The 57,671-nt window shown below is 60.1% G+C and carries 43 protein-coding genes (1 of these 43 running past the window's edge); 21 read left to right on the top strand and 22 right to left on the bottom strand.

The genetic code is table 11. The features are described 5' to 3' along the window. The 4 genes in view from J2046_RS31385 to J2046_RS31370 are tightly spaced (each overlapping or abutting the next) and all read right to left on the bottom strand, a layout consistent with a single transcriptional unit that may run on beyond the window. Positions 1-171, bottom strand: the 5' portion of a protein-coding gene (locus tag J2046_RS31385) for an NAD(P)/FAD-dependent oxidoreductase (protein WP_210058538.1). The gene continues 951 nt to the left of window position 1, outside the view; 171 of the gene's 1,122 nt are visible here — the first part of the coding sequence; it begins with the start codon at positions 169-171; its stop codon lies off the left edge, out of view. Beyond that, on the bottom strand, positions 168-1,547 hold the full coding sequence (locus J2046_RS31380; protein WP_210058537.1) for an FAD/NAD(P)-dependent oxidoreductase: 1,380 nt from the start codon (positions 1,545-1,547) through the stop codon (positions 168-170). The genes J2046_RS31385 and J2046_RS31380 overlap by 4 nt, the downstream gene beginning before the upstream one ends. Then, on the bottom strand, positions 1,544-1,843 hold the full coding sequence (locus J2046_RS31375) for a (2Fe-2S)-binding protein (RefSeq protein WP_037146470.1): 300 nt from the start codon (positions 1,841-1,843) through the stop codon (positions 1,544-1,546). Before J2046_RS31375 ends, J2046_RS31380 begins: the two co-directional genes overlap by 4 nt. Continuing rightward, positions 1,824-2,933, bottom strand: coding sequence for an NAD(P)/FAD-dependent oxidoreductase (locus J2046_RS31370; protein WP_210058536.1), 1,110 nt, complete (start codon positions 2,931-2,933; stop codon positions 1,824-1,826). Before J2046_RS31370 ends, J2046_RS31375 begins: the two co-directional genes overlap by 20 nt. A gap of 34 nt (positions 2,934-2,967) precedes the next feature. Here J2046_RS31370 and J2046_RS31365 point away from each other — a divergent pair, with 34 nt between their 5' ends. Then, positions 2,968-4,008 carry a LysR substrate-binding domain-containing protein gene (locus tag J2046_RS31365; protein WP_325169814.1) on the top strand — a complete coding sequence of 347 codons (1,041 nt, stop codon included), beginning with the start codon at positions 2,968-2,970 and terminating at the stop codon, positions 4,006-4,008. Here the strand turns inward: J2046_RS31365 and J2046_RS31360 are convergent. Beyond that, a complete protein-coding gene (locus tag J2046_RS31360; protein ID WP_325169813.1) occupies positions 4,005-5,561 on the bottom strand; it encodes an ABC transporter substrate-binding protein in 1,557 nt (518 codons plus the stop codon). The two genes, J2046_RS31365 and J2046_RS31360, sit on opposite strands and share 4 nt — an antisense overlap. Before the next feature lie 361 nt (positions 5,562-5,922). Between J2046_RS31360 and J2046_RS31355 the strand changes: the two genes are divergently transcribed. The 7 genes from J2046_RS31355 (at position 5,923) to J2046_RS31325 (ending at position 15,180) form a co-directional block, all read left to right on the top strand. Further along, the gene (locus J2046_RS31355; protein ID WP_210058535.1) at positions 5,923-7,959 is read left to right on the top strand and encodes a hydantoinase/oxoprolinase family protein; all 2,037 of its coding nucleotides are present in this window, start codon (positions 5,923-5,925) and stop codon (positions 7,957-7,959) included. A 3-nt stretch (positions 7,960-7,962) separates the two neighbouring features. Next, positions 7,963-9,942 (top strand): hydantoinase B/oxoprolinase family protein, encoded by a 1,980-nt coding sequence (locus J2046_RS31350; protein WP_210058534.1) that lies wholly within the window; start codon positions 7,963-7,965, stop codon positions 9,940-9,942. 297 nt (positions 9,943-10,239) lie between these two features. Next, complete coding sequence (locus J2046_RS31345) at positions 10,240-11,145, top strand: LysR family transcriptional regulator (RefSeq protein WP_210058533.1); 906 nt, start codon at positions 10,240-10,242, stop codon at positions 11,143-11,145. Positions 11,146-11,357: 212 nt separating this feature from the next. Beyond that, complete coding sequence (locus tag J2046_RS31340; protein ID WP_210058532.1) at positions 11,358-12,392, top strand: ABC transporter substrate-binding protein; 1,035 nt, start codon at positions 11,358-11,360, stop codon at positions 12,390-12,392. A gap of 11 nt (positions 12,393-12,403) precedes the next feature. Beyond that, the gene (locus tag J2046_RS31335; protein ID WP_210058531.1) at positions 12,404-13,285 is read left to right on the top strand and encodes an ABC transporter permease; all 882 of its coding nucleotides are present in this window, start codon (positions 12,404-12,406) and stop codon (positions 13,283-13,285) included. A gap of 12 nt (positions 13,286-13,297) precedes the next feature. After that, positions 13,298-14,101, top strand: a complete 804-nt coding sequence (locus J2046_RS31330) for an ABC transporter permease (RefSeq protein ID WP_037146483.1) — start codon at positions 13,298-13,300, stop codon at positions 14,099-14,101. After that, the gene (locus J2046_RS31325; RefSeq protein ID WP_210058530.1) at positions 14,098-15,180 is read left to right on the top strand and encodes an ABC transporter ATP-binding protein; all 1,083 of its coding nucleotides are present in this window, start codon (positions 14,098-14,100) and stop codon (positions 15,178-15,180) included. Before J2046_RS31330 ends, J2046_RS31325 begins: the two co-directional genes overlap by 4 nt. Positions 15,181-15,610: 430 nt before the next feature. On the opposite strand, the gene J2046_RS31320 is transcribed toward J2046_RS31325, so the two are convergent. From J2046_RS31320 to J2046_RS31285, 8 genes are all read right to left on the bottom strand, one after another. Next, positions 15,611-16,996, bottom strand: coding sequence for a Fic family protein (locus J2046_RS31320; RefSeq protein ID WP_210058529.1), 1,386 nt, complete (start codon positions 16,994-16,996; stop codon positions 15,611-15,613). Between the two features lie 158 nt (positions 16,997-17,154). Next, positions 17,155-17,310: a hypothetical protein gene (locus J2046_RS31315; protein ID WP_210058528.1), complete on the bottom strand. Its 156-nt coding sequence runs from the start codon at positions 17,308-17,310 to the stop codon at positions 17,155-17,157. 78 nt (positions 17,311-17,388) lie between these two features. Continuing rightward, positions 17,389-18,774 carry a serine hydrolase domain-containing protein gene (locus J2046_RS31310; protein WP_210058527.1) on the bottom strand — a complete coding sequence of 462 codons (1,386 nt, stop codon included), beginning with the start codon at positions 18,772-18,774 and terminating at the stop codon, positions 17,389-17,391. A gap of 31 nt (positions 18,775-18,805) precedes the next feature. Continuing rightward, positions 18,806-19,825: an ABC transporter ATP-binding protein gene (locus J2046_RS31305; protein ID WP_210058526.1), complete on the bottom strand. Its 1,020-nt coding sequence runs from the start codon at positions 19,823-19,825 to the stop codon at positions 18,806-18,808. Then, positions 19,822-20,868 carry an ABC transporter ATP-binding protein gene (locus tag J2046_RS31300; protein ID WP_210058525.1) on the bottom strand — a complete coding sequence of 349 codons (1,047 nt, stop codon included), beginning with the start codon at positions 20,866-20,868 and terminating at the stop codon, positions 19,822-19,824. Before J2046_RS31300 ends, J2046_RS31305 begins: the two co-directional genes overlap by 4 nt. Before the next feature lie 3 nt (positions 20,869-20,871). Next, a complete protein-coding gene (locus J2046_RS31295) occupies positions 20,872-21,744 on the bottom strand; it encodes an ABC transporter permease (RefSeq protein WP_210058523.1) in 873 nt (290 codons plus the stop codon). Next, positions 21,741-22,673, bottom strand: a complete 933-nt coding sequence (locus J2046_RS31290) for an ABC transporter permease (RefSeq protein WP_210058521.1) — start codon at positions 22,671-22,673, stop codon at positions 21,741-21,743. Before J2046_RS31290 ends, J2046_RS31295 begins: the two co-directional genes overlap by 4 nt. Positions 22,674-22,679: 6 nt before the next feature. Continuing rightward, entirely contained in the window at positions 22,680-24,257 is a 1,578-nt protein-coding gene (locus tag J2046_RS31285) for an ABC transporter substrate-binding protein (RefSeq protein ID WP_210058519.1), read from the bottom strand. Between the two features lie 188 nt (positions 24,258-24,445). Between J2046_RS31285 and J2046_RS31280 the strand changes: the two genes are divergently transcribed. Continuing rightward, entirely contained in the window at positions 24,446-25,102 is a 657-nt protein-coding gene (locus J2046_RS31280) for a TetR/AcrR family transcriptional regulator (RefSeq protein WP_325169812.1), read from the top strand. Positions 25,103-25,597: 495 nt separating this feature from the next. Beyond that, complete coding sequence (locus tag J2046_RS31275; protein ID WP_210058518.1) at positions 25,598-27,490, top strand: PhoX family protein; 1,893 nt, start codon at positions 25,598-25,600, stop codon at positions 27,488-27,490. A gap of 361 nt (positions 27,491-27,851) precedes the next feature. Here J2046_RS31275 and J2046_RS31270 read toward each other — a convergent pair whose 3' ends face one another. Then, positions 27,852-28,346, bottom strand: coding sequence for a hypothetical protein (locus J2046_RS31270; protein ID WP_210058516.1), 495 nt, complete (start codon positions 28,344-28,346; stop codon positions 27,852-27,854). 227 nt (positions 28,347-28,573) lie between these two features. On the opposite strand from J2046_RS31270, the gene J2046_RS34190 reads away from it, so the two are divergent. Then, a complete protein-coding gene (locus J2046_RS34190) occupies positions 28,574-28,696 on the top strand; it encodes a hypothetical protein (protein WP_267950883.1) in 123 nt (40 codons plus the stop codon). Between the two features lie 118 nt (positions 28,697-28,814). On the opposite strand, the gene J2046_RS31265 is transcribed toward J2046_RS34190, so the two are convergent. The 3 genes from J2046_RS31265 to J2046_RS31255 all read right to left on the bottom strand — a co-directional run bounded on the left by J2046_RS31265 (position 28,815) and on the right by J2046_RS31255 (position 30,503). Further along, positions 28,815-29,015, bottom strand: a complete 201-nt coding sequence (locus tag J2046_RS31265; protein ID WP_210058514.1) for a hypothetical protein — start codon at positions 29,013-29,015, stop codon at positions 28,815-28,817. Between the two features lie 116 nt (positions 29,016-29,131). Next, a complete protein-coding gene (locus tag J2046_RS31260; RefSeq protein WP_210058513.1) occupies positions 29,132-29,269 on the bottom strand; it encodes a hypothetical protein in 138 nt (45 codons plus the stop codon). Between the two features lie 259 nt (positions 29,270-29,528). Next, on the bottom strand, positions 29,529-30,503 hold the full coding sequence (locus tag J2046_RS31255; protein WP_210058511.1) for an AraC family transcriptional regulator: 975 nt from the start codon (positions 30,501-30,503) through the stop codon (positions 29,529-29,531). Positions 30,504-30,601: 98 nt separating this feature from the next. Between J2046_RS31255 and J2046_RS31250 the strand changes: the two genes are divergently transcribed. From J2046_RS31250 to J2046_RS31240, 3 genes are read left to right on the top strand one after another with little or no spacing between them, the layout of a single operon-like run. Continuing rightward, positions 30,602-31,033, top strand: a complete 432-nt coding sequence (locus tag J2046_RS31250) for a c-type cytochrome (protein WP_411828575.1) — start codon at positions 30,602-30,604, stop codon at positions 31,031-31,033. Between the two features lie 17 nt (positions 31,034-31,050). Then, on the top strand, positions 31,051-31,503 hold the full coding sequence (locus tag J2046_RS31245; RefSeq protein WP_210058509.1) for a (2Fe-2S)-binding protein: 453 nt from the start codon (positions 31,051-31,053) through the stop codon (positions 31,501-31,503). Between the two features lie 3 nt (positions 31,504-31,506). Continuing rightward, complete coding sequence (locus J2046_RS31240; protein ID WP_210058508.1) at positions 31,507-33,726, top strand: xanthine dehydrogenase family protein molybdopterin-binding subunit; 2,220 nt, start codon at positions 31,507-31,509, stop codon at positions 33,724-33,726. A 304-nt stretch (positions 33,727-34,030) separates the two neighbouring features. Here the strand turns inward: J2046_RS31240 and J2046_RS31235 are convergent, their stop codons facing one another. After that, positions 34,031-34,960, bottom strand: coding sequence for an AraC family transcriptional regulator (locus J2046_RS31235; RefSeq protein ID WP_210058506.1), 930 nt, complete (start codon positions 34,958-34,960; stop codon positions 34,031-34,033). A gap of 265 nt (positions 34,961-35,225) precedes the next feature. Here J2046_RS31235 and J2046_RS31230 point away from each other — a divergent pair, with 265 nt between their 5' ends. Continuing rightward, positions 35,226-36,116, top strand: coding sequence for an SDR family oxidoreductase (locus tag J2046_RS31230; RefSeq protein WP_210058504.1), 891 nt, complete (start codon positions 35,226-35,228; stop codon positions 36,114-36,116). Positions 36,117-36,690: 574 nt separating this feature from the next. On the opposite strand, the gene J2046_RS31225 is transcribed toward J2046_RS31230, so the two are convergent. Together J2046_RS31225 and J2046_RS31220 are read right to left on the bottom strand one after the other, a co-directional pair. Continuing rightward, complete coding sequence (locus tag J2046_RS31225) at positions 36,691-37,311, bottom strand: DUF4142 domain-containing protein (RefSeq protein WP_210058503.1); 621 nt, start codon at positions 37,309-37,311, stop codon at positions 36,691-36,693. A 21-nt stretch (positions 37,312-37,332) separates the two neighbouring features. Beyond that, positions 37,333-38,739 (bottom strand): cytochrome B6, encoded by a 1,407-nt coding sequence (locus J2046_RS31220; protein ID WP_210058501.1) that lies wholly within the window; start codon positions 38,737-38,739, stop codon positions 37,333-37,335. A gap of 423 nt (positions 38,740-39,162) precedes the next feature. On the opposite strand from J2046_RS31220, the gene J2046_RS31215 reads away from it, so the two are divergent. The 6 genes from J2046_RS31215 (at position 39,163) to J2046_RS31190 (ending at position 56,327) form a co-directional block, all read left to right on the top strand. After that, complete coding sequence (locus J2046_RS31215) at positions 39,163-40,230, top strand: helix-turn-helix domain-containing protein (protein WP_210058499.1); 1,068 nt, start codon at positions 39,163-39,165, stop codon at positions 40,228-40,230. 481 nt (positions 40,231-40,711) lie between these two features. After that, positions 40,712-41,341 carry an outer membrane protein gene (locus J2046_RS31210; protein ID WP_210058543.1) on the top strand — a complete coding sequence of 210 codons (630 nt, stop codon included), beginning with the start codon at positions 40,712-40,714 and terminating at the stop codon, positions 41,339-41,341. Between the two features lie 29 nt (positions 41,342-41,370). Then, positions 41,371-46,719, top strand: a complete 5,349-nt coding sequence (locus J2046_RS31205) for an autotransporter domain-containing protein (RefSeq protein WP_210058489.1) — start codon at positions 41,371-41,373, stop codon at positions 46,717-46,719. 233 nt (positions 46,720-46,952) lie between these two features. After that, complete coding sequence (locus J2046_RS31200) at positions 46,953-53,936, top strand: MBG domain-containing protein (protein ID WP_325169811.1); 6,984 nt, start codon at positions 46,953-46,955, stop codon at positions 53,934-53,936. After that, positions 53,933-55,720 (top strand): ShlB/FhaC/HecB family hemolysin secretion/activation protein, encoded by a 1,788-nt coding sequence (locus J2046_RS31195; protein ID WP_210058486.1) that lies wholly within the window; start codon positions 53,933-53,935, stop codon positions 55,718-55,720. The genes J2046_RS31200 and J2046_RS31195 overlap by 4 nt, the downstream gene beginning before the upstream one ends. Before the next feature lie 46 nt (positions 55,721-55,766). Then, positions 55,767-56,327, top strand: coding sequence for an invasion associated locus B family protein (locus J2046_RS31190; protein WP_210058484.1), 561 nt, complete (start codon positions 55,767-55,769; stop codon positions 56,325-56,327). Positions 56,328-56,616: 289 nt separating this feature from the next. On the opposite strand, the gene J2046_RS31185 is transcribed toward J2046_RS31190, so the two are convergent. Then, positions 56,617-57,345, bottom strand: a complete 729-nt coding sequence (locus tag J2046_RS31185; protein WP_210058482.1) for a hypothetical protein — start codon at positions 57,343-57,345, stop codon at positions 56,617-56,619. A 221-nt stretch (positions 57,346-57,566) separates the two neighbouring features. Continuing rightward, positions 57,567-57,671: cupin domain-containing protein (locus J2046_RS31180; RefSeq protein ID WP_210058541.1), on the bottom strand; the 105-nt coding region annotated here is incomplete at its 5' end.

Raw genomic sequence — 57,671 nt, 5'->3', positions numbered from 1 at the left:
CTCGGCGGGATGCCGCCCGAGAGCCCGCACGCCGGCCGCCGTGGCGCCCGAGGCATGTCGACCGAGAAAATGCCGTTCGACCAGGGTGACCGAAGCCCCTCGCCTGGCCGACTGCAATGCAGCCGACAGGCCGTGCAAACCGCCGCCGATCACGAGGACATCGGCATTCATCCGGCCGTCTCCATATCCTCGAGGGAGGCGATCTCTGCAAGCGTGATCGGCTTGAGCGGCGGGCGGATGTTGAAGAATGCCACCGAGCCTACCGGTACGCCGTGGACCTCCGCCAGGAGTGCTTGAACCGTATAGCCGCACTGCCGCCCCTGGCAAGGTCCCATCCCGCATCGCGTCGCGGCCTTCACGGCGTTCGGATCGGGCACGCTGGTGCGTGTGACCGCCCGGATCGTCCCCGCCGTCACTTCCTCGCAGCGGCATACGATGGTTTCGTCCGGAAGCCTTTCCCGAAGCGGAGGGTAAAGCGCATCGAGAAGCGGTCGCAAGGCAAGCGCACGGGCACGTCGGTCATCGAGCCGGGCCTGACGACGGCGCTCTTCCACATCGCCGCCTTTGCCCAGACGCGCCGCAATTCCAAGCGCGGCGATTTCACCGGACACCATCGCGGCCGACCAGCCGCCAATCCCGCCTGCATCGCCGGCAACGAACAATCCCGAGCGGCTGGCCTCTCCCCAGCGGCCCAGCCTCGGTGCGAAATACCCCTGACCGGCTCTCCAATCGTGGGCGCAGCCGAGGGCCAACGTCTCATGAATACGCGGCACGACACCTTCGTGAACAAGCAGCACGTCGGCTTCCACCCTCTGGCGCTTGCCGTGCCTGCTCCACTCGATATGTTCGAGGCGCCCCTCACCTTCGGCGCGAAGATCCTTGACGTCTCTGACGATATCGACCTTACGGCGAAGCGCGCGAAGCCAGCCCGCCCCCTTCGCAAGCCCCGCCAGGTCGCGCCAGGCTCCGGGCAGTTTTTGCAGCACGGCCAGACCCGGCCGGCCGGCCGTGTCGAGATAACCTGCAAGCCGCCCCCCCAGATCAAGGGCCTGGGTGGCATAAAGCAGTGGCAAGGGTCCCGCCCCCGCAATCCAGACGCGGCCCTCAGGCAGCATCCCGCCGGATTTCAAGAGGATCTGGGCGGCACCGACCGTCATCACTCCAGGCAGGGTCCAGCCTGGGAAAGGCACAGGCCGCTCCTGGGCCCCCGTCGCAAGCAGGACAATTCGCGCGGAAACGCGGCGCGCGCGGCCGCCGGACGTCAGGAATACGCTCCATCCCTCCTCTATCTGCCATACCTGGGTCTCGGGCATGTATTCGGCTTTCGATGCCCGAAAGGCCTCAACGAGCGCCAGGCCTTTGCGATAATCCGCTCCGAGTGCCCGAGAGACCGGACCGGACATATTTCTTTCGACCCCTCGCCAGATCTGGCCGCCGGGCGCCGGCTGTTCATCAACGACCGCGACCGCCAGGCCGTCTCTGCTCAACTGCACTGCAGCGGACATGCCGGCCGGCCCGGCGCCAACGATCAGGACATCATAGGTCATCGGGCAATCTCCCTGGGGCCACGCTGGATATCAATCCGCATTCCCGGCTTCACCGGAACCAGACACCCTTGCGTGGAGGCGATGCCGTCGACAACGGCCAGACAGTCGAAGCACACCCCCATCTGGCAATAGGGAAGCCGGGGCTTGCCGCTCACCGGCGATATCCGGCCGGCATTGGGAACGCGCAGCAATACGCTGGCGACCGTTTCGCCGTTCCAGGCGGGTGTTTCGACCCCATTCACCACGACCATCATATCCGGCGCAGCCGCCGACCCCTCAAGCACACTTCTGAACATTGAATCTTCCATTGGAAAAGGCCGCAAGGTTCTGCGGCAACCGCCCTTCGGCCATGGCAGGTCCGACGATCGCCGCATGCGCTGCCGCAAGCGTCACGCCGGAATGACAAACCGCCGCAAAAAGGCCGGCATGGCGGGTCGACTCGGCATAGATCGGTGCCTTGTCAGGCGAAAGTACCCGCAACCCGCTCCACTGGCGCACGAGCCGGACAGACCCGAGCGCCGGGATGATGCGTTGCGCCCGCCGCGCAAGCTTGATGGCCGACTGCATCGTCACACCCGTATCGAACGCCTTCTCGTTCGTCGCGCCGATCATCACGGTACCTTCCGCGGTCTGCCGAAGCCCGCTCGCCGGAAGCGGCAGCATGGGTGCCAAGCGCTCGGTCACGAGAATCTGCCCGCGTTCGGCATACAGCGGCACGACGAGGCCGAGCGGGTCGGTGAGGCCGGGTGTGGCCAGGCCTGCCGCGACGATGACGCGCCGAGCCCGGATGTTGCCTTGCGGGGTATCGACCTGAAACCCGTCGGGCACGGGGTTGATAGACGTGACGGGACTGCGGAACCTGACCTGACCGCCGAGTGCCGAGACGGCACCCAGCAAGGCCGCGTAGAGCTGCAGCGGGTTGGTATGGCCATCCAGTTTGCAGTAGCTCGCGCCCACGACCTCATTGCCCAAGGTAACGGCCGGCAGCATTCGCTCGAGCGCGGGCCGCTCAAGCATTTCCGTATAGCCTTCCGTCCGCTGGTTGTGCGTCCGATCTATGAGCGCCGCGCGAGCCTTGTAATCGGCTTCGCTCAGACAGAACGCCAGCCCTCCTCGGCGCGAATAATCAACGCGCGATCCGGCCGCTTCGGCCAGTTCCTGCCGGAAGGTGGGCCAGAGATCGGAACTTTGTACGGTAAGATCCGTGTATGCCGGCGTGCCGGAACCTTTGCCCTGAACCCAGACGAGGCCGAAGTTTGCGCGGGCTGCACGCAGGTCCCGATCCTTTCCATCCAGGACCAGGACCTTGTGCCCCTTTCGGGCAATGCCATAGGCAAGCGCCGCGCCGACCACTCCTGCGCCGATGATGATGACGTCCGCGTCCAATTCGATCTCCCTCAGTTCTTGTCATGGTCGCCAAGTGCCGGTAGAAAGTCAAAGTCGAATACTTTGTGTCACTATTCATACAGGTTATACCATGAGAAACCCCAGCCTGAGGCAGCTCGAAGCCTTGATGGCGGTGATTGAATCCGGCACGGTCAGCCGTGCGGCCGAGATCCTGCGGATCTCCCAGCCGGCAGCAAGCAAGCTCATCCAGGATCTGGAGGCGGATACGGACCTACAGCTTTTTGAACGGGAAAGCGGCCGTCTGGTCCCGACTGGCCGCGGAATGCGGCTCTACGAAGAGGTCGAGCGCATTTTCGGTGGCGTTCATCAGCTGGCGCGCGCAGTGGATGCTATTCGTCGCGAAGAGCACGGCCAGTTGGTCGTGGGCACGCTGCCCGCATTGTCCGGACCATTCATGAGCCGGGTTCTGGTGGGGTTTCGTGCGCGCCATCCCGATGTTTTCGTGTCGGTGGAAGCACGTAGCTCGCAGTTCTTGACGGAAGCCGTTCTACTGCGCCGTCTGGACGTGGCGCTGGTTATCAGCGGCCTTGAACACAGTTCTATCCAGGTGGAAACGCTAAAAAGCCCGCCAGCGGTGGTGGTACTGCCGCACGGTCATCGTCTTTGCGAAAAAAAGGCGCTCGGCCCAAAGGATCTCGCCGAAGAGCCATTCATCGCCTTCGCGCCATCGGGGCTGACACGCCGTAAGGTCGATGCCGTTTTCGAGGCTGAAGGGCTGCGGCCCAAGATCGTCATCGAGGCGTCAACGGCCCCGAACATAGCGGAATTCGTTGCAGCGGGCCTTGGAGTGACTGTCGCCGATCCATTGACAATGGAGTTCGCCGCAGGCCGGGTCACCGTTCGGCCGTTTCGGCCGACCCTCAACATCGACAACCAGATCATCCGGCCGATACGAGCCCGCAACAGCAAGCTGGTCGCTGACTTCGTCGAAGAAGTGCATGCGGCGGCTTCAAAGTCGAGGATGTCGCCCGAGGGCTTCAACCTCGACCATCCCCATTTGGATCAGGGGATGGTCGCGGGATTCGGGGAGCGCCCGGGATCAGGAGCGCGCTAGCGCTTCAGTGTCGTCTGTTCGGTAATGGGTGGCGCAAGATTGAGCGAGCCCTTCAGTTCATATCCGTAGTCGACTGCCTTGCTGCGCACCCAGACCTGCATCAGGCTGAACAGCGGCACGCCGCAGACCTGTTCGTGTATTTTCTTCTGCGCAGCAGACCAGAGCTTCAACCGCTCCTCGTCGCTCACCGCCTTCCGAGCCGCGGAAATTTCGGCATCAGCCGCATCGCAATGAGCGAAGTTCGTCACCGCCGTCGGTTTTCCGATTGCCGCATCCGAATGATAGAACTGGCTCAGATAGCTGTCTGCCACCGGATAGCGCGCAGCACCATAAAAGACGACATCGCTGAGATCCTTGCGCACCTGTTCCTGATAAGTGGGATGGTCGACCACCTTCATCTGCATGTCGATCCCGACTTCCGCCAACTGCGCCTGGATGACCTCCATGATCGGCTGCTGCGACGAACTCGATGAAACGACGGCGGAGAGCTTCAGCCCCTTTTCGAACCCGGCCTCTTCGAGCAGTTTCCTGGACAGAGCCGGATCGTATTTGTAGGCCCAGGAACAATCTTCACCCAGATAACCGGTCGGCACCACGGAGCACCCACGCGGTCCCACTCCCGCACCCACGAACTGCACGATCTGGTCGACGTTGATCGCATGGGCAATTGCTTCCCGGACCTTGATCTTTTCGAGCGGCGGATGTGCCATGTTCAGGAAGATCGTCCGGTATTCACCGGGGGCAAAGATATCGACGGCTGCATCGTCCCAAGCCTTGGCCTGATCGACCCAGCGCTGTTCGCGCTTGCCGTAGATCAGATCCAGCTCGCCCGAACGGAAGGCGAGTTCACGGCTGGAATCGGACGGGATCAGATCGAACTGGATGTCGCTGATCTTTGGCGCGCCTCGGAAATATCCCGGAAAGGCCTTCAAATGCACCGTCTGCTGCGTGATTGCACGGTCGAACATGAATGGACCGGTACCGATCGGGTGGCTCTTGAAACCGATTCCAAGTTTCTCCGCAGCTTTTTTGCTGATGATATTGCCGCCATGATAATTGGCGATGAGGCCGAGAAATCCTGGAACCGGTTCTTTCAAAGTGATCCGGACTGTTATCGGATCAACGGCTTCGATCGACTGGACAGCAGAGAAATCGCTGGAGAACGAAGAGGTTTTCGGATCCTTGGCCCGGGTCAGCGAGAAAACGACATCCTCTGCAGTGAGGATGCCGTAATCGCCGTGAAACTTGACGTCCTTCTTCAGTTTGAAGGTCCAGGTCAGTCCGTCCGCAGAACTGCTCCAACTCTCGGCCAGGTCCGCCTCGATCGTCGACGGATCTGCACTGCCCGGCTGAAAGCGCACCAGCGCGTTGAACATCCAGGAGACAAGAGCCACGTCGGCGGTGGCGGTCGCCCGGGTCGGATCCATCGTCGTGATGTCGGCGGCATTGATTCCGACTCTGAGCGTTTCTGCAAGCCCTGTCTGCGGAAGGGCAATCGAAGCCATCAATGACACTGCAAGAGCTGCCAGCAGTCTGTTTCCAGTTTTTTGCACGTTCGCCTCCTTGTTGTTTGACAGGAGTTAAGGACAGGGCGCCATAAGTGTCAAAGTCGCTATTTTGGGATATCCATTCCCAGAGGTTATACTCGGCCGCCCGTCATGCCGAGGCCGCGGGTCGCCACGCCTGGAAGGCCTTCGTGGATTGCCCCACGTGCCGAAGCCGCATTAATTGGAATCTTCAATTAATGTTCAGGAATCGCAACTTCTCTCGCAAAGAACCGTCGTCATAGTCTCCTCCTCGACACTTTTATCTGACCCCGACGAGGAGACAAATTCATGAAAGGCGAAACAGCGACAGCCGCCTCGCCTTCATCCACGTGTCTTCTGGTTTAATATACGGAGAGAGACGCGCGTTATGCTTAGGATTGGCGTCGACATAGGCGGCACATTTACCGATTTCTGCGGATGGCGTGAGGGTGGGCACGAGATCTTCAGCCTGAAAGTTCCCTCGACACCGCCTTCTTTCGAGAACGGCTTCCGGCAGGGATTTGAAAATCTTCTCGAGCGCCTCTCGCCGAAGGCGGGCGAGGCAGCGTTGGTGATGCATGGCACGACTGTCAGCACCAATGCCGTGATCGAGCGAAAGGGTCCGAAGATCGCATTCTTCGTGACCAAGGGTTACCGGGATCTTCTGGAACTGCAGCGCATGGGCGTGCGCAACCCGCTGAATATTTTCGAGAACCGCACAAAGCCGCTGGTCGAACGTGCGATGGTGTTCGAGGTCGAGGAAAGGCTCCTGCGCGGCGGCGCGGTCGAAACGGCAATCGACGAGACGGCGGTGGAAATCCTGGCCCGGCGGGCGACCGAAGCCGGTGCAGCCGGTTATGCCGTCGCGCTTCTCCACAGCTACACCAATCCGCTGCACGAGAAAGCGGTCGAGAGAGCTATCCGACGGGCTGTCGGCGCCGATGCGGAGGTCAGTCTTTCGAGTGAAATCTGGCCGCGCATCGGCGAGTATGAGCGTGCGATCGTCAGCGTGCTCAACGCGTTTGTGCGGCGCCGCATGAATGAATATATCGGTGCCGTAGAAGATTATGTCGCCGACAGACTTCCTGGCTCGCAGCTCTTCGTTACCCGTTCGAACGGCGGCGCGATGGCGGCATCGGAAGCGCGCAACTACCCTGTCCACACACTTCTTTCAGGCCCCGCATCCGGCGTGACTGCTGTGCAATATCTTGGCCGTTTTCTCGGCGAGCGCAACATCCTCACCATGGACATGGGTGGCACGAGTACGGATATCTCGCTGGTGCGTGATGGAGAGGCTCTCACCTCGACGGCCGCTGAAGTCGGCGACTTCCCTGTCGTCATGCCGGTGACCGGGATTGAGGCAATCGGGGCGGGCGGAGGATCGATCGCGACGATTGACGGCGGAGTCTTGCGCATAGGGCCGCAAAGCGCCGGTTCTTATCCAGGCCCGGCCTGCTTTGGACGCGGGGGGGGCGCCCCCACCCTCACCGATGCCTATCTGGTCGCGGGTTATCTGCCTCAAGCCCTGCTGGGCGGAGACATGCAGTTGAACCGGGATGCAGCCGAACACGCCATGGCGCCAATCGCCGCAGCCTTGGGCACCGACATTCTCAACGCCGCCGAAATGTGCGTCGCGGTGGCCAGCTCGAATATGGTGGCTGGCGTCCTGCCATATCTTGCGCGCCAGGGCGTCGATCCGGAAGAACTGACCCTGCTGGTTTATGGTGGGGCCGGCGCGATCCAGGGCCCTCTCCTTGCGGCGGAAATCGGTGTCGGCCGCGTCCTCGTGCCGACCACGCCGTCTGTTTTCTGCGCTCTCGGCGGTCTGGTCTCTGAACTCAGCCATGATGCAATGGAAACCGTGCACGGGCTCGACATCGACGGCGCGGTCATCGCGAGGAAGTTTGCAGCCCTGCGGAAGCAGGCCGCCGAATGGCTGTCGCGACAATCCCCACCCGAACGCCTCGTCTCGGAGGCATACGAATGCTGGGCGGAGATGCGGTATGTCGGGCAATCCTTCCAGGTCGATGTCCGTCTGCCGAACTCGGCCGTCGACAGCGAGGACTTATCAGCGATGCATGACGCCTTCCACAAGGAGCACGAACGGATCTACAGCCATGCCGATCGAACGGCAGCGGTCGAGTTCGTTGATCTGCGCATGCGTGTAAGAGGGGCGATGTCCGTCCCCGAGCCTGCTTCTCCGACGATGTCCGACGGCGGCGACCCGGTGAAGGGCGTGCGGCCGATGCGTTTTCAGGGGCAGTTTTTCCCGCAGGTCAGCATCTATGACAGAGCTCGCCTCAGCTTGAATGACGCTGTCCCGGGACCCGCCGTCATCGAGCAGCCCGAAGCGACAATCGTCGTGCCGCCTGATTTCACCGCACGCGTCGGGGCCTATGGCGCAATATTCATGAGCCGGAGCTGACCTATGGATGCCGTCCGAACAGCCATTATGAGCAACCGTTTCAATGCGATCGTCGAGGAGGCATCAGCCGCCGTCTATCGCACCGCGCATACCACCTTCGTGAAACTTGTTCAGGATTACCAATGCGCACTCGCAACTGCCGACGGAGACATGTTTGCCTATCCGATGATGTCGGGCGTGAACGTCTTCATCGGTTCGCCCCTGCGACCGACACTCGACGCGATTGGGCGCGAAAACTTAAAGCCGGGGGACATCATCATCACCAACGATCCGTTCGCAACCGATGGCCTGGTGACCCATCTGATGGACGTTACGCTTCTTTATCCGATCTTTCGCGATGGCAAGCTGATCGCCGTCGGCTGGTCATTCGTGCATGCCTCGGATATCGGCGGTGCCGTTCCGGGCAGCATTTCCCCCGCCTTCACGGAGGTGTTTCAGGAAGGCCTCAGGGTCCGGCCGGTGAAGCTCTACGAAGGCGGCGTGCTCAACAAGGCGATCAAATCGATCTTCGAGGACAACAGCCGCATCCCCGTCGAACTCTGGGGCGACATCCAGGCTATGATTTCCGGCCTGAAAAGCATGGACAGGCGCATCGGCGAGCTTTGCGACCGTTATGGCCGCGATGCGGTCGAAGAAGGCATGAACGACGTCATCACATATGCGGAAGGCAAGGCTCACGCGGTCATCAGGACCATTCCCAACGGCACTTACAGCTTTTCTGATTATCTCGAAGGGATCAACGAGGGGCAGCTTGCCTATTTCAGCGTGACACTGACGGTCCACGACGGCCAGATCGATGTCGACTTCACCGGAACCGATCCGCAACTATCGGCAGCCTATAATCTGGTAACCGGTAAAACGACCCATCCCTACGTGGTTCAGTGCCTGATCACGTTCATCCTGACGATGGACCCGCTGACACCGCGCAATTCCGGCATTTTGCGGGCTATCCACGCCCACGCGCCCCGCGGCACCGTGCTGAACGCGGTCTTCCCGGCATCCGGCGGCTCTCGCGCAGCATCCGCGACGCGCGCTTACGACATCATCATGGGTTGCCTCGACCAGGCACTGCCGGAAGGTCTGGGCGCGGCGGGCGCAGGCATGGCGGGCGTCATTGTCGTTTCGGCACCCGATCCCCGGACGGGTCGCGATCGGGTAAATGTCATTAATACCATTCATGGTGGCGGTGGCGGCCGCCGCGGGAGTGACGGCGTCGACGGTACCGAGGTGCGTTATTCGCAGCGCGCAGTGCCCGTCGAAATCGTCGAAATCGAAACGCCGATCATCATGCGGGCAACCCGGATTGTTCCGGACAGTCGCCGTGCAGGTCGGTTTGCAAGCGGTGCGGCTCTCGAGATGGAACTTGAAAACACTGCCAACCGTGCCGTGATGACGGTGCGCAACATGAACCGCTTCGTCTTCGCGCCCTGGGGCTTCAGGGGTGGCGAACAGGGCCTGCTTGGCAAGACGATCGTCAATCCCGGTCGTCCCGACGAGCGCTCGATCGGAAAGATTTCGGTGCTGGAAATGTCGCGAAGCGATGTGGTGCGGATCACCAGCCCCACGGGCGGCGGATTCGGAGAACCGCTGGAACGTGACATTACCGCGATCCAGAGCGAAATCGACAATGACATGCTCTCGCCTGAGCGGGCGGCGGAAGCTTATGCCGTTGTGTTGGATGAGAACGGTCGTATCGACGAAGCCGCAACGGCCGTGCAAAGAAGCAAGCGAATAAGGGCACGGCAGGCGGATTTCACTTTCTGCGCCGAACGGGAGCGGCAGGACCGGGTCTGGCCCCTTGCAATTCGACGGCAATTGGCGTCCATGGCGCTGTCTTATGACCAACGTATTCGCAGCCAACTCGTGGGCAACGTCCATCGCCGTATGTTGGCCGCCGGCGAGACCGTCGATCCCGAGACCCTCCAGAAAGTCGTCGAAGCGGAAGCGGCACGTCTTTCCGGTACCAGAATGAAGGCTTCATAAGCTCGAGGACACCTTTCTCCGCCTCGACGATCGTCCGCTTGCGGGGCGAGGTCTGTTGCGCCCCGCGTTCCTGCTTGCTGATTGTTACAGGAAGATTGCCCTCGACGCCGGCCAAGATTTTCATCAGCAATCGCCGGACCGCAATGCCTTTCAAGCCCAGTCTGGAAAAATTCGACTTTGACAGCCGCTTAGAAAGCGGGTCTGCTTGCTTTGGAGTGATTATCGACCGGGCGTCGCCAGCGCGACAAACCGCGTCAGAAAATCAGTCTCGATCGAAATCAAGGTGCATCGTATCGCATGAGCCAGTCGCTGGATCTTTGGAGCATGAAGTGTTTCATCATCCTGGCCGAAGAACTGCATTTCGGCCGGGCGGCGACCCGGCTGAACATGACCCAGCCGACGCTCAGCCAGCAAATTCGTAAACTTGAATCCATTTTTGGCGTTCAACTTTTCATCCGATCGACCCGAAGCGTGGAACTGACGCCCTCGGGTGCAACATTTCTGCCTCTTGCCCGCGAAGCGCTGATCAAGCTCGAAGAGGCGGTTCTGTTGTCGAAGCTGGCCGCGGGCGGCATGTCGCCCGGCGGCGAACAGCTCAAGATTGGCGCGATCGGCCCTGCAGCGCATCGGCTTCTGCCATTGATATTGCGGCGTTTTCGCAACCGCTTTCCCAAAACGCGCCTGGATGTCAGGATTTTCGATTCATCGGAGATTCTGCGCGCCCTTGAGCGCGGAGAATATGATATCGGCATCATGCGCCCGCCGACCAACGCCAACTTCATCCGTTTTCGCCCGCTCATGTCGGATCGCTTCGTGGCGGTCATCCCGAAGAATTCTCCGCTGGCGCGCAGGCCGTCGTTGCGACTTTCGGACTTCATCGGGCAGGACGTGTTCACGCTGAAGCGCTTCGAGCTTTCAAGTTTCAGAGCCATACATGACCAGATCATCGAAGCGGGGATCGAAGCGGATACAAGCTTCAAGGTTTCCAGCACCACTGCGGCACTGGCAATGGCTTCGGCCGGGCTGGGGATTACCTTCCTTCCGGAATGGATCGAGAGCATTGTCGACAGCGAAGTCGTTCTACGCCGTGTGGAAGATTTGACCGAGGAAATTTCCACGGGAATTGCCTGGCGCGCGGACAATCCGATCCCTGGGATCCTTCCCTTCGTTGAATTCGCAGAACTCATTTCCCGTCGGCTGTGAGTGAACCATGGCCGCATCGTCCGACCGGCCAGGAAAATTGCCCGACAACGATGATGGCCCTCCTGCTCGGAGACATTCAGGCAATCGCCATTGATGGGTCTTTGGCATTTATTGATTGGCGATGTTTATAAATCGGATGCAATTTCAATTGGACGAACTGCGCGATGACGCGCGACATTCATCCCGGGAACCAACAGGAACTGGGAAAAATTATGAAAACACCCACAATCACCGCGGCGGCATTGTTGACGACAGTCACGGCCGGCCATTGCGAGCAGCTGATCGTCAATAGCTATGGCGGACCCTATGAAGCTATTATTATGGAGCGGATCATCAAGCCGTTCGAAGACAAGACCGGTATCAGCGTCGTTTATGACCCGGTAGGCTCGTCCTCTCAGGACTACGCGAAGATCAAGGCGACCAACGGTCGGCCAGGTTTCGACGTCGTCGTCATGACAGCATCTCAATCGCTTGATGGTTGCAGGGACGGGCTGCTGGAAAAATTCACCCCCGCTACGGTCCCCAATCTTGAAAAACTGAGCCCGGCCATCAACAAGATCGCCGGTGAATGCGGCGCGGTTCATGAACTGCAGTACATGTCCCTTCTCTGGCGGACCGACAAGTTGAAGGCCGCGCCAAGCTCGTGGGCCGCCCTGTTCGACAGCGAACTCAAGGGCAAAGTCATCCTGCCGACGTTCCAGAACATCATGGCGGCAAACCTCATGCAGGTCCTGTCCGTCCAGAATGGCGGGGACCTATTGAACAACGTCGATCCCGGCTTCAAGGCGATGGCGCAGCTTGCGAAACAGTCGGTCGGTTTCGAGCAGTCCTCAGCCGTGATGGAAACCTACGTCAAGGACGGTCAGGTATGGGCGATGCCCTTCTGGAACGGCCGCGCGCAATTGCTTGTCGATACCGGCATGCCTGTCGACTATATCAAGCCGGTCGAGGGGACAATTCCGCTTATTGCGACGCTCAACGTTCCGGTGGGAACCCAGAACAAGGAGGCCGCAATGAAATTCGTTAATTTCTTTCTCGAAAAATCCAGCCAGGAAGCCTGGGTGACGGGCTACAAAGTGGGCAGCGCGCGCAGCGACATCGATGTGCCGGATGCCGTACGTGCCAAACAGATCACCACCGAAGAGGATCTGGACAAGCTTCTCCTGCCCGACCTTTCCATTATGGCCGCCAAGCTTCCGGAATGGGGTGATCGCTGGGAACGGGAAGTCGTTCACGCTGCGAACTGAAAGCAAGCCTGATGACGATAGTTGCAACGGATTCACCTGCGGCGCCGGCACTCCGCAGGTTCGCATTGCGCGGATATGTTCCGCTTTTCCCACCATTCGCCGTGCTGCTGCTCTTCTTTGCCGTGCCGATCGGCATGATGATCGGCATCAGCTTCCAGGATCCGAAGACCGCCCAATTCAGCCTCGGAAGCTATCAGCGCTTCCTCACCGACGGACTGATCATCGCCGGCCTTTTCCGCACGATACTGATGTCAGGGCTCGTGGCGATCTGTGTGACGGTGATGGCCTACCCGGTTGCCTATTTTCTGGCGCGATCGACATCGCGCTGGAGAGCCATCGTCTTCGCGTTGGCGATCGCACCGGAACTGGCCGGCGTGGTGCTGCGAACCTATGGCTGGCTGATCATCCTGGAAGACAGGGGTTTCGTCAACGACGCCCTCATCTGGCTCGGTCTCGTTTCCTCACCGCTTCCCCTGGCGAAGAACCTTTTCGGCGTCGTCGTGGGGCTTACCCATGTTGTTCTTCCTTTCGGCATTCTGGCTCTTCTCACGAGCATTCAGGGCATCGATCCGAATATCGAAAAAGCGGCACAAATTCTGGGGGCATCGCGCCTTTCGGTCATCCGCCACATCCTGCTGCCGCTGTCGATACCGGGCACCGTCAGCTCTCTCCTGATCTCCTTCACCATGGCGGCGAGCGCCTATGCGACCCCTGCCCTGCTGGGCGGCGCCCGCTTCAAGGTTTTGGCGACGATGATCTCCGAGCAGATCATGTTTTACATCAACTGGCCCATGGCGGCGGTCATGGCGATCGTGCTTTTGGTTCTGATGCTCGCGATCACCTTTGCTGGCGGCCGGGTGGAGACCCGCCTCCATAAGAAACTGAACGTCTAGGAGGCCGGCACCATGAACCGTCTGCTTTCCGGCCTGTTTTGGATTTCGCTCTGCCTCATCCTGGCCTTCATCACGCTGCCTCTGCTCGTCGTGGTGGCAGCATCGCTGAGCCCGTCGTCCATGGTGACCTTTTCGCCGGCCGACTGGACCATGAAATGGTACGCCGCGCTGTGGGCATCCAAATGGCTCGACCCGTTCATCCTCAGCGTCAAGATCGCGGTCATCGTTTCGCTGGTCAGCGGTGTGCTCGGCGCACTGGGTGCCTATGCGGTCGCTTACGAAAAATGCCCCGGCAGCGAGGCGATCATGGCCTTTCTCCTGTCGCCGCTTGCCGTACCGCAAATCGTCAAGGGCGTGGCGATCGTGCTCTTCCTGTCTTCGGCCGGTCTCTACACGCTCCTCGGAACTCCGGGACTGATTGCCGGGCACATCGTCCTGACGCTTCCGTTTGCGGCGAGAATGATCGCGACGTCCATTTACAATTTCGACAAGAACCTCGATCGGGCTGCGCAGATTCTGGGTGCCAGCAAATGGCAGCGCGTCCGGCACATTCTGCTGCCGCTTATTAAGCCCGGCCTTTTCTCGGGCATGACCTTTGCATTCATCATCTCCTTCAACAACATTCCGCTATCGGTCTTCCTCGTGCGGCCTGGGCAGACAACTTTGCCGATCACGGTCATCAACTACATGGAATACAGCCTCGACCCGGTTCTGGCCGCCGTCAATGTGGCGTCCCTGATCTTCATCCTGACAACCATATTCCTCTTCGAAAAACTGGGCGGCTTTTCCGCACAGATCCACGGTGGAAGCAAATGAGCGATATCGACATCGAACTGATCTCTGTCCGCAAGACCTACGGCAACGCCCTCGTCGTCGGCGACATCAGCCTGTCCATTCCGAAGGGCGAGTTCGTCAGCCTGCTCGGGCCATCGGGCTGCGGCAAGACGACGACCCTCAACATGATTGCCGGATTTCAACAGCCGACAGGGGGAGAGATCCGGATCAGGGGCAGGAATCAGGCAGGCGTACCACCGGAGAAGCGCAACATCGGGCTGGTCTTTCAAAACTATGCGCTCTTCCCCCATATGACGGTTGCCGAGAATGTCGCCTTTGGCCTCAGGATGAAAGGCGCCCCCCGCGCCGAAATCGACCAGACTGTGAATACGGCACTCAAAAGCGTTCATCTGGAGGGTTTCGAAGCGCATTATCCTAAGGAGTTGTCCGGCGGACAACAGCAGCGCACGGCGCTCGCCCGTGCGATCGCGCCGCGGCCGTCGGTGCTCCTTCTTGACGAGCCGCTTTCCAATCTCGACCTCAAGCTGCGGGAGGCCATGCGGGTCGAGCTCAAGGAAATCCAGCAACAGCTCGCAATGACGTTCGTTTACGTCACCCATGACCAGGAAGAGGCCATGGCGATGTCGGACCGCGTGGTCGTGATGTCAGGCGGCGTGATCGCGCAGGAAGACAAGCCGGAGAATATCTATAATGCGCCCCGCACCAGCTTTGTGGCTGATTTCATCGGAAAGTCCAACATTCTCCCCGTCTCTGCCGTGCGTGCGACGGGAGATCAGCGGGAGATCACGATCAACCACAGCAATATCTCGCTGGCTGTCGGAAGCGATCAAGCCGGCCCACCGGCGGCGAGATTTTGCTGCATTCGCCCCGAGGACGTCAGGATCATTGGCGGTGAGGCTTTTGCCGAAGGTGCCAACGTATTGGACGGGACTATTTCCAAGATCGTCAATCTCGGCGCGCACCTGGACCTGTGGGTTACTGTCGATCGCGATATCACGATCAAAGCCCTGGTCCGCTCCAGCCGCAGTGATCAACTCAAGACGGGCAATCACGTCAGCATTTCCATCGCACCTGCGGCGATCCGCCTGCTCCACGAATGAATAAAGACAATCCAAGGGAGGACCATGCCCGTTCGTCTTTATCGACGAGATCAGGAAACAGCTCGTAGTGATACTGCCTAACCTATACGGCCCCGAACGTGCGGGCACCTTGCTCGGAAATCGCAATAATGTCCTCTTCCACTTCGACAGAAAGGTTAAAAATGCATTATCTGCTGCCGCACATCGTTTCCGCTTGCGCGACTGCCGCATCAAAGAGTTCGTCCTTCGACCAAAGCATTGCATGGCGGCAATCTGACCCAATCCGAGCCCGCCATTAAAGCTTCTGATGGCACCATGGCCTATGCGAAACGATAACTACACGCGCGTGCGATCGCTTCAGGCGCGGCTAACGCTTGATCAGTTACTTTCTATACGTGAAAGGCTTCGCTTGTAGGGCGTAGCGGATCAGTTAGCTTCCAAATCTGCCCTTTCAACGGACCGCCGCCCAAATTTCCTGCCATGCCGCGAATTCGGAGGGCCGGATGCGGTAGCGCGCGAAATTGCCTTCGTGCAAGCTGAGAATTTCCCGTTCCGCCATCTCCCGAAACCGCTCGCGGTCAGGTTCTTCGATGTTTTTCGTTACCCACGAGCCAATATGGGCGACAGCTGCTTTGCGATTCATAACGTCGCGCACGATCTCGCCTACTATGGTTTGCAACGCATCTCGATAGCGCAAGCGGAACGGATCTGGCTCACCGAGTGATTGACGCACCGCAGCATAGCGCGCTGCCGAACGCTCATACGCCCATATGAACATGTCTTTGAGCAGGTCGATTCGATTCATTTCGTACACGCCAAGTATAGCATCGGTGTATGTCTGGCGCTGTACATCGGTAAACGAAAGCGGCGATAGGTTGCGCTTGATGAGCGGTATATTCGCAGCAAGCCGCGAAACCCGCTTGTTCACATCGTCGAAAGGCTGAAGGTAGGGTAGCTGCACCATCACGAAGAACGCTTGCTCGAAGGGGTTCGTGATGGCCGCCGCAGTTGCGAGTATCTGATCGAAACATTCTTCGATAACGGCAGGATTTTCGAGCGGATGAAATGCCGACCGTTCGATGCCTACGCTGATGCGGCGCAGCCGTCCTGCTGCACCTTCATCGGGGAGCAGGTTGTTGGCCAGCATCGCGTGAAGATTGAGAATCGTATAGCGGTTGAAGCCGATTTCTTCGGCAATACCCACCAGGAACTCGATAGCATCCTTATGGTTGAGGATCATCTGAGCTTCGAGACGCTTTTTTCCTTCGGCTTCCTCACCGAAGTCAATCAGCCGCTTGGTATCGAGCAGCGAATAGGTGTTGCCTTCAAGTCGGCTCGAATTCCATGACAGGTCTATCAGCAGCCGGTTCAGGATTAGTTTGGCGTATGTGCCGGGCGGTTGTTCCCCGGTTTCAGCTGTGCCGACTCTTTGAAGATGTGCTCGTTCACGCTCATCCAGATATGTGCTGACATTCGGCCGGTATGAATCCAGAAACGCCCTGTCGTAACCGACTGGATTGCGGCGTTCGACAGGCTGGCGGACGTACGCCAGCACTTCTTTTCCACCTCCGGACAAGGGGATCGCCGCTTCTTCGGCAGCAGCGAGTGCAGCCTCGCCTCGAGCTTCCGCAGGCGGATAGTATTTCGTCCAGCGGCGCTCCCCTTCTCGGAGGAGACGGCCATTCTCAACTAGGAACGCAAGGTGCCGCTGAAGGGTGCGGGTCGGAATGTTCACCGTAAGCGCTGCTGTAATTTTGCCAAGCGTAACACCGCCCGGTTGGGCGCGAACTATGGCCTCGATTGCCTTCAACTCCTCCTCTGGCAATGGCTTGGCCATTTTAACTCCTTGATGGCGTATAGACTTTTATGCGCCATCTAACTGCGAATATACGCCATTAAGCCACATATAAGCGCCACTATCAAACCTATGCGCCATTAAATGATGCATAGGGGTCGAAATGTGGCGCATAGACAGAATATGCGCCATAAAACCTACTATGCTGATTTTGCCGATGTCGCGATAAACATCGATGCCCCAGCTGCCGAGCAGTTCGGCGACAATGCAAAGCCGATTTCCGGATATTGATGACGATCATGGCGGATGGCGGTCAGTTCGCGGGCGTAAGCAGCGATGCGCTCAATAACGGGCATGTTCGAAAACCGTGATGGCGAAAGGTGGTGGCGAGCCGACGCCGCATGTGCAACACCGGCTGAAGAGGGATTGCGGCTTCAGGCTGCCGTGGATTTCGGACCTGAGGCCAGTCCGTCATAAGAGATAGACAGGTGTCGCGGATCAGACGACCAATCGCCGCCGCCAAGAAGAAGGTGGTCCGGTCTGCCGGTCGCATCGAAACCAAGTCTCACTGGCTCGCCATGACTGCCGAACCCGTTGGCAAGTACGATTCTTCCTTCGGCCGCGCCGGTGATTTCGAGTTCAGCCTCATCGGTGAACGGTTTCTGGGCGCCGGGATTGGCAATGAAAACCTTGTCCCCCACCGGCACGAGGTCGATAGCGGTCCAAAGCGACCACCATCGGCTGGCCCAATCCGCAACGCGCTCCGCCGGGGCACCATGCTTGCTGAAACGGTCCATGATCGAGACAATGCCTTCAAGCCATGTATTTGCCGGGCCATCGATGGAATTGGTGACGACTGAGAGGCTGATACCCCAGTCCGGGATTGTCGCCGACCGGCTGATGAAACCGGGAAAGGAGCCGCCGTGGCCGATCAAGGCATGGCCGCTGGCTTCCATCAGCATCGTGCCCAAGCCATAGTAGCGTGGTTCCCAACTATGCGGCACTTGCCAATGTCGCCGCGTCATTTCGCGCCGGCTGGCGGGCGAAAGGATGCTTGTCTCCGCCGCCGGATCAAGGCTTGCAAAAAAGCGAGCAAGATCACCTGCGGTACTCACGAAACCCGTGGCGGCAGCAAGCGCGAAGGTCGGCTGGTGTCCGTTGATCACACCGCGGCCAAAGGGCAGACGGCCGCTATGGCCGAAGGCGAGCGGTGCACCCGGCGCGACCGGCATGTCCGGTGTCGTCTGCTCCAGGCCTGAGGCCGCAACGACTTCGCGGGAGATCCAGCCGATATAGGGTTCGCCGGTTATTGCTTCGATCGCGAAGCCGAGCAGGCCAAAACCGAGATTGGAATATTTGAAGCGGGTATTGGCGTCGATCACCAGCGGCAATGCCAATTCTTCGCGCAGCGCCGGATCGTCGAAGAAGGGAGCAGTTACTTGCCAATGGGAGGAACGGCGCCCGTCGCGCATGATGCCGGCTGCGTGAGAAAGCAATTGCGCAATTGTGGTTTCAGCCACCGTGGCATCGAGACCCGGGACATATTTGCCGATCTTGTCGTCGAGATGCAGCTTGCCCGCTTCCTGGAGCTTCATGATGCCAGTGGCGGTGAAGGTTTTAGAATGCGAAGCCACGCGAAAACGATGTTCCGGCGTCAGCGCTTTGCCGGTCCTCAGATCGGCCGTCCCGAATGCGCGGCTGAAAACGAGCTCGCTCTTCTTCGCGACCGCTACAACACAGCCGGGCTGTTCCGTCAGCTGCATCTGGAAACCCATCCAGCGCTCGACGTAGGCGAGCGCTGCATCCAACCATTCCGTCATGAGTTTACTCCCCGTCCTTATGTGTATTCGATTAGCCGTTCAATGCCGCGGCCGTCATGGGCCCCGCATCGATTGAAGCACTTTCAGCAGCCCAGCAGGCGACGCCATGGCCATCTTCTGCCGTCACCAGTAAAGGTTCCGCTTCGGCGCAACGGGCGAAGGCCAATGGGCATCGATTGCGGAAGCGACAGCCCGTCGGCAGATTGGCGGGATCCGGAGGGTCGCCGAGCCGTGGCACCGGGTCGTCGCGCCGGGCGATATCCATGGTGGGTACCGCGGCAAGCAGAGCACGCGTGTAGGGATGGCGGGGACTGGAAAACAGTGCGTGAGTGGACGCCATTTCAACGATGCGGCCGTAATACATGACCGCCACTCGGTCGGCGATATATTCAACGACTGCAAGATTGTGCGAGACGAACAGGAGCGCCAGTTCGAATTCCGCCTTGAGGTCGCTGAGCAGGTTGAGGATCTGTGCCTGCACGGAAACGTCGAGTGCGGATACTGGCTCGTCGCAAACGATCAGGCTCGGTTTGAGGATCAGCGCGCGAGCAATGCCGATGCGCTGCAACTGGCCGCCGGATAGCTCGTGTGGATAACGGAACCGATGCTCGGGTCTCAATCCCACCTTTCTGAAGATCTCGGCCACGGCTTCTTCGCGTTCGCTGGGGTCGAGCAATTCCTGAATATCGAGCCCCATGCGCACGGACGAGCCGACCGTCCTGCGCGGGTCGAAGCATGCGCGTGGGTTTTGGAAGATCAGTTGAGCAAAGCGGCGCTGCTGCTTCAGTTCGGCCGCGCTAAGTGCGAAGAGGTCCTGATTGCGGAACCGCACATTGCCGGCGCTGGGTTTCTGCAGGGCGATGACAGTGCGGCCAAGCGTCGACTTACCGCAACCGGATTCCCCGACCAGTCCCAACGTTTCACCGCGGTTGAGGGTCAGGCTGACGCCATCGACCGCGCTGACATGGCCGACGACACCGCCAAACAGGCCCTTACGGATAGGGTAGCGAACATGCAATCCATTGACATCGAGAAGTGGAGGCAGGCTCATGCTCGGGTTCCCATCGTCATCGGGGTCGAATATATCCCGTCTGCCTGGGGCAGAGCCCAGCAGCGGGCAGCATGGTGTTCGGAGATCGGGATGAAGGGCGGCAGTTCGCCGAGACAAGCTGAAAGCCCAAGGTTTGCGCGGAGCTCGCAGCGGGGGGCAAAGGCGCAACCCGGCATCGGCTGGCTAAGATCCGGTATGCTGCCGGGGATATCTCTTAGCCGCAGGCCGCCCATCTGGCCTAGCCGTGGCGCAGCATCGAGCAGGCCGCGGGCATAGGGATGACTGGGCGCCGTAAGCATCGGAGCCACCGGCCCCTCCTCAACTATGCGGCCGGCATACATAACAGCGACACGGTCGGCGAGGCGAGCGACGACGCCGAGGTCATGGGTGACGAGCATCAACGAGGTGCCGAAATCACGACAGCTGTCACGCAAAAGCTCGAGGATCTGGGCCTGGATGGTGACATCGAGTGCCGTTGTCGGCTCGTCGGCGATCAGCAGCCGAGGCCTCAGCGCGAGCGCGACAGCGATCATCACACGCTGCGCCTGACCGCCGGAAAGCTGGTGCGGATAGGCGAGTGCTTTTTCCTCTGGTGCTGGAATGCCGACGGAGCGCAACAGCGTCACGGCTTTGTCCCAGGCGGCCTTTCGGCTCAATTTCTCCTGTTGGCGCAGAGGCTCGGCGACCTGCCAGCCGATGCGCCTTACCGGGTTGAGGCAACTTTGCGGCTGCTGAAAGATGATGCCGATGTCGCGGCCTCGCCAACCGGATAGTTCACGGTTGGACATGGCAAGCACATCTTTGCCGTCGAACAGAATACTGCCGCCGATGATACGGCCCGGAGATTGTATGAGCCTCAGGATGGAAAGCGCCAGCACCGATTTGCCGGAACCGGATTCTCCGACGAGGCCAAGGATCTCGCCGGCACCGATCTGTAGATCGATGCCTTGGACGGCGTTGACGGGATTGCGTCCGGAACCGAATTGCGTCCTCAGCCCCTTGATATCGAGCAATGTATGGGGAGATCTGATTCCTGCTGCCATAACTCAGCTCCGCGGATCAAGGACGTCGCGCAGCCCGTTGCCCAGAATGTTCATGCCGAAGATCGAGATGAACAGGGCCATGCCGGGGGCTGCCACCGCCCACCAGGCGGAGAACAGATACGTGCGCGAATTGACGAGCATCGCGCCCCATTCAGGTGCCGGCGGCTGGGTGCCTAGCCCGGCGAAGGAGAGCGCAGAAGCGATCAGGGCCGAGAGCGGCGTGGCGAAGGCGAGATAGACGATGAGCGGCGACATGACATTCGGCAAGACTGTGCCGAACAGGATTTCCGCGTCACTTGCCCCAAGCGCCCTTGCGCTCGTCACATAGTCCTCACGCTTTACCGTCAGCACGGAGCTGCGCACCAGCCGCGCATAGCCGGGAATGCCTGCAATACCCACGGCTGCCATGCCGGTCCAAAGACTCGGGCCAAGGATCGCAACGACCACCAGCACGAGTAGAATGTAAGGAAACGCCAACAGGATATCGATGATCCGCATGATGATGCTGTCGGTGAGCGCCGAACCTGCGCCGGCGATAAGTCCAAGCAACGTGCCAATGGTTGCCGAGATCGATGCCGTGATCAGACAGATGAGGAGGAAATAGCGCGTTCCAAAGATGATGCGGCTCAAAAGATCGCGACCGACCTCGTCTGTCCCAAACCAGTGTTGAAAGCTTGGTGGTTTGAGGCGTTGAACGGGATTGATCTTGAATGGATCGTAAGGCGCGATCCAAGGAGCAAAGGCGGCGAGCAGCAGTAGCGCAAGCACCACCGAGCCACCGACAACGGCCGCACGGTTGCGGAGCAATTTGCCAGCCATGACCCGCCAGCGTGGTATGATCGCAACGATCGGTTCTTCGAGGACGACGGTGCTCATGATACGAGCTCCACACGCGGATCGAGCCAGGCATACATAATGTCGGCCACGAGATTGATAATGAGATAGGTGGCAGCGCTGATCAGGATGATCGCTTGGGTGAGCGCGAAATCGCGCCATTGGATAGCATTCACCGCCAGTTCGCCGATGCCGTGCCAGGAGAAGATCGTCTCAACGATGAAAGCACCGCCGAGCAGATTGCCGATCTGTAAGCCGACGACGGTCAACACGACGATCAAAGCATTGGGGAGTGCATGGCGGAAGATCAGCGCCATCTCGCTTTGCCCGCGCGCTCGTGCCGCGAGGATATAATCGCGCCGCATCACATCGATCATATTGCTGCGCGCCACCTGAGAGAGCGGAGCCGCCTCGATGATGCCGAGCGCGAAAGCCGGCAGGATGATCGCCATCCAGCCATGTGGTACGACGGGCAGGATCCTGAGCCAGACCGAGAAGACGAGGATCAGCAGCAGGCCGAAGAAGAAGGCCGGCATGGATATGCCGAACAATCCCACCGTCGTCGCCGTCACATCAAGCCACGTATTGCGGCGGGCGGCCGCGAGAATGCCCGTCGTCAATCCCAATACCAGCGCGATCACGAGCGACAGCGCTGTCAGCAGGATCGTATTGACATAGCGATAGCCGATCTCGTCGATCACCGGCTTGCGCAATCGGATGGACTCGCCGAAATCGCCCTGCATGAGGTCGCCGACATAGATGAAGAACTGCTGGTACCACGGCAGGTCGAGGTGATATTTCGCCCGAAGTGTGGCGATTGCCTGGGCCGCTTCCTTTTCCGACAACTGCCCTTGATACATCGCGGTGACCGCGTCCGTCGGGATCAGCGCCTTCATGAGGAAGGTGATCAGCAAAATACCGATCACCACCGGTACCAGGAGCAGCAGACGTCTGACAACGTACTGCGCCATTGCGGATTACCCCGTGATCTTCAGGTCGGAAGCATAGAGCCGGCCGAGGAAGTCGAGGCGATAGCCTTCGAGCTCACTGCGGACCACCGTTATCGGCCAGTCGGTCAGCAGCGGCAGGATCAAGCGGTCCTCAAGGATCGCCTTTTGCCCATCGCTGACGAACTGGAAGCGCTTTGCCGGATCGAGCGCTGTATCGGCAGAATCGAGCGCCTGATCGATGGCGGGATTGGCCGGCAGGAGCTGGCGATGGCCCGGCGAGCGGAACAGTTGCGACATGACGCTTGGGTCGGGCCAGGTCCAACGGTTGAGGTCCATGTCCCAGTCCGGTTTCAGCAGCCCCGGATAGAAGGTGCCCCAGTCGGCGGTGCCGACATCGACCTGGATGCCGACATCTGCAAGATTTGCCTGGATGACGGCAAGGGCGCGTTCCGTCGTGCTGCTGGCATAGCTGCGCACAGTGAATTTGGCCTGCATGCTGCCCTTGGCGCGGATGTCGCCAGAAACCTTCCAGCCAGCTGCATCAAGGAGTGCCTTGGCCTTTTCCGGGTCGTAGGGCGTGCCGTATTTTTGAGCGACGGTGTCATCGTAACCCGGAATACCGCGCGACAGCGGGCCGAGCGCGATTTTACCATTACCGCCGAACGCGGCGGCCAACACGGATTCTCGATCGATTGCGTAGCTCACGGCCTCGCGGAAAGCTTTGTCGTCAAAAGGCGGTTTCTTGTAGTCGAACTCCATGAACATCAGGTTCTTGGCGTTCTGGTCGTTTATGATGTTGAACTGCTTGTCGCCTTCGAGCGGGCGCACGGCATCCGCCGTCAAAAGGGCCGCCTGCAATTCGCCTGTCTGCAGCGCGGAGGTGACGACGCCCTCTTCGGCCAGCACGTTGAGCACAATGCGATCGAGATAGGCCGGTCCCTGGTTCTTGGCGTCAGGGCGGTATTGCTTGAATTCGGCGTACCGGACGAGCTCAATGCTGGTGCCAGGCGTCCAGTTACCGAATTTGAACGGACCGGTTCCAACCGGATGACGCGGGTAGGCTGAACCAGCTGCCTTGACGGCCGTTGGCGAGTTAAAGCCGAAATAGGACAAGCCGAGCAGATTGATGAACGGCGCGAATGGCTTGGAGAAGGTGAAGACAACGGTCATGTCGTCCGAGGTCTCAACCTTCTGAAGAGGACTGATCATTGCCCGCGACGGTGATGCGTTCTTCGGGTCCATGACGGTGTCGAAATGGAATTTTACGGCCGCTGCGTTGAAAGGCGTGCCGTCATGAAAGACCTTGCCGGGCTTCAGCTTGAAGGTGATGACCTTGCCGTCGGCGCTTGGCTCCCAGCTTTCAGCGAGCCAGGGCTTCGCTTGTCCTTTCTCGTCCAGGTAGACGAGCGATTCCAGGAGATAGTTTCCGAGCACCTCACTGACCACGAGCGAGATGCTCTGCACATTATAAAGGCCCTCGGGATCAATGGTTAGGCGAAAACGCGCCACTTTTTCGGCCTGGGCGAAAGCCGGTTGGGAAATGCCCATTGCCAGCGCACCCAGGGCCGAGGCCGATGCAAGCGTGAATTGACGGCGATTCAGCATGAAATTCCCCTTTTTTATGAGGGAATGTTTTCCGTGGTGCCCCTGATCATATAGAGCCTCACGCCCCTCTAATCCGAATATTTACTCGGATTTGCGAACGGCGCAAGAGGATGTTTTTTGCAGTGCAAATTTCTTGCCAAATATGCAAAGAAGCCAGGCCAGAAGGCATATAAACGGGAAATGACGGCGTGGCGGAGAAGAGAAGCCCGGTTCAGGCGCGGTCGCGCAAGATCAAGGCAACCATCATGGAAGCAGCGCATGATGTGATGCGTGACCGGGGCATCCGTGCGATCACCACCAATGCGGTTGCCGAACGGGCCGGCGTCAAGGTCGGTTCGATCTACGACTACTTCCCCAACAAGGAAGCGATCATCGCAGAGATCTACGAGGAAAAGCTGGCGCAGGTGCGAAGTTTCCTCGAAGCAGGATCGCAGCAGATCGAAAGGAAAGCCTGGCGCACGCAGCTTGCCGATCTCCTGCGCGACACATGGAGCTATCAGCTTGGCATCGGACTTGACCGGACCATCGTCGACGCCTCCTACTATTACGAGGACCTGCTGCGCATCGCTCGTGCCCATTCGCAATTGTTCGCATCCAATTACGTGCAGTTGCTCAAGCGGCTCGGTTCCCCTTGGAGCGAGAACGAGTTGTTTGATCTCGGGATCAGCATCTATACGCTGGTGAATGCGACATGGAGTTATTGGCGCCTGACGGAAACCCAGGAGGCGATCGCCATAGAGCGACAAATCACGCTTACGATCACGCTGATCGAACCAGCTTTCGAAGCACGGCCACATAACGACCGAGACACCGCGCCCGCCAATCCACCGGTGGCGAGCAACTGACCGCCCTCCGCTGGATTAGGATTATCCCTGTAGACTGTGGCTCAGCGCGACTTTGGCCCCGCCTGCGCTCTTTCCTGGATGGGGAAGGAGCTGTTGACCCGCTGTTTTGTGGCCGAGCGACGCTTGTGAAGGGAACCGAACCCTCGCCAGGTTAGATCAAATCAGCAAGGAGCTGATCGGAAAGCGAATCCGCCAGGCAACGGAAAACCGAACTCATCGAGAGAACGGATTAGCAAAAGCTCGAGCGAAGGTTGGAGGGACTGGGATTGACGCCATCAGTCAGCCCCTGTGGCCGCCGGGTAAACCATGCCGGCTCAAATACCCGTTCCCTTCGCCAGATCGTCGCGCACGTCCTTCCTCGGTTTTTCGCTGAGAGGCGGCCGGTCAGGAGCTTCAACCTTGAGGCTAGAGGACCCTCACGTGTCACAAGGGTGTGTTTTTAAAGAGATAAGCGCTTTGTTGGAATTGTCCCGAATGCAACAAAGGAGAACCGCTATGGCTGATATCGACACCAGCAAATTGTCTTGGGACGAATGGGACGAGTTACAGAATCCGCCCCCGGCCGAGACCGATTTCGACCGCGTTGTCGAATCGGCCATTTCGCGCCGCGGCTTCCTCGGCGGTATCCTTGCCGTCGGTTCGGCCGCCGCCGCCATGGGGACGCTCGGCAATCTGGTGTCCTCCACCTCGGCCCAGGCGCAGGATGCCGCTTCGCGCTTTGCATTCAAGCCGATCCCGGCCTTCACAGACAACACCGTCCACGTCCCTGAAGGCTATACCTGGAAGCCGCTCGCAAAGTGGGGCCAGCCCCTGTTTTCCAACGTTCCGGATATCGATCCTGTCGACGGCGTCAGCGTCGAAAATTCGGATAAGATCTTTGGCGAAAACACCGACGGCATGGAGCTGTTCGTGATCGGTGATCGTCAGGTGATCGCCGTCAACCATGAATATGTGAACAACGAAACCAATCTTCCGCACAATGAAAAGGGCATGCCGAAGAGCGCCGACGACGTGAAGATCCTGCAGAACCTGCAGGGCGTTACCGTCATGGAAGTCGCCGAACGCGAAAACGGCTGGGAAATCGTGCTCGACAGCCCGTTCAACCGTCGCATTACCCATCTGACGCCGATGAAGATCGCCGGGCCGGCCGCCGGCTCCGATCTCATCAAGACCGAAGCCGACCCGAACGGCACGGACTGTCTCGGGACCTTCAACAACTGTGGCGCCGGCAAGACGCCGTGGGGCACCTATCTCACCTGCGAGGAGAACTTCAACGGCTACTTCGGCTCGACCGATCCGAACTTTGCCATGCCCGACGACTTCAAGCGCTACGGCATCGCGGTCGAAACGCGATATGGCTACGAGACCTTCGATCCCCGTTTCGACGTCTCGAAGAACCCGAACGAGCCGCGCCGCGCCGGCTATGTCGTGGAAATCGATCCGTCGGATGTCTCCTCGTCGCCGGTCAAGCGCACCGCGCTCGGCCGCATCAAGCATGAGAACGCCGCCGTCGTGATCGCTCGCGATGGCCGGGTGGTCGTCTATATGGGTGACGACGAGCGTGGCGAATTCCTCTACAAATACGTCTCAAACGGCATCTACGTGCCGGGCGGCGACACATCAAAGCTGCTCGACGAAGGCACGCTCTACGTTGCCAAGTTCGTCGATGACGGTAACGGCGAGTGGCTGGCGCTGACACCGGAATCCACCGGCATGAAAATGGACGAGATCTGCGTCTTCACCCGCCAGGCGGCCTCCAAGGTCGGCGCCACGACCATGGACCGTCCGGAATGGGTCGCCATCAACCCGGTCGCAATCGAAGCCTATTGCGCGCTTACCAACAACACCAATCGTGGCGTGAAGAAAAATGCCGGCGGCGACGAAATGCCGGTCGGTGGTGCGAACCCGCGCGAGAAGAACGCATACGGCCAGATCGTGCGCTGGTATCCGGAAAACGAGGATCATGCCGGCGGCAAGTTCAAGTGGGACCTCTTCGTGATGGCCGGCAACCCGGACGTCCATAAGGATGTCTATGCCGGTTCGTCCAACATCAACTCCGGCAACATGTTCAATTCCCCGGACGGCATGATGTTCGACTCGACTGGCCTCTTGTGGATCCAGACGGATGGTGAAGACAGCAATGAAGGCGACTTCCTCGGCCAGGGCAACAACCAGATGCTCGCCGGAGATCCGGCGACCGGCCGCATCGAACGTTTCCTGACCGGCCCGAAGGGCGGAGAAGTCACCGGCATGACCTGGTCGGCGGACAAGCGAACGGTGTTCGTCGGCATCCAGCACCCCGACGCGCCCTTCCCCGACGGCGAAGGCAAATTACCGCGCTCGACTGTCGTTGCGATCAAGCGCGCCGACAATGCGCTTGTCGGATAGCCGTTAATTGTCTCGACAACGGCTGGGGGCGCCGGTTCCAGCGCCCCCATGCTATTTCCGATGTCTGTCAGATGGCAGCTCTTGTGAGCGCTTTACAGCGGGATCGAAGTCCGGCGGTCAATCCTCACTGCCATGCCTCCTCGTTGCCACCCCGCTTTGCAGGAGGCAAGCCTGCAATGAGCGTGCGCCGGCCGCAGTCGGGTAGCACCCCTGCTCCTCTTCGAAGCGTTCTGGGCGCGTCCTCGAGGCGTAAGGCGGCTCCGAGCCGCACCCCTTGAAGGTCGATCTCGATGCCTCAACTGGTCCAGGGAATATCTTGGCAATGGAATCGCGGCGCCTTGCAGTACTGGGACAATCCTGATCAGGGATGTTGAAGATCGGCGTAGATGGCCTCAATGCGCGTGGCCTCCCCGTCCGTCAGGGGGCCGAATTCTCGTTCCCGCGCCCGCTTCGACAATTTGCCGTCATTGTGGCGCAGAAAGCGGAACAGGAGGTCGAGCAGCCTGTCCGGCATGTCGATCATCCGCGAGACCTCGGCCTTAAAGCTATCATAAGCTCTAAGGAAGGCGGTCTCTGCAGGCAGATCGACGTCGATTGTCTGCGCCACGCATTCAAACAGGAACTCCGCGTGGGGCGTCGCATCGAAATAGCGATAGAAATCGGCCGTCTCGTTCAGCACCTCGACATCGCCGCGATCGGTCGGTCGCCAACGGATTTGGGGCAACAGACGGCGCGAATAGGTCTCCAGCACGCGCCGGTATTCGTCAATGCGATCGAGGATGACGGCCGAGACGCGGCGTGTAAAGCTTCCACCCGTCAGCCTGATAAATCTTGTGGCGTGGGCCGATGGCGGCAAGGCTGATCGGCAGGGGTTCGAAAGCGTCGATCAGGGCGGCGTAGCCGACAGGGAGCGCTCGCTCGGGCAACCAGCGCCCGTGAAAAACGCTCACCGCGTCTGAAAATGGATTCTTTTGCTCATGCGCCATGAACTTCGATACTGGCCCGTGAAATCCTATTCTTGGGTAAGAATGTCATGAAAAGCAATTCCGGACAATGAAATTCGATGGAATCCAACCGGACTGCATGAAATTCAACTCCGTAGAGCCGGGTTACACCACCGCTGCGGTCGATCGGCTGGCCAACCTCCCCGATCTTACATCACCCCCCTTCCCGTTGCTGCGGATCGATGGCGCCAAGCTGGTTTGAACCGGCGTGAAACAGCTCAAAAACTTAAAACGGCCTGTTTTTCCATGAGCGCAGTTCCCCACGCCCCCATCGCAGCAAGATCGCTCTTTGGGCCATCATCTGCATGGCGTCGTGCCCCTCAGGTCAGCCCTTTCCGGATGAACGCGCGGCAATCCACATGACGGCGCAAACCCGCGTGTCGCTGGTCCCAGCCGGCTTCCGCCGTCACTTCGATCAGTTTGATCGCCGACGGTTCGCGTGCGAACAGGCAATCCTGCTGATACTGATCACGACCGACGGCGGCCTCGCCTGATACCCTGATCCGCGCAGCTTTACTCATTGATGGTCAGCATCCCTCTTGCAAGGGACCGTTCTGGTTCGTTCGGGGGATGGTCATCGGCCAGGTGATAGCCGGAAGGCTGGCAAGACCTGGCTTTGCGAACAGGAAGACCTGCATCAAGGTGACGCCGAAGGAACGACAGGCGTCCACCACGCCTTCACCAGCGCGTGACGGCTTGGATCAATGTCGATGGTTCGCACGAGCGCCAGATCGAGCTTTATGATTTCGGGCCTCAGCGCGAGCAGGCTGCTCATGATTGGTCATGATCAACCTCGCGCCCGCAACGCGCGGGGGCAGGACGGATGGCAGTTTGCCGCGCCAAATCCACTTGCCGGTAGCCTCGACCACGCAAATGCTGTTCCCTTCAAACGGGACGTCTGTTCCTGCATAATACTCCAGGACTGTTCCTCTCATGATGCGGGAGCCCGATCGCTCGGACCTCGTTTCAAACATCATCGTTCTGGGGGCAACCATCCAGCTGGCTACCTATGAGATACCGGCCCATTATGGCATCTAGTAATACCCATCCGTTGTCTGGGAATGAGCCGCTCCCTCGCCGGCCGACGAAGCAAGAACCGGATTTCGATTGCGAGCATACTGTCGCGGTGCACAACCCATCTTCCGCTTGAACGCCGTGCTGAATGCGGCATCGGACTCGTAACCCAGCGACAGGGCAATGATTGAGATCGGATCATTCGAATTTGCCAGCCTGTCTGCCGCCAGCAGCATCCGCCAGCGGGTCAGATAGTCCATGGGCGTTTCGCCGACGGTTGCCTTGAATTTCATGGCGAAGGCGGACCGGGACATGCAGGCGCGCTCGGCAAGTTCCTGCAGCGTCCAGCGACGGGCAGGATCGGCGTGCATGGCGGTGATCGCTGCGGACATCTGCTTGTCCGCGAGGGCAAAGAACCAGCCGACACGGCCTTCCACCTCGTCTGCCAGATGGAGCCGAAGGGCCTGAACCAGCATCATATGGGCAAGGTGTTGAGCGATAAGGAAACTCCCAGGCTGTGGCTCGCGCAGTTCCTGCATCATCCGCTCCACGGACCAACGCAGAGCCGCCTGATCCGACTCTTTGTGGATGTGCACGATCGGAGGCAAGGTCCGCAGCAATGTGCCGGCATGTTGCCCACTGACGGCAAAGCGGCTGCCGACAAGAAAGAAATCCCCGCCGCCATTCACCGTGACGACACCGCCGGCCCGGGCCGGCGGAAAGACCGTGCCAGCTTCGACGGGGCGAAGACACAGATCGCTCGCAAGACGGAATGGACGGCCGCTCGGCAGCACGAAGCAGTCTCCGCTTTCCAATCGCACCGCATGGGGAACATCTTCCACGGCCAGCCAGCATCCGCCGGAGACGACGGCATAACATTTGATCCGCTCATTCTGATCGCCGAACTGGATCGACCAGTCGCCGCCCGCATCGAAGCCGGAGGACACGTAGCTGCGCGGTTTCAGGAGCGAGAGCACGTCTGACAGAGGGTCCATGAGGCAATCCTGGACGATCGCAAAGATATTGTGGATGGAGACGAATAGCTCGTATCAGCGCGCTTGTCTATCGTGCCTCTAGCCATGGAGGCGATGCAATGATCTCTACCATACTCCGCAAAATATCCGGTCTTTGGGACAACCAGGGCAAAGGGCAAAGACGCGCGCTGATGGCGGCCCTTCTGCCATCGTCGGGCTTGTTCTGTCCTTTTCCGGCCGCCGCCCAGGATGCCGATGGAGCACGCCTGTTTCAGCAGCGCTGCGCGACCTGCCACAGCGTGGAAGCGGGTCAGAACAAGTTGGGTCCGCACCTGTCAGGCGTCATCGGGCGGACTGCCGGCAACATCGAAGGCGCCACCTACTCCGACGCGATGCGGTCTTCCGGCATCACTTGGGACGACCAATCCCTCGACACCTTTCTCACGGCGCCAGGCCGCATGGTTCGTGGCACACGGATGACTGTCGCGATCCCCAATGCAACCCAGCGAGCGGCGATCATTCAGTATCTGGAAGGCCAATCGGCCGATTAAAGTTCATTGGAGCACTCATGACAGCCTTCACCATCAACGGGCGCGCGGTCGATGTCACAGCCGAGCCTGATACACCGCTTCTTTGGGTAATCCGGGAACATCTAAAGCTCACCGGCACGAAGTTCGGTTGCGGGATTGCACAATGCGGGGCCTGCACCGTCCACGTCGATGGCGAGCCGACACGTTCCTGTCAGACTTTCCTTGAGGATGTCGCCGGCAAGGCGGTCACGACGATCGAAGGCCTCTCGCCGGATGCCAGCCATCCGCTTCAGAAGGCCTGGATCGCCGAGCAGGTGCCGCAATGCGGCTATTGCCAGTCCGGACAGATCATGCAGGCGGCGGCGCTTCTTGAGACAGAGCCGAACCCCACGCGTGAGCAGATCATCGAATATATGGATGGCAACATCTGCCGCTGCGGGACCTATGTGCGGATCATCAGCGCCATTCAGCGCGCTGCACGGGAGGGCTGACACATGACCAAATCATTCAAGCTTCACAGCCGCGCGATCTCGCGGCGCAGTTTCCTGATCACGGCGGGCGGCTTCGGTGTCACGGTTGCATTCGGCGGTCTGCCCGGGAATGCATCGGGTGCCGCCGTGGCGCCAGCCGTTGAGGGCGACTACCGCCCGAACGCCTGGGTGACCATCGCGGCCGATGGCATAGTCAGTATCATGTCGCCAGCCTCCGAGATGGGCCAGGGCATCATGACAACGCTGCCGCTTCTCATCGCGGAAGAAATGGATGCCGATTGGGACAGGGTCCGCATTGTCCAGGCTCCGTCCAACGCGGAAACCTACGGCAATCCGGGCTTCTATGGTATCCAGCTCACGGGCGGCAGCGAATCCACGCGCGGCTATTACGACCTACTACGGCTGATCGGCGCGCAGACCCGAAAGGTCATCCTGGCAAGTGCAGCCGGGATGCTAAACGTGCCGGCGATCGAGCTCAAGACGGAACCAGGCCGCGTAGTACATGCACGATCCGGCCGGTCGCTCGGCTATGGCGAGATCGCGGCGGGCGGTCCACTTCCCGATCCGTTGCCGCAGGCGACCGAGGCCGACCTGAAACCCTCCGATCAATGGCGCTATATCGGCAGGCGTGACATCCCCCGCGTCGACGTGCCGGCGAAGGTCGACGGCACCGCGATCTATGGCATCGATGTGCAGCTTCCCGGCATGCTGTATGGCGCGGTGCTGCGGGCACCCGTCCAGGGTGAACGACCGGAGGCCATTGACGACGCCGCGGCCAGGACTGTGCCGGGCGTGACGCATATTGTACCGCTTTCCTACGGGGTCGGAATCATCGGCGATACGGTCGAGGCGACGCTGCGGGCAAAGGACCTTCTCAATGTGACGTGGAGCACGTCGTCGCGGGTTCGCAACTACACGAGCACCCGCCTGCTGGAACACTATCGCAGCGTGGCGGGCGACCTTTCGCAAACGGGCGTGGAGGCCTTCTCGGAAGGTGACGCAGATGCCCTGATCGCGAATGCGGCGACTGTCATCGAAGTCGACTACATGAGCGATCTCGTCTGCCATGCCACCATGGAGCCGATGAATGCCACGGCGCTGCTGACCGGGGACACCGTGGAGATCTGGGCGCCGACGCAGGGGCCGACGGGCACACAGGGCTTTGCCGCAGAGGTCATCGGCACCACACCTGACAAGGTCAAGGTCAATGTGACCCTGCTCGGTGGCGGCTTCGGCCGCAAGGCCGAGGCGGACTTCATTGTCGATGCCGTGTCGCTGGCCAAGGAGGTGGAGGGACGCCCGGTCAAGGTCATCTGGAGCCGCGAGGACGATATCCGGCATGATAAATTCCGGCCACTCGAAGCGCAGCACATTCAGGTCGGGCTGGACGCCGATGGCAACATCGCCGGCTGGCGGCATCGTATTGTGGCCGATTCCATCTTCGCTCGAACCAACGCCGAATTGTTCGCAAACGCGGGCGGTCACGACGACGTCGTGACCGAGGGGGCGCATTTCAACTACGCCGTTCCCGCTCATCGGATCGAGTACATTCGACAAGATAACGGCTTGGACATCGGCTTCTGGTTCGCGGTCGGGGTTGGCTACACCCGGTTCGGTATCGAATGCGTTATCGACGAAATCGCGGCCGCCAGGGGAACCGATCCCCTGCAACTCAGGCTGGAGCTGCTGCGGGACCAGCCACGGGCGCGCAACGTTATAGAGACCGTCGCCCGGATGGCCGAATGGGATCGGGAGCGCGATGGCCGAGCACTCGGCCTCGCCTATTCCGATGCCTTCGGCTCTCATTGTGCGCAGATTGCGGAAGTATCACTCAATCGTGAAACCGGGGTGATAAGGGTACATAAGGTTTGGTGCGCTGTGGACCCGGGGGTCGCGATCCAGCCGCGCCACATTGAGGGCATGTTGATCGTCGGGATCACGAACGGAACTGGCCATGCACTGTTCGAGCAGGTCAACATCGTCGATGGCGAGGTGCAGGAAGGAAACTTCGACACCTATAGAGTGATCCGTATGTCCGAGGCGCCCGAAATCGAGGTGTCGGTGGTTCCAACAAGTGGGAGCCCGGTCGGAGGCATGGGCCAGGTAGGCCTGCCGCCGGTGGGGCCGGCAATCGCCAACGCAGTCGCGCGGCTCACGGGCGGTGCGAGGCTCCGGCACTACCCGTTCCTGCCCGACCGGGTCCTAGCGGCCCTGAACGCATAGCTCCGCAGATGCTTGCTTGCACTGGATGATGTCGGAGCACCGCAAGAAGTGCCGATGAAGGGTATCGACGCCCACACCGGCCTCTTTCGCGATTGCACGCATCGGCCCATCCAATCGCGACTGCGTTTGCGCTTTTGATAAGCAGGCCGTCGCCTTCCTGAATATCTGTCCGTGCGGACAAACCGCAACGGTTCGCGATGGCCTACGCTCAGCAGCTGTCTGGAGGTCCGGTGCAAAGTTCAGCGGGCTCTTCGGCACAATGGCAATGCTACCCCGTGCGGCGTGCGTGAGTAAGTCGAGCTGACTACGTAAGCCCACCTGCCCGCACCTCCGGTCTACGTTCGGCAGCCGGGTTGCGGCGCACCCGCAAAGTGTCCTGCTTTGGCGGCACCTTGAAAAGGCGACCATATTCGCGGGTGAACTGGGAAACGCTCTCATATCCCACCTCGAACGCCGCGTTGCTTGCCGAAAAGCCTTCATCGCGCATGAGGCGCCGTGCTTCGATGAGACGCAGTCGCTTCTGGTACTGCCCGGGCGTCAGCGAGGTCATCATCTTGAAGTGTTTGTGAAACGCGGTCAGGCTCATAGCCGCTGCGGCTGCCAGGCGCTCGACAACAATACGTGCTCGATATTCCGACCTGAGGATCGCGATAGCTTCAGCCAGGCGACCGGCATAGCTATCGGGGTCTGCAAGTGTGCGCAGTGCGGGACCATGCGGACCCGACAGAAGCCAGTAATGCAGTTCCCGCATGATGCCGGGCCGCACGATCGGCGTCGCATCCGGATGGTCCAGAAGATGCATCAGTCTCAACCCACAATCCAGCATCGCTGCTTCGGTATCGCCCGTGAACAACTTCTGCGTTCCTGATGAACGTTTCGAAACATCCGTGCCGATCTGGGCCGCAACCTCGCGCAGGAGCGCAATCTCCAGTTCCACGGCAATCGCAAGATAGGGCGCTTCAGGGGTCGCCTCGATGATCCGCCCAACCACGGGCATGTCGGCAGCCACGATGACCGACTGTCCACGAGAGACTATCCGTTCCTCAGTCCCCACCAGCATGCGCTTTGCGCCTTGCAGCACGAAGCAGACGAGTGGCCGATAGACGGAGTGCAAGTCGCCAGTAGACTCTTCAACGCACATCATGCGCAGCCCTGGCACCGGGGTTATGGCCAAGCCTTCCCGGTTCGCGTGATGTCGCGCATACGTGTGAACAGCCTGCTTGAGTGCATCCATATCGCTTGCTCCCGTTTTTACGCTGAACATAGCACGTCAGCGCAAGCATTTCAGCGACCTTGCAGGATTAGGCAAGTTTTGCGCAGGCCACGGCAAGTTTCACAGCCCGCCTAGATGTAAAAAAAATCTCCCAACAAGGGGGGCGCCCTCCCATCGGATCGTCCGCCGCCGTGCGGTCAGGCAGGAAAAGCGTGGGCCTCGTCCTCGATTGAGCCACGAACATCGCTACCGGTCGACGCAGCGTCGACACAATCACGAAAAGGAGATGAAAATGACAGACAGTCAGAACGAACCGGTCATCCCTGCAGTGTCGCGGCGCAGGATGCTGGCCGGAGCCGGTGTTCTTGCCACAACGGCCACCATGGCAGGCAAAGCTCGGGCACAGTCCCCGGCCACCACTGCCGGCGCGGCGTCGGGGACTGCCGGCAATCCAGGAGTTGCACTGGTAACGGGCTCGTCAAGAGGTATCGGTGCAGCAACCGCACGACAGCTTGGCCGTGACGGCTATCGAGTGGTCGTCAACTGCGTCGTGAACACTGATCTCGCAGCCCGGGTGGCCGCAGATATCGAGGCAGACGCAAGCCAAGCCATCTGGCGACAGGCGGACGTGCGGGATTCGGCAGCAGTACGAGCGCTGTTCGATGCGGCAGAAGAGGCATTCGGCGGCGTCGACGTCGTCGTTGCCAATGCCGGCGTGATGCATCTTGCGCCTTTTGCCGAGATGACCGACGAGGACGTCAATCACATGATCGACGTCAACATACGCGGAAGCTTCCACACGTTGCGTGAAGCAGCTCGGCGTGTTCGCGACGGCGGCCGGATATTTGCTCTTTCCTCCACCATCGCCAAGTTCCGTACAGAAACCTACGGACCCTACGCTGCCTCGAAAATGGCCCAGGAGCTTTATGCTGCCGTTTTGGCGAAGGAACTGGCCGGCCGGAACATATCCGTCAATGCGATCGCGCCTGGTGTCGTCAATACGACCTTGTTCACCGACGGAAAGACGGAGCAGCAGATTGCAGGTTTCGTACAGCGCACGCCGCATGGGCGGCTGGGAGAACCGGAAGACATCGCCCAAGTCATTTCGCTTCTGTGCAGCGGCAACGCCCGCTGGGTGAACGGCCAGGCCATCTACGCGAACGGAGGCATCGCCTAGTCGGCCCAGTGATTCCCACCCTGAGTCGATTACAGCTGGCTTCCGTCACCAATGGCACAGGTGGCGGAAGCGTGTCCCGGCGAAGAAATTATGGTCAGACCGAGATCGCGTCCAACCTCGACATGCCCCGGGGTCTCGCCTTCTTTCCTGAAGGGGCGGCGCTCGCCACCGAAAGATCTAGCGGGCTGATCAAGCGGGTTGCAGAGGTCGTGGCGAACCTACAACTGTCGAACGCATAGACGATGTCGCTATCAGCGCCGAAGGCGGGCTACTGAGAAGCGGTTGCCTCACTCACGCGATCTCAGAAACAATTGACGAGGTCGCTTGGCGAGCCTGGCCGAAATCATGTCCTGCAAGCCCCACCGACACCGTTCGGAAAGCCTTTCGAAACTCCCAGCGGCTCTCCCAGGCAAAAGCACGCGGCAAGCCGGGCTGTGAATCTGGCGGGAACTACCAACGCGTCTGCGTCGCGCACGCGACGTGGTTCGGGAACCGACTGTGAAGCGCCATAGAGCCGTCGGTCGCCTGCTTTCCCGACGATGAATGGGATAAGAGAAATTGGCCGCTCCTGCGGCTATGGCTTCTGCTCCTTCATCGCCACGACCGGCGGAATACGAACCGCAGCCCCGGTCAACATACCGTTTATTTCCTGGGCACGCCGGAGATGATCGAGCACGGTGGGCAACATCGAGGCCGCCAGCCGCTGCATTTCCCCGTCCTCGCCCAATGAGATCTCCCATGCCAGCAATTGCGCCGTCTTTTGATGATCAACGATCTGCGCCTTGATATAGGCCACGTCGAAGGCGTTATCGTTCAGTTTATCCAGGTGGTCGCGCACGACCTGGTGATCCGGATCAAGCCCTGTCTGAAGCGGGATCTTAGCGGCATCGGCGAGGTCCTTCAATTTGCTATTGGCATCCTTATGATCGCGGACCATCATCTCGGCAAACTGCTTGACGGCATCGGCCTTGGCCTTACCGCTGGCCAAATTGCCCAACTCCACCTCTGCAAGTCCGCCTGCGGTGATAAGTTGCGCAAACAGCCGGTCCTGATTGTTGGTCTGATGCGGCGCCGGCACACCGGGCTTTGACATCTTCGTGTCGACGCCCATTCCGGCTGGATTTCCAATCTGGGCAACGGCGCTGCCGCTCAGCAAGATCAACCCTGCGAACAAAATGATACGGTGGCGATACATGGCGCTCTCCTCCTTTATCCCTCACAGCGTGAGCAGATATGCGACCAGATCCTTCTTTTCCTGCTCGGTCAGCTTGACTCCCAGGACCAGATTGAAAAACTCGACCGTGTCGGCAAGCGTCATGAGGCGTCCGTCATGCATATAGGGTGGTGAATCCTTGATGCCCCGCAGCGTGAAGGTTTTGATGGGACCGTCGGGTAGCGTGACGAAATCGTTGAAAACCTGACCGATCTTGTAGAAGCGTTCGAGCTTCAGGTCGTGCATGTTGTTGTCCATGAACTCCGTCTGCGGCACGTGACAGTCGGCACAGCGCCCCTTGCCTATGAATATCTGCTCCCCGGACAACTCTTGCGCAGTGGCAAGAGCCGGATCCAGTCGGCCGAACGGATCGAGCTTCGGTGCGGGCGGGAAATCGATGATGTTCTGCATCTGCGCCATCATCGCGACCTGGTTCGGCCGATCGGGCAGATTGACGCCCTTGCGCGTCGCACTGACATGGTCGCCGTTGAAATAGGCGGTTCTCTGCTCGAATTCGGTAAAATCTTCGACCGACCGCAGCGATCGCTTGGATCCGTGGATCTGTTGGTTGAACAATCCCCGCAAACTTGTCGTATCGAGCCGGAAACGATCCGCTTGGGGGCGGACATCCGGCGTCAGGTGGAAAGCTGCGTTGGTATGGAAATTGGAATGGCAATCGAGACAGGAAACACCAGTGCTCTGGTCTGCGACCTTGCGATCTTCGGTCTGATTGAACTCCTCCTGCGGAAAAGGGGTCAAAAGCAACCGCAATCCTTCCATCTGCACCGGCGTGATGATGCCGTTCATGATCTCGTAGAAGTTCTTGATCGTCAGCAATTGTCCTCGCGACACGTCACCGAGCTCGGGATGCGTTGTCAAAAAAATGGGCGGAGGAAACTCCGGCGTCAGATTGTCGGGAAGATCGAAGTCGACGTCGAACCGGCGAAGATCCCGCATTTCCTGCACGTGGATTTCATCGATCTGACGGTTGGGAAAGACTTGTCCGCCCGTCGCCTGTTTCACATGCGGCAGGGGCAAAAACCCTTCCGGTAACAGGTTTTTGTCCCTGATCTCGGCCGGTGTCATCTCCGCTAATTGATCCCAGCTTGTATCCGCCGGAAGCTTGACGCGAATCCCATCCTGCACGGGCTTCATCCCGCCAGACATCATGACCTCCGGCATCGGCCGGTCCGATAGATCGTAACGGCGATCGAGAAGATCGCGTTGCCGCCGCATTACGTCCGGCTTCTGCGCCTCGTCAATTCTGCGGACTTCCGAGAATGGCATGGTTGGCAATGGCCGGTATGTAGCATCGGGCGGCAGTGGATCGGAAACGGCTGCGACCGCCAGGACGCTTATCCCGGTAAACGATGCCCCGAAGAATGCGCCAGATCTTCGAAATTTCCACATATCCCTCTCCTCCATTGCCGATCGAGCAGGCTGTCCGAACTGCGGAGAGGGGGAAGAGTTCCTGGACAGCAATGATTTTAGGTTTCAGGACCGCTATCTTTAAGCAGAGGCAAAACCTACCGACTGGTGGTGATCGCCAATTTTGCAGCTCGCAAGGTTCCGCTGACGCTTCCACGCGAACTCGCAAATCCGGGAACATGCCTGATCTGGAACTATGAACCGGTCGACACGCTTGGAGAAAATGTCGACCTTAAGCCCTATGAAGCATTCGCCATTTTATGCGAGATGAGGGAATAGGAAGTCACTTGCAAAGCAGCTTTGACGATGGTCTGCGAGAGAAGCAGTATCACCGCGAAGATTCTTTCTCGTCGCCGTTTAGCCATCACACGGTCCCATCTCCCTGCCAATTGAAAATGAGGCTGTATGATTGAAAAATCTGACAATGAGGCGATGAAGGGCGATCGGCCGACACTCCTGTTCAAGACGAACACGCGTGGGATGCCCTTAAAATCGGCTCTTGAATTCTGGCAGCAATCCGCCGGCTCGCTTTATGACGTCACCATCTCCCAACCGGAAGCATTTCACACCACCCACTGCACATTCCGCTTTGGAGAATTGCTGCTGACCCATTGCATCAGCGTCGCCCAAAAGCTGAACCGTTCCAGCTATCGCGTTGCCGCGGATGGCTACGACCATTTCGAGATACAGTTTTTTCTCAAGGGTCATTGGAGCCGCCAAGACGGACGGCAGGAAGCACACGCCGCACCGGGAGACCTGATCATTCACGATACCGCGCAAGCCCACGCGGGATCTGCGAGCGATTTTTCCAATCTGACCCTCTTCGTTCCCCGGTCACTGCTCGCACCATTGTTGATGAGCCCCGACGAGCACAATATGAGGGTTCTGGCGGCTCATGAGCCAATTGTGGGACTTCTTCGCAATCACCTCGACGCTCTTTGGCAGGTCCTTCCGCTACTCGATGAAAAGCAAGCAGCAGCGCTAGCCCTGCCGACCGCCGAACTTGTTGCCGCCACCCTCAACGGCGGTGCGAGAGAGGATACGTCGCAAGGCGTAGCCGCAGCGCAGCTTGGCGAAATTCGACGCTATATCGATGCAAACGCACTTGATACGGATCTTTCGCCGGTCCGCATTGCCGCAGCTTTTGGCATTTCGTTACGCAAGCTCACCTACCTCTTTTCCGGCGATGGCGGCGTCGCCTCCTACCTTCAGAGGCGACGATTGACCCTGGCGCGTTCGGCTCTTCGCGATCCGGCTCAAGCTCACAAGTCGATAGCTGCGATCGGCCTCGAACACGGCTTCGTCTACGCCCATAACTTCACACGCGCCTTTCAGCGTCTTCATGGGCTCACGCCACGCGAGATCCGGGCTGTCGCACAGAGGAACTGGATATCCGGCACAAACGAATCACAAAGCTGGTTTGCCCGCGCCGCCCTATGGGGAGGAAACGGATCCTGTGTCCTTGATGGGTGACGCCGCCTTGCGCGCTTTGAGTATGTTATCGGCTCTCGTTTGCGCGCTGGGATAGATTTACCCCACTGCGCTTTCAGCTTCTTATATTCGTTTCAGAATTTTGATTTTTTAGCCTCGCTCCGCCTAGTACTCGGCGCGTCCTCGCCTGCCCCCACGCAGAACGACGGCGTGCCAGCGCGATGGTTTTCAATGATTGGCGGGCCGGGGGAAAATCGAAATGTGGCCGAAAGACTTACCCGAGGCATTGCCAGAGCGCCTTTCGTTGACCGGACGCCAGGTCGCGTCTTTCCAAACAGACCTGTCGGGCTCAATCCTCCCGGTGGCCTTAGCCGATAATCGCACAACCTGCGCATGGCTTGTTGCCCGCCCCACGATGACGCGTAGCCGTCGTCCCGCAAATTCGTCGTCCGGCATCAGGCGACGATCAGATCCACAACCTCTTCCAGCCAACCAGCTTCCCGGCAATCGGAGTACGACACCCATGAGAATATTTGTTCTTTCCACTTTCCTTGCGCTCGGTGCGTCAACGGTACAGGCTGCTGATGTCGTTGCCGAACATCCCGCACCCTCCGTCGCTTTTGAGGCGCCGGCTTACACCTGGTCGGGCGCCTATCTTGGTATCCAGGGCGGCGGCGGCTGGGCCAATGGGAAATTCTCCGGCCTCGGCATTTCCAGCTCCGAAGACGCCAATGGCGGTCTGTTTGGAGCCTTTGCAGGCTACAATCACCAGTTCGACAATAATCTTGTGGTCGGCATCGAGGGCGACGTCGAATACAACTGGAACGAACAAGAGATTTTCGGGGCGGATTTCGGCACCGATTGGGCAGGTTCGGTGCGTGGCCGCGTGGGATATGCGTTCGATCGCGCTCTCATTTACGCCACAGCGGGATGGGCCGCCACCCAAGGTTACGTCGACGTGCCGGGATTGGGCAAGGACGAAGAAACCTTCAACGGCTACACGGTCGGTGCGGGTCTGGATTACGCCTTCACCGGCAACATCTTCGGCCGCATCGAATATCGTTACAACGACTTTGGAAAAAAGGAACTGCAAGGGGTCAGCGTCGATGTTGACCAGCATGCGATAAAGGTCGGCCTTGGCATCAAGTTTTGATGATCAAGCAAGCTTCGAGAAGAAGGACCGTGTCTGGGCGCACCTGGACGCTTCTGGCTTCCACGGCGCTCGTGAATTGTCTTGCCGGGTTGGTGGCCAACGCTCCCGCATCGGCTCAGAGCGTGACGATGTCCGGAGAGGTCAATCCCTCTCCCGCGACGTCACCCGTTTGGAACGTCGGTGGCGAGCTGCATGTCGGTGACGTCGGCGTCGGCTCCTTGGTTCTGGAAGGTGGCGGCGTTGTCAACAACACCTCGGCCTCTGTCGGCAATCAGGCAGGGTCCAGTGGCATGGCAACCGTCATCGGTCACGGATCGACCTGGACGAATAACGGGTATGTTTCCATCGGTTATTTCGGCTCCGGCACCTTGAACATCGAAGGCGGCGGTACGGTCAACACCACATACGGTTATATCGGCGCCAATTCGGGCTCCACTGGTACCACGATCGTGACCGGCAACGGCTCGACCTGGCACAATACCGGGTCGCTGACCATCGGCCAGTCTGGAAATGGTACGTTGTCGATCGAGGACGGCGGTGTTGTCGACAACACGATTGGTTATGTCGGCTTCAGCCCGCACTCTATAGGCAGGGTGACAGTGGTTGGAGCCGGATCAACCTGGTCGAACAGTCAAGACCTTTATGTCGGCCATTTCGGATATGGCACGCTGGATATCAAGGCCGGCGGCACCGTCAACAACAAATACGGATATATCGGCGCCAAATCCGGCTCCAGTGGCATAGCGACCGTCACTGGCACAGGCTCCACCTGGACCATGGTCGATGATCTCGCTGTCGGCGATGGCGGCGCCGGCACGCTATCTGTTGAGGCCGCAGGCCAAGTTCGCAGCGGCTTCGGTTATGTCGGCACCGGGTCCGGAGCGGAAGGCCGCGTCACCGTCACCGGCACCGGTTCGCAATGGACCGCCGCCCACAGTCTTTTTGTCGGCGATGCCGGTGGCAGCGGCTGGCTTTTGATCGCAAATGGCGGCTCAGTCGCCAATGGCTACGCGGTGATCGGCAGCGGCACAGGCACTGGAACCGATGGCACCGTCATCGTGATTGGAGCGCATTCCAAATGGGACAATCTGGGCGACCTCAATATTGGCAATTCCGGTACAGGTCGGCTCTCCGTTGAAGACGGCGGTTCGGTCGTTACCGGCTGGGGCAGTTTTGTCGGCTACGGGGTAGGAGCGGTCGGCACTGCTGTCGTTTCAGGGGCCGGTTCTTCATGGTCGAGTGCACTCAATCTTAGTGTCGGTGTATTCGGCAACGGCGAACTTGCCGTAACGAATGGCGGGAGGATCTCCAGCTACGGCGGGTTTATCGGCGACTTCGCTGGTTCAAGTGGCGCAATCACAATCAGTGGCATCGGCTCATCCTGGAACGATGCTGCCGATGTCACGATTGGCAATAACGGTGCGGGCACTTTATCTGTCGAGGACGGAGGGCAAGTTTTAAACGCCCTCGGCTTTATCGGGAAAGAAACCGGGGCGACGGGAACAGCCACGGTTACCGGCATTGGCTCGACCTGGACCAATAGCGCTGACCTCACTATCGGAGGTTCGGGCACAGGCAGCCTGACGATCGCAAATGGTGGCGCGGTCATCAACAAAGACGCTTTTATCGCTCGTCACTCCGGTGGCGCGGGCGAGGTCGTGGTTCAGGGAAAGGAAACTACCTGGACCGGCGAACGCATTTTCGTGGGACTGGTCGGCACCGGCAAACTGACGATAGCGCAAGGTGGCACGGTTTCCAGCGCGCTCGGGATTTTGGGCTGGAACAGTGGAAGCAACGGGTCTGCTACGGTGACGGGTGCTGGCTCGACGTGGATCAACCGCACGGATCTCGCCATCGGCGATCTGGGCTATGGAGCGCTGACGATTGAGCAGGACGGCAAGGTCTCCGCAGGGGGCGCAATCACACTTGGCGCTCAGGCAGGCTCGACCGGCACCTTGAACATTGGTGCAGCAGCGGGCAATGCCGCGGCCGCGGCTGGCACGCTAGACGTTGCATCACTTGCCTTCGGAGCAGGAACCGGCACGCTGGTATTCAATCATAGCGGCCTCGCCGATGGTTCGTCGGTAAAGTTCGCTGCGGATATTGTTGGACACGGAACGATCCTGCATGAGAGCGGCGACACCATCTTGGGTGGCAATGGGTCCCATTTTACGGGAGTGACAGAAATCACGGGGGGCCGTTTGACGGTCGCCGATCGGTTCGGGGGTTCAGCCTCGGTTCGTGGCGGGCAACTGCTGGTGAACGGCAGTTTCGGCGGCGATGTGACAGCATCTGACATGGGAACGGTTACAGGAACCGGCACGATTGACGGTGATCTTTCGCTCTCTAACGGCGGCATTCTTTTGGGTGCACAGGGTACGACGCTGTCGATCGGCGGCGATCTCGATTTGGATGACGGTTCGATCATTGACGTCGCCCTCGGTGGCGCTCTAACCTCGGCATTGTTCGACATTGGCGGCAACTTGACGCTCGACGGCACGCTTACGGTCGCCGATCAGGGCGGGTTCGGGGCCGGTGTCTACCGGCTTTTCGACTATGCTGGAAGCTTGACCGACCATGGCCTTGGGATCGGCCCGACACCGGCAGGGATCGTGGCTGACGATCTGAGGATCCAGACGGCGGTTAGCGGTCAGGTCAACCTGATCTCGACCGCGGGGGCAGAGCTTGGCTTCTGGGATGGTGCCAATGCTGCATTGCACGATAACGGTGCGGTAGATGGCGGTTCCGGCGTCTGGTCGGCCGAAGGGCGCAACTGGACCTCCGGCGATGGTGCGTTCAACGGATCGTTCAAACCCAATCCGACCTTCGCGATCTTTCAGGGACCTTCCGGAGCGGTGACTGTCGACAATTCAGCAGGAGCAGTCGGCGTCACGGGAATGCAGTTTGCAAGCGACGGATATGGCATCGCAGGCGATACGGTCACGCTTTTGGGCATAAATGGCGAAAGCATCATCAGGGTTGGCGACGGTGGTGCAACGGACAGTGGAATGGCCGCAGGAATATCCGCGTCCCTTGGCGGAGTGTCGCGCCTGGTAAAGACCGGCGCCGGGTCCCTGGTCCTCAGCGGCAAGAACACCTACACGGGCGGCACCCGGATTGCCTCCGGGACCTTATGGCTGTCATCGGATGCCAATCTGGGCGCCGCGTCGGGTGGATTGATCTTTGATGGAGGAACGCTGGCGACCACGACAGGCTTTAACTCCAATCGTACGATCACCCTCGACGACATCGGCCGTTTCGACGTTTTCGGCGATCGCGAGCTTGCCTTGTCCGGCGCAATATCGGGGGCGGGAGGGATTGAGAAGTCTGGTACCGGCACATTGAAGTTGGCGGGAAATAACTTTTATGAGGGCAATACGCTGGTGCGCGCTGGAACCCTGATCGGTAGTGCAGATGCAATCCGCGGTTCGATCGGCAATGCCGGCACCGTGGTATTCGAGCAGGACGCCGATGCCGCCTTTGCCGGCGACATCGCCGATCTCCGCGGTGACCGGGGCGCGATGATCAAGCGTGGAGCTGGCACGCTCACACTGACTGGGGTGTCCCTGCTCGACTGGGATATCGAGGAAGGTGGTATGGTTTCGACGACAGACCGCTTCGCAAGCGACCTCGATCTGGCGCAGGGTACCGGCTTCACCTTCGACCAGATCTATGACGGCACCTATGACGGAGCGATTTCGGGATCGGGAACCGTTAGCTTCCTTGGCGGGGGCCGAATCGCGCTCACCGGTGACAACGCAGCCTTTACAGGCTTCAGCGAAGTGTCTGACACGACCCTGATCGTCAACGAGGCACTCGGCGGCTCGGCATTGATCGGAAACGGCGGGCGCCTTCAAGGCTCAGGTACGATCGGCTCGGGCGACGGCTCGACGGTGACACTTGCGCCCGGTTCCACCCTGGCGCCTGGTAACTCGATCGGAACGCTGACGGTGGATGGCGATCTGGTCCTTGATGTCGGCTCTCGTTACGAGGTGGAAGTTGCCCCCGGCGGCAAGGACACCGACTTGATCAAAGTGACCGGATCGGCCACGCTCAACGGCGGCACCGTCGTCCATATCGGCATGACAGGTGCTTATGATCCGACCGCCACCTACACGATCATCACCGCCGACGAAGGGGTAAGCGGCGCATTTGATGCGGTCACGTCCGCGTTTGCCTTCCTCGATCCGAAGCTCGGCTATAGCACAAATAATGTGACGCTGATGCTGAGCCGGAGCGATATCGATTTTGCACAGGCTGCCATTACACGCAACCAGATCGCTGCAGCGCAAGGGGCAGACAGCCTCACCTTCGGCAATGATCTTTACGACGCGATCGTCCAACTCGATGAGACGACCGCACGCGCAGCCTTCGACCAGATCTCGGGTGAGATCCACGCCTCGGTCACGACAGGCTTGATTGAGGATTCGCGCCATATCCGCAGCGCCGCCAACGACCGCCTGCGGGCGGCCTTTCAGGGAGTGGCTGCCTCCACGGATCCAGTCATTGCCTATGGCGCCGATGGACTTGCCCCCGTCCCTGCCTCCGCCGATGCCGGCATCGCCGTCTGGGGAAGCGGTTTCGGCTCATGGGGATCGACCGACGAGAACGGCAATGCCGCTCATCTCGATCGCTCCGTCGGCGGCTTCGTCGGCGGAGCTGACGCCATGTTGACCGATGCGTGGCGGGTCGGATTTCTGGCCGGCTACAGCCAGTCGTCCTCCAGCACGAATGATCGCGCCTCGTCTTCCTCGAGCGATAACTATCATGTCGGGTTTTATGCCGGCTCGCGGTGGGGCGATTTCGCCTTCCGCTCCGGCCTCGCCTATACTTGGAACGACATCGCGACCGACCGCTCTGTTGGCTTTACCGGATTTGCCGACAGCCTTGGGGCCAACTACGACGCCGAAACCTTCCAGGCCTTCGGGGAATTCGCCTATGGCATGGAAACGACGGTCGCCCGCTTGGAGCCATTCGTCAATCTTGCCCATGTTCGCGTCGGCTCAGATGGCTACCGGGAAACCGGCGGTGCGGCCGCCCTCACCTCCTCCAGCCAGACAACCGATACGACCTTTACCACGCTCGGGCTTCGTGCCGAAAACAAGGTTGCGATCGGACGAATGCAGATCGGCATCACAGGCATGCTGGGCTGGCGGCGTGCCTTTGGCGAGACCACGCCGACCGTCACCCATGCCTTCGCCGGTTCCGATGCCTTCACCGTAGCAGGCAATCCGATCGCAAGGGACGCAGCCGTGGTGGAGGCTGGTATCGATGTCGACGTCGCACCCGGCGCCAACCTCACCATCGCCTATCAGGGACAAATCGCAGATGGCGCTCGAGACCATGGTTTTGCTGCCAAACTCGGCGTTAAATTCTGAGCAAGATATCCACTCGAAGACAGAACGGAAAAACGATCGAATGTGGGAAATAAGGACAAGCGCTGGTCGACAGCCACCGTCAAAGCACTGCATTCGCTCTAGAAATTATTCACTCAGCTTGGAAGTCGGCGTTGCCTCGGGTGGTAGATTCTTTATCTTGTCAGGAAGACTCATATCCATTTTGACGTGATTTTTGATTTGAGCGGGCGCGGCGCTCCGCTCCGGGGGATCGAATGCATAAATCTAGATGGCAGCGCCATGTGGCCCTGCTCTTGGCAACAGTGGCGTTTCCTTCCGTTGCGTTCTCCCAGGACGTCACTCCATCCGGCGGTAGCTTCATTCGAGGATCCGGCTCTGTAGAGGGTACATCCTCGGGCTTGCTCATCAATCAGACAAGCGCGACCGGCATTATCGAATGGAATAGCTTCTCGATCGGATCCGGTGCGGCGGTGCATTTCGATAACGGCTCGGGTGCGACGCTCAATAGGGTCACAGGCAACCTCGGCTCACGCATCGACGGGTCGCTGACCGCAACCGGGTCACTTTATCTCGTCAATGGAGCCGGTATCGTTGTCGGAGAAAGTGGCATGATCTCGACTGGCGGCAGTTTCTTTGCCTCCACTCACGATGTCGCCGACGAAGATTTCCTGGACCGAGGCCGGATGACTTTTGCCGGCCGCTCGACGGCCTCTGTCGTTAATCTTGGCACGATCAGCTCGAAAGCGGGCGACGTCGCGCTGATCGCGCGTGCAGTGGAAAACAAGGGGAGCATCAGTGCTGAGAACGGCACGGTAGGTCTGGTGGCCGGTTACGAGATCCTGGCGAAGGATAAGGCCGACGAGAACGGCCTTTTCGCGGTCGTGGTCGGTGGATCGGATACGCAAGCGACGAATTCCGGCGCAATTGCCGCCGCCAATTCGGAATTGCGCGCCAATGGCGGCAATGTCTATGCGCTGGCCGGCAATACCGGCGGTGTCGTCAAGGCGACCGGCGTGACGAGCGAAGGTGGGCGCATCTTCCTGACGGCGGGGGAAGGCGGCAAGGTCCAGGTGACCGGCAAGCTCAGGGCAACCCGCCCGCAAACGGCGACCGCCAGTCTGCCGACGCGCGTTCCGGTTCCCCAGGCGCGACCGGACAGCGGCGGCGACATCCGCATTTCCGGCGGCAGCATCACGATCAACGGCACGGTCGAGGCAACCGGCATCACAGGTTCCGGCGGCACCGTCGTCGTGACCGGCGACGAGATTAAGCTAGGCTCCGCCACAGCGGTGGATGCCTCCGGCGTAACCGGCGGCACCGTATTGATCGGAGGCGATTACCAGGGCGGCAACAACGCTGCGACGAAATACCTGGCCGAGACTATCGCAACGGCCGACACTGTGGCGATCGCCAAGGGCGCGACCATCCGGGCGGACGGCACGCAGGGTGCGGGCGGCAATGTCGTCGTGTGGTCGGATAACAAGACGACATTTGCCGGCACCATCGGCGCCACCGGCGCTGGCAGCGCCTCGGGCGGCGACGCGGAAGTATCGGGCAAGGCGGTGCTCGTCTATGACGGTACGGCGGATCTCAGAAGCGAGAGCGGCGCCTTCGGCAACCTGCTGCTCGATCCCTACGACCTGACGATTTCAAGTGCAGCGAGCAGCGGGATGTCGGGCTTCGACGCCAGCGCCAACGACAGCGTCCTCAACGTGACGACGCTGACGAACGCACTCGCGCTGGCCAATGTCACCGTCACGACGGGGAGCAGCGGGTCGCAGGCGGGCAACATCACGGTCGCCACGCCGATTACCTGGAGCGCCAACACCATTCTGACGCTGAGCGCCGCGGGCAGCATCCTGATCAACAAGGATATCACGGCGACCGGTGCCAGTGCTGGTCTGGTTCTCGCCTACGGAACCGGCTACAGCCTGAACAACGGTGCCCGCGTCACCCTGTCGGGATCGGCGGCGAGCCTCTCCATCGGGGGCAACGCCTATACGCTGATCCACGATGTGGCCGGCCTGCAGGCCATGGTCGATGGCACGAACTACGCTCTTGGCAACGACATCGACGCTTCTGCGACCGCCAGCTGGAACGCCGGCGCCGGCTTCAACCCGATTGCATCCTTTGCCAATACACTGACCGGCCTCGGGCACACGGTGGACCGGTTGACCATCAACCGTCCAGGGCAATCAATCACCGGACTGATCGGCATCCTGTCGGGAACCGTCAGGGATCTGACCCTGTCAAACGTGTCGGTCTCCGGCAACGTAAGGGTCGGCGCAGTTGTCGGCAATGTGAGCCTTGGCTCGCTCATCAACGTGCATGCGACAGGCAGTGTGACGGGCGCTGCGGGCGAGGTTGGCGGGCTCGCCGGCTGGCTTGACCAGGGATCCATCTCCGGCTCCTCCTCGGCAGCGACGGTCATTGGTGGAGGCGAAGCCGGCGGACTGGTCGGCCGACTGCGTACCGGCTCGATCTCCGATTCCTACGCCACGGGTTCGGTCACCGCAACCGGCGCCTATGCCGGCGGCGTTGCAGGCAGTGTCAATCAGGGCGGCGCTCTCACCAATGTCTATGCCAGCGGCAGGGTAACGGGCTCGTCCAATACCGGCGGCTTGATCGGCGGAGAATTGCTGGCAGGCACCGTCACGGTGACCAACGGCTATTGGGACGTGAATTCCACCGGGCAGGGCACGAGTTTCGCCGGCACCGGCATCTCCAACGCCTCGGCCTACACGCAGGCAACCTATGCCGGCTTCGATTTCGCCAATACCTGGGTGATGATTGCCGGCCAGACGCGGCCGATGCTGCGCAACGAATATTCGACCGTGGTGACAACCCCGGCTGCGCTGCAACTGATGTCGCTTGATCTTTCCGCCAGCTACACGCTGGGGGCCGATATCGATCTGACCGGCGCGTTCACGGCTGTCGGCGGTTACTACAGCGGCCTGTGGAACGCCTCCGGCTTCATCCCCATCGGCAACAACAGTTCTCTCTTTACCGGCAGTTTCGACGGCCAGGGCCACACCATCAGCGGCCTGACGATCAACCGCGCGGGCACCAATTATATCGGCCTGTTCGGCTATACGAACGGCGCCACGATCAGCAACGTGACGCTCTCCGGCGGCAGCATCACCGGCAATGACGACGTCGGCGCGCTCATCGGCTACATGGTCGGCGGCTCGGTATCGGGTGCATCGGCGAGTGCGACCATCTCGGGAATGAGCACCGGAGAGGCCAATTCCGGGGGCCTCATCGGAGCGGTCGACGGCGGCGCTGTGAGCGGTTCCTCGGCAAGCGGCAACGTCACCGGCGCCGGCTATCAGGTCGGCGGCCTTGTCGGCTACCTCTTCAACGGCGGCACGATCACGCAATCCTACGCCACGGGCAATGTCACCGGCACGAATACCAGCGCGGGCAACGGTTATATCGGCGGTTTGGTCGGCGCCAACGGCTATAGTCTCGACGGCGGCACCATCAGTCAGTCCTACGCCACCGGCACGGTCACCGGCAGTTCTGGTCCCATCGGCGGCTTCGTCGGGCATAACGAGGGGACGATCACGGATTCCTACGCTACCGGCAGGGTCATCGGGCTCGGCAGCGCCTCCAACATCGGCGGCTTCGTCGGCGTGAACTTCGTCAACGGCACCATCACCAATGCCTATTCGACCGGCTACGTGACCGGTGGCACGCAGTTTGGCGGCTTCGCCGGCTATAACAACAATAGTGCCTCGGCAATCACCAACGCCTACTGGAACACCCAGACCAGCGGACAGTCGGTCGGCATCTATGGTGGCCCCGGCAGCGCTACCGCCCGCACCACGGCCCAGCTCCAGGGCAGCCTGCCTGCCGGCTTCTCCTCGTCCATCTGGGGAACCGGAACGAACCTCTATCCCTATTTCAAGTGGCAATACTCAACGACACCGGTCGCCGTTTCGGGCACCGCCTATAGCGATGCCGGCACGACGGCGCTGGCGGGCGCCAACGTGACCGCCGTATCCGGCGGCAGCGCCATGGGCAGCGCCATCACTGGCGCCAACGGCTATTACTACATCATGCTCGCCCCCGGTTCCTCGCTCGCTTCGACCGGCGTGCTGGCCTATCTCGACAACGGATCGACCAAGGGGAGCGCCTTCTCCGATATCGCCGGCGCCAACGGCGCGCAGAACGTCGCAATCTATGGCACGGCGGCGCACCTGATTACGGGCCAGACCGCGCTGACGGCAACTCAGGCCAACTATCTCGCCACGTTCGGCAGCTATGCCGACACCGATCTCGGCTTTCTCTCCCCGTCCTCCTTCGCGTCGCTCACCACGTCGGGCGGCTACGGCGTCTATCTCAACGCCTCCGGCAACTACTCGCTCGACGCTGACCTCGGTTCCGCAGGCCTGTTGTCGATCGACAGCGGCGGCACCTTCGGCGTCAGCGGCACGGTCGAACTGTCGGCGGGGGGAGACCTCGACATCGCGGACGCCATCTCCTGGTCGGATGCCTCCAGCCTGACGCTCACCTCCATCGGCGACGACATCACGCTGAGCGGAACCGTCACCGCCGCCAACGGCACGCTCGTCATTTCCGCAGCCGGCACCGCCACCACGTCGAGCGCCATCGATGTGGGCCTCTTCTCCCTCACCGCCGGCACATGGAGACAGGTCGCCGGCACACTCGCGTCCTTCCATGCCACCGATTTCCGGCTCGGGACAGGAACGACCTTCCTGCGCGCCACGGGCGGCGACGGCTCGGCGGCGGCACCCTACCAGATCGTCGACGTCTACGGCCTGCAGGGCATTGCATCCACCAGCCTGCTTTCGGACGACTTCGTGCTCGCGGCGGATATCGACGCAAGCGGTACTTCCGGCTGGAATTCGGGCGCGGGTTTTGCCTCCATCGGCGACGCCGCGACCGCCTTCACCGGAAGCCTCGACGGCGACGGACACACAATCAGCGGCCTCGTCGTCAACAGACCGACCACCGATGCGGGCCTGTTCGGGGTCATCGGCAGCGGTGGCGCTGTCAGCGATCTGGCGGTCACAGGTTCGGTACGAGGTCTCAATGCCGGTCTGATCGCCGGCGCCAGTGCCGGGACGATCAGCAACGTCACGACCTCGGGCAATGTAAGCAATACGGGCGCGATCACCGCGGGCGCGCTCGGCGGCATCGCCGGCGCCAATAGCGGCACCATTACCAACGTCGCATCCTCGGCCACCGTGAGCAGCACCGACGACAGCGCGGCCGGCGGCGTTGCGGGCACCAACAGCGGCGCGATCAGCGCCTCCTACGCCACCGGTTCGGTGACCGTCGGCAATGACGGCCGCGCGGGTGGTCTCGTGGGCTACAATTCCGCGGGCAGCATCAGCAACGCTTTTGCGACCGGAGCCGTGACGGCCGGCGCCGGCGCGACCGGAACAGCGGGCGGCCTGGTCGGCGTCAACGCCGCCGCGATCGTCAATACCTATGCCACCGGCAATATCTCCGGAGGCTCCACCGCCGGCGGTCTCGTTGGCGTCAACAGCGGCACGGTGGCGAACAGCTATGCCACTGGCACGCTGCCATCCGCGGCGGCACCCTATGGCGGACTGATCGGCAATAATGCCGGCACGGTCACGGCAAGCTTCTGGAGCATCGCCACGTCAGGCACCAGCCTCGGCGTCGCGATCGGCTCGGCAAGTGGCGTAACCGGCCTGACCACGGCTCAGCTCACGTCGCTTTCCACCTTCGCTGCTAACGGCTGGGACATCGACGATGTGGGCGGCACAGGCGCGACCTGGCGCATCTATGACGGCTATACGGCGCCGCTGCTGCGCGGCTTCATGACGGGCCTGACGGTGACAGGCGGCAACAGTTCCAAGACCTATGACGGTTCGGCAAGCTCCTCGAGCGTCGGTACGGTCGTCTATAATCCTTCTGGCTACGACACGTCGCTTGTCTTCGGCACCGCGTCGTACACGGCTTCCAGCGCCAATGCCGGCACCTATTCCGGCGCTGCTCTGACGCTCTCTGGACTTTATTCGAGCCAATTCGGTTATGATATGACCTTCACGCCCGGCACGCTCGTGATCGGAAGGGCGGCGCTGACGGTAACGGCAAACAATGCAAACAAGACCTATGACGGCGTTGCCTATTTGGGTGGCAACGGTGTGACCTACAGCGGTTTCGTGGGCGGCGATACAGCGGCGAGCCTCGGAGGCACACTTGCCTATGGTGGCACGTCGCAGGCAGCGACGAACGTCGGCAGTTATTCGATCACCGCCTCGGGCCTGACGTCTGGCAATTACGCCATCACCTACCTCCCCGGCACGCTGACGGTCTCGCCAGCTGCGCTGACGGTGACGGCGAACGCGCAGACGATGGCCTACGGCAATAGCGTTCCTGTGTTGACCTATTCGATCACGGCCGGCAGCCTTTTCGGTGGCGACACGCTGACCGGCGCGCTCACGACGGCCGCTTCGTCTACGTCCAATGTCGGCACCTACGGCATTGCGCAGGGCACGCTTGCGGCATCGTCCAACTACGATCTGACCTTCGTCGGAGGCGACCTGACGATCGCCAGGCGGTCGATTACCGTCACGGCCGACGACCTGTCGCGCGTCTACGGCGAGGCAAACCCGCCTTTCACCTACACGATCGGCGGCATGGGGCTCGTCGGTAGCGACACGTTCTCCGGCGAATTGGCCACTTTGGCAACGTCTACGTCCAATGTCGGCACCTACGGCATTGCGCAAGGCACGCTTGCGGCATCGTCCAACTACGATCTGACCTTCGTCGGTGGCGACCTGACGATCGGCAGACGATCGATTACCGTCACGGCTGACGACCTGTCGCGCGTCTACGGCGAGGCAAACCCGCCTTTCACCTACACGATCGGCGGCATGGGGCTCGTCGGTACTGACACGCTCTCCGGTGCGCTGGCCACTTTGGCAGCGTCTTCGTCCGATGTCGGCATCTACGGCATCACGCAAGGCACGCTTTCAGCGGATGGAAACTATTCGCTGAGCTTCTTTGAGGGAACGTTGACGATTACAGCAGCGTCGGCACCACCTATGCCCCCTCTCCCGCCGAGACCAGCCTTCGAACCATCGCAGCCCCTTGGACTTGGCGGCCAACCTTCCTCCGGGATCAACGACCCCTCTATGTGCCCAGCGGGAATGGTGATGGGCGGCGCTTGCGTATCACTTCCCCATCCGGCGAACCTGCCGATCGGCCCGTTCCTTACCGTCGGAGCGCTCCGGTGATCAGTCATAAACCTGTTATCACCGGCATTCGTTGGTCTTCTTTCATTGGCCGGTCGTCATCGTTTGCGGCAGTTGCGCTGTTCGCCACAACAGGCAATCTAGCTGCCCAGTCGCTGGTGGTGGAACGTAACCTACCTCCAGCGGTCAGTGCCGCGGCCCCCACGGTCTCACTTCCGGACGAAGCCGTGATTGCAGCCGACGAACAGCCTTTAGGCCCTGATCTCGTCGGCATCCGCCTGATCGGGCCAGACGAACAGCCAGACACGCGCCCTACACGCGGTATCGTGGTTGGCGGCATCGGCGCGGGAGAAAATCTTGAGCGGGAGTTGGCGCGTGTCCTTCGACCTTTCATAGGGCGGCCGCTGTCCATGTCGCTGATCGCCGATGCCCAATCCGCCATCGCCGGCGTCTACCGGCATGCCGGCTATCCGTTCGTATCGGTAACGATCCCGCCTCAGGAGATTACCGCCGGTGTCGTCAATCTTCGGGTGATGGAGTTCAAATTCGGCGCGGTGACCGCACGGAGTGCGGGGGGCGCAGCCGCGAGCGGTCTTGCCTCTCAGGTAAGGGTCCCCGAAGCCGGGCGGATTTCCTCGGCCAGTGTTAACGAGGATCTGGCCTGGCTCAACCGGTCTCCGTTCCGGCGCGTACAGGGCCTGTTTTCGCCAGGTTCGGCGACCGGAAATTCGGATCTGGTTCTGGATGTCACCTCTGGCAAACCTTGGCAGGTCTATGCGGGTTACTCCAACACGGGGACCAAAGCCACAGGACGTGACCGTTTCTTTCTCGGGGCAGGATTTGCCATACCCGGCATCGATGGCGCGTTCGGCACGTATCAACTGACCGGATCGTCCGATCTCTTCGAGGATCTCGGCGGCCTTTTTCCGGACCATAGCGATGACCGGGCACGCTATCTGAGCCATTCGGCTCGCTTCGTCCTTCCACTCGACGGACGCCAGGCGATCGATTTCAGCCCCTCCTATATCGCCACGCGTCAAACGGAAGAAGGCTTCACTTTCGACAGCACGATTATCGAGCTCCCGCTTTATTATCGCAGTGCGCTTTCCAACATCCTGCCGGGCATTTATGGCGGCGAAGTCTATGCCGGCGTCGAATACAAGCATCTGTCCCGCGATACCTTCTTCGCCGGCCTAGACCTCGGAGGTGCACAGGCAGAGGTGTTCCAATTGGGGTTTGGCTGGACGCACAGGTTTGCGGACGATCTCGGATCGACCGAGATCGATCTCCATGTAAAGGCCAACCCCGGCGGTCTCTTCGGAGACAATACCGCCAGCGCATGGAACGTCTATTCGAATGGAACCGTCACCGATACAAGCTACGCCTATTTGGCCGGCAGCGTTATCCGGGACACCGAGTTGGCAACGGGCTTTCGGTTTTCCAACAACGTCGTCTTTCAGTTGGCGGGCCAGTCTTTGCCTGATACCGAAAGGCTGTCGATCGGAGGATTGGACGGCGTGCGCGGGTACGGCCTCAACGATGCGGTAGCCGACACAGGCATCATTCTTCGCAACGAGTTGCGGCTCCCCACGCTTTCGCCGCTTGGCAGCGACCGGCTTTCGCCCTTCGCCTTCATCGATCTCGGATTCGGGTGGGACAGGATCTCCGACGAGAAGCTGTCACTTGCCGGAACCGGTGTTGGTGTCGACTACAGCCTGGCCCAGAACCTCAATTTCAACGCCACAGCGGCATTCGCGCTGGTTGACGAAGGCAGCCTCAGCGCAGGTGATTTCGACTTCAAACTCAGGCTGACGGCACGTTATTGATGCAGGCGGCTGCAAACCCAAAAAACGCAAGGAATAAGCAAAGCACATGATCATCCACAACCCGTTCAAACGCGCCCTCACCGCAGCGTTGTTGTTGGGCTCGTATGTTTTCCCAGCTCTTCAAGATCAAGCTCTTGCCCAGACGGCGCAGGCCACGCTGCCGGGTGGCGCCAGTTCACTGCAGGAGACCTATCAGGACTGGAGGGTCGCCTGCGGCGTCGCTCAAAGCGGCAAGGTTTGTTCCATGTCGCAGGTCCAGCAACAGCAAAACGGCCAGCGAATTCTCGCAATCGAACTGCAGCCGAGCAAGGATGGAAGCGTCACAGGCGTTCTGGCGATGCCGTTCGGATTGCAGCTCGACGCCGGCGCGAACCTGAAGATTGATAACAATCCTCCGCTTCCCAACCTAAGGTTCTCCACCTGCGTCCCCGCCGGATGCCTTCTACCGGTCAACTTTTCAGCAGCGAACGTCGCGACCCTGAAGACTGCCGCAACACTGAACATCACAGCGATTTCGCTCGAGGCTTCGCAGCCGGTCAATCTTTCCGTCTCACTCAAAGGGTTTGCAGCAGCCCTTGAACGTCTCAACCAGCTTCTGAAGGGATGATGGGAAAGCTATGCGACGTATCACTAAATCCCAATCGCCAGTCCGATAAGCGTAGCACCGCTACACGCGGCTACGAATGCGGAATACTGCAATCCATTAACAATTGCGACGCGTATTCCGGAAATACGTTGTCGCTGGGATCGCGACTCGATACCGCCCCTTGGGTATCGGAAACGACCTCCAATTCGCGATCACCTGATACGCGGCAGAACCGGTTGCCCCTGCATCGGCAATGTTGGCATCTCGCCCCACGGTCGGACTAAGCCGGGCCGATCGCGGTCCCGATTGTTCAACGAAGGCGCAGTCGTCGCTTTAGAAAACTATCTGCATGCGGATCTGCATAATGAAACAACGCCGTGGCCCGAACCGCGTCTTCATCGACCGGCTCATTCGTATGAATGCTGCGATAACCCCAAAAAAGATACAGATTGCCCGGCACCATGGAAATGCGATTGATGTTAGCACCGCATGCACGGCGGCGAAGTGACCGCTGCATCAACACATTGTCGAGGATTACCTTGTCGGCGAGATTAAGCACGTAGTTCGATCGGATTTTCCGTGTATTGGGAATGATCAAAAAGTCGCCGCGCTTTCCAGATTGGGGAATTTGCACGGGCACCAGCGCGGTAATCACGTAAGAATCATAGTGAAACATCAAGGAATGTTTGGCAATGCTTCTTCCCGTAAGGCAGCGGAGGATCTGATAGAATTTCACCTCCGGTGCTTGCCGTCCAAGACTGACGAAATAGAGGCGTGAAAAGAGAGCTTTGAATTCGTCGGAATTGCCAAGCTCGTCTAACCCGGACCCGCTGAGTTGATGGCTGGCGAGGGAGACAGACTGGTTCCCTCCAAGAGCAATGGCCGCGGTTACAAAGTTCTGCAGTTTGCCGAGATCGTCGGCCGAAAGAAAATCGGGGGCGCAATAGATCCCATCCTTATCAATTCTTTGGGCGATGCCGCGGACATCACTGTCTGACAGAGCAGACAGCCATCGTTTCGCACTGGTAAGATGAGGCATGGCAGGCTCCACATCAAAACTGAATATTGTTCCGGCTTCCAGTTCCCGTAAAACATATGCCGCAATATCATATATCGCGTTCTTCTGGCTTCTGCAGGCCTAGCGAGTCCGGCTGCTGCGCGAGCCCATATCCGGAATTTTCTGAGGCGCATTCGAGCAACACGGCCTCGGGTTCACCACATCCTGCTGCGAAAATACCTCCGTGACCAAAGTCTGCTTCGTCAGTTGCGGCCGAATTCGTCGGTTATACGGATGATGTCGTCTTCTCCGAGATAGGAGCCGGTCTGGACCTCGATCATTTCGAGGATGATCTTGCCGGGGTTGGC

The sequence above is a fragment of the Neorhizobium petrolearium genome (assembly GCF_017873175.1).
Classification (GTDB): domain Bacteria; phylum Pseudomonadota; class Alphaproteobacteria; order Rhizobiales; family Rhizobiaceae; genus Neorhizobium; species Neorhizobium petrolearium.
Note: the sequence above shows the minus strand (reverse complement) of the source record. Positions and strands in the feature narration are given on the sequence as shown.

What these genes read in the sequence shown, in the direction of transcription:
- J2046_RS31380 (WP_210058537.1), bottom strand. Translation starts at nt 1,547, where the DNA reads ATGACCTATGATGTCCTGATCGTTGGCGCCGGGCCGGCCGGCATGTCC.
- J2046_RS31375 (WP_037146470.1), bottom strand. Translation starts at nt 1,843, where the DNA reads ATGTTCAGAAGTGTGCTTGAGGGGTCGGCGGCTGCGCCGGATATGATG.
- J2046_RS31355 (WP_210058535.1), top strand. Translation starts at nt 5,923, where the DNA reads ATGCTTAGGATTGGCGTCGACATAGGCGGCACATTTACCGATTTCTGC.
- J2046_RS31350 (WP_210058534.1), top strand. Translation starts at nt 7,963, where the DNA reads ATGGATGCCGTCCGAACAGCCATTATGAGCAACCGTTTCAATGCGATC.
- J2046_RS31345 (WP_210058533.1), top strand. Translation starts at nt 10,240, where the DNA reads ATGAGCCAGTCGCTGGATCTTTGGAGCATGAAGTGTTTCATCATCCTG.
- J2046_RS31340 (WP_210058532.1), top strand. Translation starts at nt 11,358, where the DNA reads ATGAAAACACCCACAATCACCGCGGCGGCATTGTTGACGACAGTCACG.
- J2046_RS31335 (WP_210058531.1), top strand. Translation starts at nt 12,404, where the DNA reads ATGACGATAGTTGCAACGGATTCACCTGCGGCGCCGGCACTCCGCAGG.
- J2046_RS31330 (WP_037146483.1), top strand. Translation starts at nt 13,298, where the DNA reads ATGAACCGTCTGCTTTCCGGCCTGTTTTGGATTTCGCTCTGCCTCATC.
- J2046_RS31325 (WP_210058530.1), top strand. Translation starts at nt 14,098, where the DNA reads ATGAGCGATATCGACATCGAACTGATCTCTGTCCGCAAGACCTACGGC.
- J2046_RS31320 (WP_210058529.1), bottom strand. Translation starts at nt 16,996, where the DNA reads ATGGCCAAGCCATTGCCAGAGGAGGAGTTGAAGGCAATCGAGGCCATA.
- J2046_RS31315 (WP_210058528.1), bottom strand. Translation starts at nt 17,310, where the DNA reads ATGCCCGTTATTGAGCGCATCGCTGCTTACGCCCGCGAACTGACCGCC.
- J2046_RS31310 (WP_210058527.1), bottom strand. Translation starts at nt 18,774, where the DNA reads ATGACGGAATGGTTGGATGCAGCGCTCGCCTACGTCGAGCGCTGGATG.
- J2046_RS31305 (WP_210058526.1), bottom strand. Translation starts at nt 19,825, where the DNA reads ATGAGCCTGCCTCCACTTCTCGATGTCAATGGATTGCATGTTCGCTAC.
- J2046_RS31300 (WP_210058525.1), bottom strand. Translation starts at nt 20,868, where the DNA reads ATGGCAGCAGGAATCAGATCTCCCCATACATTGCTCGATATCAAGGGG.
- J2046_RS31295 (WP_210058523.1), bottom strand. Translation starts at nt 21,744, where the DNA reads ATGAGCACCGTCGTCCTCGAAGAACCGATCGTTGCGATCATACCACGC.
- J2046_RS31290 (WP_210058521.1), bottom strand. Translation starts at nt 22,673, where the DNA reads ATGGCGCAGTACGTTGTCAGACGTCTGCTGCTCCTGGTACCGGTGGTG.
- J2046_RS31285 (WP_210058519.1), bottom strand. Translation starts at nt 24,257, where the DNA reads ATGCTGAATCGCCGTCAATTCACGCTTGCATCGGCCTCGGCCCTGGGT.
- J2046_RS31275 (WP_210058518.1), top strand. Translation starts at nt 25,598, where the DNA reads ATGGCTGATATCGACACCAGCAAATTGTCTTGGGACGAATGGGACGAG.
- J2046_RS34190 (WP_267950883.1), top strand. Translation starts at nt 28,574, where the DNA reads ATGAAATTCAACTCCGTAGAGCCGGGTTACACCACCGCTGCGGTCGAT.
- J2046_RS31265 (WP_210058514.1), bottom strand. Translation starts at nt 29,015, where the DNA reads ATGAGTAAAGCTGCGCGGATCAGGGTATCAGGCGAGGCCGCCGTCGGT.
- J2046_RS31260 (WP_210058513.1), bottom strand. Translation starts at nt 29,269, where the DNA reads ATGAGCAGCCTGCTCGCGCTGAGGCCCGAAATCATAAAGCTCGATCTG.
- J2046_RS31255 (WP_210058511.1), bottom strand. Translation starts at nt 30,503, where the DNA reads ATGGACCCTCTGTCAGACGTGCTCTCGCTCCTGAAACCGCGCAGCTAC.
- J2046_RS31250 (WP_411828575.1), top strand. Translation starts at nt 30,602, where the DNA reads ATGATCTCTACCATACTCCGCAAAATATCCGGTCTTTGGGACAACCAG.
- J2046_RS31245 (WP_210058509.1), top strand. Translation starts at nt 31,051, where the DNA reads ATGACAGCCTTCACCATCAACGGGCGCGCGGTCGATGTCACAGCCGAG.
- J2046_RS31240 (WP_210058508.1), top strand. Translation starts at nt 31,507, where the DNA reads ATGACCAAATCATTCAAGCTTCACAGCCGCGCGATCTCGCGGCGCAGT.
- J2046_RS31235 (WP_210058506.1), bottom strand. Translation starts at nt 34,960, where the DNA reads ATGGATGCACTCAAGCAGGCTGTTCACACGTATGCGCGACATCACGCG.
- J2046_RS31230 (WP_210058504.1), top strand. Translation starts at nt 35,226, where the DNA reads ATGAAAATGACAGACAGTCAGAACGAACCGGTCATCCCTGCAGTGTCG.
- J2046_RS31225 (WP_210058503.1), bottom strand. Translation starts at nt 37,311, where the DNA reads ATGTATCGCCACCGTATCATTTTGTTCGCAGGGTTGATCTTGCTGAGC.
- J2046_RS31220 (WP_210058501.1), bottom strand. Translation starts at nt 38,739, where the DNA reads ATGTGGAAATTTCGAAGATCTGGCGCATTCTTCGGGGCATCGTTTACC.
- J2046_RS31215 (WP_210058499.1), top strand. Translation starts at nt 39,163, where the DNA reads ATGATTGAAAAATCTGACAATGAGGCGATGAAGGGCGATCGGCCGACA.
- J2046_RS31210 (WP_210058543.1), top strand. Translation starts at nt 40,712, where the DNA reads ATGAGAATATTTGTTCTTTCCACTTTCCTTGCGCTCGGTGCGTCAACG.
- J2046_RS31200 (WP_325169811.1), top strand. Translation starts at nt 46,953, where the DNA reads ATGCATAAATCTAGATGGCAGCGCCATGTGGCCCTGCTCTTGGCAACA.
- J2046_RS31190 (WP_210058484.1), top strand. Translation starts at nt 55,767, where the DNA reads ATGATCATCCACAACCCGTTCAAACGCGCCCTCACCGCAGCGTTGTTG.
- J2046_RS31185 (WP_210058482.1), bottom strand. Translation starts at nt 57,345, where the DNA reads ATGCCTCATCTTACCAGTGCGAAACGATGGCTGTCTGCTCTGTCAGAC.